This is a genomic window from Rhodococcus sp. NPDC019647 (genome assembly GCF_044389235.1).
GTDB classification, from domain to species: domain Bacteria; phylum Actinomycetota; class Actinomycetes; order Mycobacteriales; family Mycobacteriaceae; genus Rhodococcus_F; species Rhodococcus_F oxybenzonivorans.
In genome coordinates this window covers 1-56,793 of the sequence record NZ_JBIRXS010000020.1, presented here as the reverse complement: position 1 = coordinate 56,793, position 56,793 = coordinate 1, and the positions used below count along the sequence as shown (strand labels likewise).

The window sequence follows — 56,793 nt, the reverse complement described above, 5'->3', positions numbered from 1 at the left end:
TCGCTAGAACGCCATTCGTCCTCGTTGCGCCCCCAGCCCTGAGCATGCGCAACAGCCAGGCGGCGGTCTAACGTTCTGGCGTTATAGCGCTAGACCGCCGCCTCGTGCGTAGTACGCAGCGATGCACGCATTCCGCCGTTCCGGCGTTGCGGCGTTGCGGCGTTGTGACGTCAGAACTTCGTAACGCCGCGTTGCGCACCCCGCGGGCCATTGCAACGTTGCGCCGTTCTAACGCCACAACACCATGGCATTGCGCACTCCGGCAACGCAGCCGATCAAACGCTCTACCGCTGGGACGCTATGGCGCTACAACGCTCGCTTGCACACGCTTCGCAACGACTCGACCCCAATAGGGCGTTGGAGCGTTCTAACGCTAGAACGCCATTCGTCCTCGTTGCGCCCCCAGCCCTGAGCATGCGCAACAGCCAGGCGGCGGTCTAACGTTCTGGCGTTATAGCGCTAGACCTAGGTCCCGCCAAGATGGGCCTGACCCTGCACTGCGCCGTTCGAGCGCCGCAAAACCCCTGGCTGGCGGCGGACACCAGATAAGGCCGCTCGACGTTCTAGCGCTATAACGCTGTAACGTTCCAACGTTCCAACGTTCTAACGTTCTACAGTTCGTACGCCACAGCGGCGTGTCGACATCCCAGTTTCACGGCGCGGTTGTAGCGTTAACAGCGCAGTCGCGACCTGACGCCGGCAACTCCAAGGTTTGTCGCTGACTGCGTGTCCTGTCGCTTGCGAATTGGACGTTTCCGCATGAGTACTCAGGAAGGCGCAAATGGCCAACATCATCGTCTGCCATTCCCGCAAGGGAGGCGTAGGCAAGACCACGGCAGCCTATGAACTTGCATACGAACTCGACGCAGTTCTCGTCGACCTCGAACACGACGGTGGGGGAGCGACACGCAAGTGGGGATATCGCCCTCAAGATCGTGTGAAGATCCCGCTGCTTGACGCGATCAGGTCTGGACGAGTTCCAAAGCCGATCAAAGGCTTCAAGAAACCACGCCTCGTGCCAGGGCACCCAGACCTGTACGACCAGGCACCCTCCGAGGAGGTTATGGCCGAGGCGCTTGTGCAATGGGCGGAAGAATGGGACACAGAGTGGATTGTCGTCGACACGCATCCAGGCTCTAGTCCTCACGGGCATGGCGCGCTGTCAGTCGCGAATGTCGTTTTGGCACCGACACCGCTGCGGACTCTGGACCTTGACGCGACAGAGCAACTCATCGATGAATTGGCAGACTATCCGCTTGTCATCTCGCCATCCATGGTGCCGCCGGTGCCTCCTGGACGCGCCGTCGAACGCCTCACACGGATGATCGAAGGGACGCCAGTTCAAGTTGGTCCGCCGATTCCGGCGGCCAGCCACGTCGGTACCCGTACGAAGCGAATCGCGATAACGGCCGAGGACCCTCCGGCGAAACCGCTCCGCGCATTCGCCGCTGCGATCACAGACACGGCCAAGTACCTCAGGGAGTATGTCCAGTGAGTAACGGAATCGATCAACTCAACAAGATGCGGAGCAAGTCCGCTCGGCCCAACGGAACTCGCACCATGCCGCCTCCGCGTCATCAGCCGAGAACTACGCCGGTGAACCTCACGAATGGGTCGACCGCCCAGGAAGAGCCTTCTACGCCGCCTATCAAGGAACCGGCCAGCCTAGTGCAGCCGGCGGTGGCGCCCGTGACAGATGATCAGGTAGCTCCCGCGCAGATACCACCCGTCGCCGCAGGTGGGGGAGGTGTTGTACAACCTAAGCAAACGCAGCCCCAGCAGACAGCTCAAGGATCGCCGAAGCAAGCGCCGACTTCTGACACCGCTCAGGAACCGGAGGAGCTGACGAAGTCAACGATCTACCTGGACGACGCGTCAGACCAATTTCTTGAGGAAGCCATCTACCTCGGCCGCAAGCAGAAGCCACGCATCGATTCGCGGAGCGCGATCGTGCGTTTCGCACTCCGTGCCCTGTCAGAGAGCATGACTCCCAGCCAAGTAATCGACGCGATTCGGGCAGCGGCACCGCCTCCAGGCAACCAAGGAAGGCCGCGCCTGTAATCACTGGCGCATTGCAGTGTTCTGACTTCTGTGTAAGCAGGGGAGTCCCGCCGATATGCAAAGAGGCGGGACTCCATGACCGGGGACCCGCAGGAAGGAACAGCCCGATCATGACCGACTTTAACCTTCGAGCTGCGAAGATCCAGTTTCGCAGTCTCATCGTGGTCCTTATCGTTGCGATCCTGATCGCCACTGGCATCACCACCGGGAGTTTTGTACTATCCTTCGACGCACTGCGAGATTTCGGCCGCCAGAACATGATGCGTGCTGACCTCGCCTGGATACTCCCGGCCATTATCGACAGCGCAATCGGGCTCTCAACGATGGCGGCCGTTGCACTGAACAAGATCACCGGCCACTCCAAAGGCCGGAACTTCTTCGCTGGCTTCGCAGCCGTCGTCGTCTTCCTCAGTGTCTACATGAACGCATCCCATGCGTATCGAGCCGTGTTGGACGCACAACACAAAATTGACGCGGGCATTGAGATCGGCATCACGCCAAACGCACCCTGGGTCGCAGCTCTTACCGCGATCATCCCGCCCGCACTTATCCTCGCCTGCACACATGGACTCGGAATCCTCATCAAAGCCATCGGCTCGGCATACAACGAGTACAACGCCCAAGTGCGCATAGCCGCCGACGAAGTCGACCAAACAGAGTTCTTCGAGTTCCGCGAACACGAACTCGCCGACCACGACCGTGGCGACTTCACTATCGAGAACGAACAGTACTTAGAGGACGTAGAGGATGACGACCTCAGTGACAGCGCTAGAAGCGATGTCACTACCCAAGGCGTCGAACTGCAGTTGATAGCCGATCATGAGCCCCTGATCGACCACCACGAGCCCGAATCAATCGAAGTCGCGCCATCCCCGAATACACTCTCCCTCGGCGCTCTCCTCGAAAATTCCGCCCTCTCCGATGCCGTGAAGGCCACTGCACGAATGAAATTGGCCGACCCGTCTCTGTCATTCGAGTACATCGGCAGCGTGTCAACCCCATCCGTGCATGCCTCGACCGCATGGCGCCGCTACGACAAGTTTGAAACCCTTGCCCGTCAGGCCGGATACGACGTACCACCGTTGCCTGATGTCAGATCGGACCGCGCGAAGTACGGCAAGGAGCTTCGTGTAACCACAGCGGGTGCGACCAGTTGAAAACGTCGACATTCGTTAAGGCAGCAGATGGCTAGGTCCCGTGCCGTCCAACATGGTCGGACGCTCGGTTCCAGCGTTTGAAGCAATCGCCGAAATAGGCGGAGGCACTCATATAGCAGTTCTAGCGCCACAACGCCCTAACGGTAGGGCGTTAGAACGCTCTTCGTGTAAACGGTGGCCCACCGGAATCGCGGACGAATCGGCCGGAGGCAGATCAGCGCCTCGGGCATCTCCCCAACTGGCGGGGACATCCCGGAAGTGGTCCTCGCCGGCCGCGGCACCTGGAGCTGTCGGACGGTATGAATCCGGGAACGAACGGTGCCCTACTGCTACGGCGGGTCGGTGAAGGGTCACCGAACCTTAGTGTTGTTGCGAGCGGGCCCGTGGATGGTGACACCGCGTTGCACTGTGGCGTGGGCATTGTCGTGAAGCAGTATTCGGCTGTTGTCGGTCGCATGGACGGTGGTGTGCCCCTCGGCGTGAACCGTAGCCCAGTCGTAGGCGTAAATCGTGGCTTCGTCGGTGGCGCGAACCCTGGCTCGGTCGACCGCGTAGACGATGGATTTGTTGCGGGCTTCGACCTCGGTATCGTCGAACGCTTCGACGATACCGATGGTGTACGCGTAGCAGCGAGTATGTCCCTCAAGCTGCGCCTGCGCTGCGTCGGTGACGACGATAGCCGGCGCCCGGGTCTGTTGCTGAGGTCTGCTGGTGGAGATGCGGACGCATGAGGAGCCCGAAATCCGCAGGGTGCCACTGCCAACGAGGTCGTGGAGCTCGAGGATTTGATCGGGCGGGGAATCGATTATGACGGTCTTCGCGCCCTGAGCGAACCGGGCAACGACATCACTAGCGGTGCGGCACGGAGTCCGCGGAGTACGGCGCTCCTGCTGGCCCGTCGAGCGGGTTGGGCGCCTCATGCTCGACAACCTAGCCGCAATCCGTGCCAGCCAATGGATGCCACGCTAGAGGCGACATTCGTCGATCCATCGATCGTGCTGTCATGCGGCCGCCCGACCGGCTGAACTCTGAACCACGACCGCCCGGGCCGTGCTGTAGTCAGCTCTTCCGTTCGATCTGGTGGGGAACCTGCCGTAGCGGACTCTCGCCGGCGCCGAGATTGGTAGCGCAAACGCTCCGGTGGACGTATTGCGACGTGTCCCGCGCTTTTTACCCCGCGTGGTTCTCCACTGTTGCTCTTCATTCCACCAGGTAAACAGCTCGCGGTCTACCAGGTGTCGTGATGCACGGCGGGCGTTGATGCCGGCAACACCACGGGTCTGTGCGGCGATCTCTAGGACCCGGAGCAACTGCTCATCCGTGGAATCCGAGGTAAGCAACCCCGCCGACTGCAAGCGGATGAGTGCCCTTCGGATGAATTCGATGCCGTAGCCAGTTTTCTCCGACAAGCCATTCAGGCTGTCCACTCCAGATCGATAGAACCAGTGGACACGTGCGGTTGCCGCGCCGAGGCCGCCGTACCTCAGCGGACTCCATAGATCGTGGGTGTGATGAGTCAGGGGTGAGAGCCCAGGTCCAGAGACGGGGGCGGGTTCCCCTTGTGTTGCATAAGAAGTCTCTACGCCCACATCAGGTGGCAGATTGAGAGTCCACCTTGCAGCTCGCGTCCCCACGCTTGGAGTCGTCAGCGTCACCCAGCCTTCCCCTGCCAACACGCGAAGCCTGCGCGAGATAGTGGAAGCGTCCAGGGCGCATGTCTGTGCGAGGCGCCGGCAGTCGATGTCGAGAACTCGAGTCCGGGCGGTGCGCGCCAACCCGGTCAGCGCGTGGAGTATTCGCTCGTCACTGGCCCCTCCTCGCCTGCCCCATCGCGCCGATGTCGCTACGAGGGCATGTTCAATGCCGTCGAGTTCGTCGTCAACCGGTTCACGCGGCGCCTGGCCAGGGTGAGCAGCAAAGGTAGCGGCTCGGGCGACAGCGCGTGACCATTGGCGTTCTATCTCGCCGCGGCCGCGGGCTAGATCCTCACGAAGCCGAATCAGGCCCGGAGCGTCGGCAACGGCGGCACGGGCGTCGTCGAGTGTGTGTCCGGCCCGCGCCATGGACAGGAAGATCGCATGGACCAGGGCGCTGCGGTCGGTGCCCGGTGCCGGTGCGGCGCTAAGTAATGCTGCAGTGCGGTGGGGAATGGGACGGCGGGGGCGGTCGAGGCGGGGACCCGCGGAGTCTTCCACGATCCGCACTGCGGGGCCACAACGGCCGGAGAAGGAGGGATGCGGTTCAGGGTGGGGATGGCGCGCTAGCAGCCAGGTTACGACCTCCGGTGTTGCTCCGCGGCCGACCTCATCGAGTGCCGCCACGAGGGCCTCGCCTTGCAGATGTGGTCTCGATCGCCCTCCCGCTCGATGGGGCGCTCCTGGCGGGCGCACTGCGCCTGTGGCCGGATTCGTCAGTGCAGAAGTGTCGAGACTTGGGTAATGCTGGCTGAGGGCATTCGCCAGTCGCCGAACCATGCCCGGGTCTGCGCCGTTTTCGGCGAGCCGGACCCATACGTGTTGCCCACCGGTAGGTCCCGAATGAGCCCGCAGGTGCGCTACTCCCAGGTCGGTCAACTGAGAAGCCAGACGGTCCGAGTCTTCGCGCGCGACGTCCCGACCATGGCGGCCGCTGTCAAAGTCAAACCCGAGCAGGCGAAACCGCTGGTCAGAGTCGGCGAGGTAGATTGCCCACGGAAACTCCGGCGGCTGAGCCGGGATAGACACCGTGGCGGTGTAGCTGTGAGTTCGGTCCGGATCGATTCGTACTCGTCGACGCGGCGACCACAGTCGAGTGCACGCCTCGTAGATCTTCGATTTCGCGCCGTCACCAGCGCAGACCTCTGTGACACGCGCATGAATGATTGAACCTGGATCAGGGCATGCGATACCCTGAGACATGTCAGCCAAGACAGTCCCTTCGGGGAAGCAGCAGTACCACTGAGAATCGAGCTGGTAACTCGAATCTCACCAACCTCGAAAACCCTCGGCCTACCCGCCGGGGGTTTTTGGTTTCTCAGCTGGTCAGAAGCACTGCAGACAATGTGTGGCGGCTTGCGAGTCGTCCTTTGGTGTCGGACCCCGCTTTCGCGTCCTTATGCGGAGAGTGGCAACACCCCCTGATCCAGCTCGCGCACTAGCTCGGGATGCCCGGTATGAAGGGCTAACAAGTCAGAGACGTACTGGCTTACTGAGCTAGTACCCGCCTTCTCCGCCAGTCTTTCGAGATCGCTGTACACGGCAATCGGAACACGGCCCAAACGGCCACGGTCGCCTTTGCTTGGCATAGCCATCCGAATCTCCTTACCTTGGCGCTTTCCCTACTGTGTCCATCCTGGTCCAGGTTGGGCCGTCGATGCCGCTCCGACACGCTGTGCGGATCGAGATATTGTGGCCGTCGCATCCGAGCGGTTCGTTAAGTTCCCTCCGTATGTTAGCGGTACATCAGCGATATGGTACTTAATCATTTTTGGGAGATTCGAATTGCGACACGTTCTCGTGGACAGTGACTGCGGGGTGGACGACGCGCTAGCGCTGGCATACCTCGTCAGATCAACAGACGTCGAGTTGGCAGGTGTCACAACGACCTGGGGAAACTGCACAGCCGAGGAAGCAGCTGCGAATGCACGGCATGTGCTCGACGCCGTCGGCGCAACCCACGTACGGGTTGCTAGCGGGTCTCAGCCGTACTCTTCCTGGCGTCGCGGCGACGCTCACGGGCCGGATGGCCTCGGAGGTACCGAATCACCTCGGCCGCGGTGGACTGGTCCCACGAACGCAGTCGAGACGATCATTCAGTTCGCTCGAGACCACGCTGGTGCAGGGGAATTGCTATGCATCGGACCTTTGACCAATCTGTCAGCTGCCCTCAGTCAGGAGCCACGCCTGCCGGTGCTGCTAAAACGTGTCGTTGTTATGGGTGGTCACGGCGCAAGCACCAGTGAATGGCTGCGGCAGGTCGGGGATACCAATACCCGACATGATCCCGTCGCCTCCCAGCACATCGCGTCCTCGGAACTGCCTATCCTCTGGATCGGAATCGATGTCACTCGAGCCGTGTTGCTCACTAACGAGGATTTCGGCGTCGGTGAGCCCGGTAGAATCCTTCGTCGTATCCATCAGGACTACGGGGTCAGCCGGGGAGCGGCTTACGGATATGACCCTTCGGATAATTGGCGCGTTCCCGCACACGATGGTGTCACAGCTTCGTGCTTCGTGGATCCGGTGGCAGCTGGCTTGGTGGCGGAGTCCGGCCAGCTGAGCGTGGTCGATGAATCTGATACCGGACCTGCGTTGAAGGTTGTAGGCCCCGGCCTTCATCAGATTGCGACAGGAATTGACGCAGCAGCAGTTCGGACGATGTTGCGGCGGGGGACACAATGATCAGGCTCAGACGATATCTGACTCGACTGAAGGCGAGACACATTGTCGCGCAGGCACTCAGCCACCAAGCAGTGACGGTGGAGGACCTGCGCCAGTTCTGCTCAAACCGCACCGGAAGGCGCGTTTTGCTGGTGCCTTTCCCGGTTTCCAGTCTGGAGGATCGGCCTTCCGGATTCCTCTTACGCGCCCGAAACAACACCGACTACGTGTTTTACGATCACCGAGCGGGGTCGTGGCGAGCAACCTTGATCATCTGTCACGAATTGGCACATATACTTCTGGACCATAGTTGCGGAATGACCGAAGTCCTGGATGACCAAATGCTGGCCGCTTGGTTTCCCTCACTGTCCCCAGAACTACTCAAGGACGCCCTCAAACGAACCGAGTATGACACGATCGCGGAGTACGGTGCCGAGTATTTGGCTACCAAACTGCTGATTCTCACGCTACTCGATGATCTGGACTTCAAGGCGCTGCACAACTCTGTGCAGATCGTCTGTGCTAACAACATGATTCGGGCTTACGCGAGCCGATGAGAAATCACCTACCACTCGCTCTCGATCTGGGCATACTCATCTTTGCCTGGATCGTTGTGATCTCCCGCTTCTGCCTGGTCCGCAGTAGACATGCGCGGATCGTCACCGTGCTCATCCTGTGCTTCACAGCGGTAGACACCCTCAAGGCTGGCCCCATCAACGACATTCTCGCCGCCTGTCTCGATGCCCGCACGGTCCGGTTGGCCGCACACGTCTTGTGTGTAATAGCAGCGGCGGTTGCGGCTTGGGCAGCAGCAAGTGCAGCGAACCGCCTACGACCCGCCCGCCTCACGTCAGGGGTGGTCGCAGCATCAGCTGGCCTCATTGCTCTCGACGGACTGGCAGGTCAACGTGACCATGTCATCGAAGCCGTGCATCCGCAGGGCATCGCGGTCGCATATTTCACAATCTATGCAGGCTCGATCATCGTGTTCGAAGCATATGCCGCGACAGTTCTCGCCGCTGCGATCCGAACCGATAAACCGAATCGCGGACTGCTCGCACCTTCGGCCACGGTCGTTGCCCTCTTCTTTGCCACCGGCGTCAATGCGCTCACACTGTTGTGGTACGCAATTCGTGCCTCTGCTGGCGACATTGGACCGGCGGAGCAATTCCAGCGGAACTCGAACGGCAACCTCTTCGCGTACTTCACCTTGGTGGTGGCCTTGGTCGGTGCAGCAGCCGTGGTCCGACGAACAAGTGGTGATAGTGCTGTCAACCGATCATCCGTCAACGTCACCGAACTTCAAGTTCTGTGGCGAGACCTGACCGATGCCGCCCCGCACGTAAAGCTCGACATGAAAGATCTCGACCCAGACGCACGCACCGTCCGAATGATCACTGAGTGCATTGACACCCTCTATGACCTCGGGCTAGACCCAGCGACAGTCACGATCGCAGATCTACACTCGAGCTCTATCGAGCCGTATCCCAAGACCATCGTTAATTCCGGCGTCAGCGCAACCGATGTCATCAATCTTGCGCGTCGCTGGGGTTCCCAACCTCTTCGAGACTGACCAGAAGGGCTTTACGCTGACTCGCGGTGGCAGACCCGCGCAACATAACGCACTCTGGCCCAGCAGCTACCAACGCCTTCAACAGCCGAAGTTCGGTGTAGGCGTCATTCTCACCAGGAGTGCCGAAGTAGGTGGCGTGAGCGGTACTCCTGTCGTTGAAAACGCCGCTGATCTCCACGAAACGCTGCTGCTGACCCGCTGTGAGATCACCAGCCAGGAGCGCCTGCTCACTGCAACCGAGTGTCTCCGCAACTTCAGCGCTATTCAGCGCCGTGACACTAAGAAGCAACTCAACCTTCTGGTGATCGGTAACTTCCTCAAACATCTGCATCATCATCCTTCGTTAGATCGTGGGCCAGCGAACGACGTCGAATATTTGCCTTGGTTCGAGCCGGAGTGATGTCCTCCGGAGGTACAGCCCAAAATTCATCGAGCGCTTGCGCAACCCACGTAGGCCTGACATGCCCCTGTTCCCCTTGATTTCGGAGCATGGCCGAGGCGACTCTGCCTATATACGGCGAGATCAACGTGCGTAAACGGTCGACCGCGGCAGACAGCTCTGGCTCGTCAATACTGTTGGCGAGCCGGCGAAGCTCGGCGCTCACCTCGACAAGTTCACCCAATGCTGAGTAGGTAATCGATACTTCGCCAGCTGGCGCACCAACCTCATCGGAGCCCAAGGGTGTCGGTTCGCCGCCCTCGTACGCGGTCGCAGCACTTCCCTCGGCCCACCGAAGCACATGGTCAAGCTTCTTGAACGTCGCGACGCGCAATGGCGGTGATTCTCCGCTCTCGATCCGCACCATCGTCGGCTCGGACGGCCCGCCTTGTGCTGCGACAGCGGCAAGGCTCAGCCCCAGCTGACGTCGACGCAGATTGACCACATCGGCGAACTGCTGCATGTCGGGCATGGAAGCAGCGTACTTAAGGAAGATAGGCGTCTCTGACCCCAACACTCGCGCGCTGCACATCACAGCGGGAGGATATATAAGCGTTGCGTAAACACGGACCGAGTGGGTACATTCATATCACCGATGTATGCACTAAATGTAAGCGCGCAGGAGTGGCGACGCTTAAGCGAGGTACGAATTCCGGGGGAGAGGCTGCGGGTGGCTAACCGACTTTGGTATGGACAGTTACTAACTATCCGCCGCGCTTCTTCTGCTGGGGGCTCGCCGTGTTAGGCCCCAGGTGCATCGGTGATTGGCGTCCCCTCTCGCACCTGGGGCCTTCTCTCTCCCGCAGCGTGTCTACGCGTTGCGCATCCATGCCGCAGGATCTCGGATCCTCGCGGGCCGTTGCCGTACCCATATGGAGGACCCGATGACCTCGGGCATTCGGCTATACCCACCTGCTGATCGTACTTACACCTCGCTGCCGTTACAGGCGCCGCGAGCGACGACACCGTGTCCGGCAATCGTGCCGCACCCTACGGGACGGGCACCCGGTCTCGTTGAGCATTGCCCGGGACGGGCACCCGGGCACACCTGTTACCAGCTGCATCTGCCTGGCCATCCGACGTGCCCGGTCGGACACGCGCTGATCCCCAGCTTCTGACTTACCTCACTGCTGACGATCACCTCGACGGGCACCAATTCCTCACGCCTCTCATGGAGTGCGTTCTCACGTAAGGGCTTCTCGCATGTTCCTCAACTTCCTCATCTTCTTCTTCGACGGCCTCAAATACATACCGGGCCTCGGATGACGCGCGGCACAACGAAGGGAAACGTATGAACCACAACGAAATCGGCGGACAGCATCGCCTCCAGAAGCAGAAGGCAGCCCAACGGGTTGCCCTCCTCGGGGCGGTGACGGTGGTGATCGGATTGGCCACGAACGGGATGGCTAGTGCCGCACCTGACCAGCCCGGGATCACGACTCCGGAGGCTCCGGCGGAGCAGGCAGGCATCACCTCGACACCGTCGACACCCGCCGAGTCGGCACCGGCGGAGGTCATCGAGCCTGCACAGCCAGACCCGGTGTATTGGGGTCCCGCACCGGCGGAGCCGATCGTGTACCAGGCAATCCCGAACTTCGACTACGAGAGTAATCAGTACATCGAACCGGAAGGTGGCTATGCCGACGTCGCCCCGGTGCAGTTTCAGGATTTACACCTTCCGCAGTGGGTGGAGCCAACGCAGCCGTTCATCGCGCCCCGCGACACCCTGAGGCTCGGTGAGCTGCACCTCAAGCAGCCGAACTGGGTGTCCGATGTGGACAAGGACCGCACCAACAACACAGTCGCGAACGTCGAGTCCGCGACGACCACCTTCTGGCGGTCGCTCGGGGTGGAGACCTCCCGCGCCGAGCGGATCTCGGCAGCGCAGATCGGTGCCGGCGCGGTCGGTGCGGTCACCGTCGGGACCGCCGCGGCTGTCGTTGCCGGCACCGCGTGTGGTCTTGCAGCGGGCACGGCCGCCGGAATCGTCGGCATGAGCGCCGGTATGGTCTTCCTCCCCGGTATCGGGTGGGCACCGGTGGGCGTCCTCGCCACCGCTGCTGGTGCTGCGGCGGGCGTAGCGGCCTGCGCCCCTCCCGCGTTCGTGGTGGGGGCGGGTCTTGGCGGTCTCGGCGCGGCCGCCGCGGTGACACCGTTCGCCGCTGCGGACAAGGGTGAGCCGAGAGAGGTCGAAATCGCGGACGTCGATCAACCGGCGATCACCGAGCAGACCGAGCAGGTCCTCGAGCAGTGGGCGGCCGACCCGATCGGCACCCAGGTCGTTTCTGCGGTTCAGGACACGGTCGAGGCGGCCCCGGTTATCGATCAGCAGGTTCGCGACTTCGCTGCCGCCCAGCCGGGCGGGAAGCAAGCTCTCGAGCAGGTCGACACCGCCCTGACCACGTTCTTCGGCGACTCAACACCGGGTCTCGCATCGCAGCTCATCAGCGATGCCATTGGCGCGGGCATCCCCGCCCCGGTCAGCGCGTAAGGAGTGGTGACCGGCTGTGTCGTCGAAGAAGACCGCATCACCGAGAATGCCGGTTTCGGGTCCGCGGGTGTTGTCTGCGACCGGCAGTCCGACACGGGGCGACGCCGGTGATGGTAAGCGGGTCCGCACGGCAGGGTTCTTGATGTTGTCCGCCCTGGTGGTCGCGGTGCTGGCCGCGCTTGTCATCGTGGTGGTCTCGTTTTTGAGCCGCCTGTCACCGAGCGATCCGGTTTCGCTCGACAGCATCGCTCCGACCGCGCGCCCGTCGGCGCCCTCGGAGACGACGGCCCCCACGGCGGGGTGCCCGGCCGCACAGGGCGATCAGGCCACCGCGCAGGGTGTGATCGCCGCGTTCGAGCACGCCTACTACGTGCAGCGATCCGGTGCGGCGGTGCGGGCCTTGGTCGCACCGGGTGCCGCGTTCAATTCGGCCGAAGCCATTCAGCGCGGTATCGATTCGGTTCCGGTGGGGACGACGTACTGCCTCACGGTCACCGGTGTTGCCCCGGACACGTACTCGATCAGCTTGACCGAGTACGCGCCCGGTAGCGAAGAGAAGCAGTACCTGCAGAAGGTCACGACCGCCCTGGTCGAGGGCCGGGTGTTCATCGCGTCCGTCGAATCCGTGGGGGAGAAGTAGCTGATGATGCGGAAAAGGATTTCCACCGCAGTCGTGATTGCAGGTGTGGCCGCGGCCGCGGTGATGTCCCCGGTCCCGGCGGCCGCGGTCGTGGGCACCGACTGTGCCCGGTTCATCGCGGTCCTGGTCCCAGGGACGACCGAGACGACGGCGTCCGCGGATCCGTCGCGACCGGCCGGGCTGTTGGGTTCGGTCGGTGAAGAACTCAAGAAGCGGTACGGCGCTTCGATTCAGACGGTGTACCCGAACTACGCGGCGCAGGCGTTCGTGCAGACCGGCATGTCGTATGCGACGTCGAAGACCGGGGGAGTGCAGTCGGTGTCGAACGCGATGGCACGCTGCCCGGCGTCGAGTTTCGTCCTGGCCGGTTACTCGCAGGGTGCTGATGTCGCCAACGACGTCGCGGTGAACATCGGTGCCGGCCGCGGACCGGTCCCGGCGTCGGCAGTGCGCGCGGTGGTGTTGGTGGCAAACCCGAAGAACGGCACGCAGGGCTCCCAGGTGGTCGGGCCCAAGCTCGACGGCCAGGGCATCGCCGGTCCCGCGACCGAAGGGTTCGGCGCCCTGTCGGGCCGGGTGTTCGATATCTGCAACCCGGGCGACAAGTACTGCAACACCAATGCAGGCCAGGACACGTTCCTCGCCTCGCTGGGACGGGTGCTGGCCAATCCGCCTGGCGCGGTCGCTTCGACCGCCGCATCCGCGGCCGCGACCACCGCGACCGCATCGATCCCAAATGCGGTCGCACCTGCGAACACAGACAGTCCCACACCGAATTCCCTTCCTACCGGTGGGGATGCCGCCGCGTTCGTGGACGGAGTGAGCACCGACTACGGGATCGCTGATCTCTCCTCGGCACCTGGTGCGGCGCAGTCGTTGGCCTCGGCCGTCGAGCGCCTCCAGTCCGCACCGTCACCGAATTCCACCGCGCAGGCGGCGGAGGTGGCCGCGGTACGTCAGCAGGCGCAACTGGTTTCGGGCACGTTCGCCCCGATCGCACAGACCCAGCAGTGGATGGCGGCGAATCCCGCTGCCCGAGCCGGTTTACGGGAAGCACCCGCCGATTCCCCGGAGGCAGTCACGAACTCGGTGGTCGATGCCCTCGACCAGGTGGATGTGCCGAAGGTGCTCACCGCCGCCGATTCGGTGGTGCAGCTGGCAAACACCATCCTGTCCTCGACTTCCGGCGGCGCAGCCTCCACCACCCCCACGGCCTCGTTTGCCGAACTGCGTGCGCCAGCCCAGTCGTTGTCCTCGTCGGTGGCGCCGCTGACCAGTACTCCGCTCGACCAGCTCCAGACGGCGACCTCGGTGCTCTCGGCGATCAAACCGGTGACAATCATCAACCAGATCCTCAACGTCGTGGCCGCGGTGACCTCGGTGGACTACCCGGGGGTCGTTGCGAATCTGCAAGCCCTGGTCGGGGATCTGTTGGCCGGGAACATCAAGGCCGCACATCAGGTGGCGGGCGAGCTGAACAATCAGCTCTCCCCCTTCGTGAAGATGACGGCCGGGGTGGATCTGAAATCGATTGCCCAGCTGCTGAGGCTGATTCCGGATCCATCCGGGACGGCGGCGATCGCGTCGATGATCGTGGACCTGCTCGGCAACGTCGATGTCATCCGGATGGCCCGTGATGTCGGCCAGATCCAGGAAGTGGCCTGGCAGGTCGCCGAAACCGGGAACCTTCTGGCGCTCGGGCAATTACTCCCCTTGGGGTTGGATCTGGCGAACGTCGCCCTGGGCATCTTCGTTCCGGGGCAGAAGATGTCGCCCGAACAGCTCCACGCCCCGGCCGATGCCCTGACCACGCTGATGGGGGCGCAAGCGGCGAACAGCGATTTCGTCGGGTTGGGCAACTCGGCGCTCACGGCCGCGACCTCACCGAATGCGATGAACCTGACCGAACTCCTCGATGAGGGATTCACCGCGGCGAGCTTTCTGGGATCGAAAGCCCATGAGGCCTATAACACCTGGCTGATCGACGGCAAACGCACCGCTCTGCAGGTCGTGGTGGATATCGCGACCAAGGCGATCGGGGGATAGCCGGAACCCTCACCTCCGAAGGTGTGACACCTCTTGGGCGAGAGCGTGTTCCACCAGAGAAGATTCCCAGTTTCGCGGCAGCGCAGCTGCTGACCTTCGTGCCCGGGCGGGCCAGACACACGACACACGTAAGGACTTGACGATGGGTGATGCACCCAACTCCTCGAAGACCGGCGTCAAAGCCGCGACCGCAGCTCTCGCGGCCGCGGCGGCGATGACCGGTTTTCTGGTGTTGGGCAGCGACAACCCGGAAGCCGCCGATGATTGCCTGCCCACCAGGCCTGCGGTCGGCAACGTTGCCCCGGGTCCGGGGACGAAGACCCAGCCGATGCGCGGCGGCACTTACCAACTCACGTCCGGTTTCGGGCCTCGGTGGGGGTCATTCCATCGCGGTGTCGACTTCGCCGCCCCACTGGGCACACCGATCTACGCGGCGACGTCCGGAACGGTCGCCGAAGCCGGGTACGCCCAGGGATTCGGCAACTGGGTGATCATCGATACCGATGTCGAGGGCACCAAGGTGTCCACGGTCTACGGGCACATGAGTGCCTCGACCATCACCGTGACCAAAGGCCAGCACGTCTCCGCCGGTCAGCACATCGCGGGCGTCGGTAACGAGGGTGAATCGACCGGGCCGCACCTGCATTTCGAGGTGTGGAACGGGGGCCGCCTCCCCGACGGGGCGGGTGTGCCGACCGATCCGGCGCCGTGGTTGTCCGGTGCGAACGAACCCGCCGCACCCACACCCGGCGGGGCGGCAGTGATCGCGGTGCAGGCGGTGGCTGTCAGTACCCCCTTGAACGGTGGTGCGGGGTGTGCGCGGCCCTCGGTCGGCGGGACCGGGCTGCGTGCGGGCTCGGTCCCGGCGGACTTCGAGCCCTGGCTGATCAAGGCAGCGGCCACGTGCCCCGAGATCACCGCCCCGATCCTGGCTGCCCAGACCCACCAGGAATCGAAGTTCAACCGCGGCGCCTACAACGCGCGCTCGCAGGCAACCGGATCTGCGCAGTTCCTCCCCACCACCTGGGCGAGTGAAGGAGTCGACGGCGACGGTGACGGCAACCGGGACATGCACTCGGCTGCCGACGCGACCATGTCGATGGCCTCCTACGACTGCAAGATGGTCGAACTGTCGAAAAAGGGTCTGGCCGAGGGCCGGTTGAGCGGCGACGTCGTCGATTTGGCGCTGAGCATGTACAACTGCGGCCCCGGGAACACCCTCGCGCAAGGCGAGGTGTGCCAGAACGCCGAAACCCGGAACTACGTGACCCAGATCCGCAGAACCGCGCTCGAGGTCTACACCGACACCACCGCACCCGCACCGGGTCCGGGCGGCGCCACCGGCAGCGCGGTGGTCGACGCCGCACTGCGGTGGCTCGGCACCCCCTACGCCTGGGGCGGCGGCGACGAAAACGGTCCCACCAAAGGCATTCGGGACGGCGGGGTCGCGGACAGTTTCGGCGACTTCGACAAGATCGGCTTCGACTGTTCCGGCCTGGTCAAATACGCCGTCGCACAGGCCACGAGCGGGCGGATCGTCCTCTCGCACCTCGACGCCACCCAGATCACCGACGCCCGCGGCACCGCGGTCCCCGTCGCGGCCGACCTGCGCCCAGGCGACATCATCCAACCCCACGCCGGCCACATCTTCATCTGGATGGGCGGCAACAAGGTCGTCGAAGCCCCCGAGTCCGGGGCGGTGGTGAAGGTGTCCGACTGGACCCCACCAGCGACCGGACTCAAAGCCAGAAGGTTCGCGTGAGCGGCGCGAACACCCCACCAGAACACCGGCCACCGCGCCGGTGACCCCCGAAGGAAGGACGAAGAGGATGGCAACAGCCACTGCATCGGAGGAATGGGACAAGGCCGCGGCCGCAGTGCGCGCCGCCGCCGAGGAGCTGCGCGGCTCGGACACGGCGGCGCTGCGCACCTGGGCGTCGTCGAAGAAGCTGCTGTCGCGGTCGATGTGGCCGAAGGTCAAGCGGGAGCTCTACAAGCAACTCGACATCGACTACGACACCCAACGCGAAACCGAAAACGCCACCCGCCGGCAAGCCGTCGCCGCGGCCGCCACCACCGCACCGCTGGTCGAGCTGTATGCGGCCGGCGACGAACGCGGCGCGTTCGCCGTATTACCCGGTCCCGCCGTGCACGCGGGGAACGACGCCGACATCGCCGAAGCCGCCTGGTACGGCACCTTTCACGAGAAGGACACCATCTACCGCGACGGCGATCAGGACTCGGCCGACAACTCCGCCGCGGGCAAGGCCGTGTTCCTGGCCGGGAAGGTGCGTGAATCACAGGGGATCGACGCGGTGCGACTGCTGCTGCACATCAGCAACCCGAACCTCGACGGCGACCGCCTCGCGGGGACAGCAGCGAAAGCCGGTGTCGCACTCGAACTCGACATCACCGAGACGAACCCGGCGTACGAGTACTGCGAACGCCCTGGGTATCAGGCGTGGCAGGCGATCCGGTTGTCCGATCTGCTCGTCGACGAGGAGCAGTGATGGCCGCGTCGCCGCGCGCGGCAATCGCGGTGCTGGCCGCAGCGACGGTCGTACTGGCGGGGTGCTCCGCCGGTAGCGAGGACCGGTCGGCACCCGCGTCGACGACCCCGGCCAGGGCGCAGCAGTGGACACCGTCGGGCGCACCGCCGGCCACCGTCACCCGGCCGCACGCCACCATCCCGCAGACCGCGCCGGAGCAGGTCGCCGGTGTGGACCGTTCCGACCCTGCCGCGGTGGCCGATGTCGTGGTCGCCACCTGGTTCACCTGGAACACCGCCGTCGACGCCGGCCCGAACGACGCGGCCGCGCGCACCGGCGCCTTGCTCACCGAACAGCTGCGCGCCGATCTCACCGGCACCGCCCCCATTTCGACTCCGGGCGGGCAGTGGCTCGAATGGGCCACAGCCCGCGCGCAGGTGTGGCCGACCGTCACACCCGTGGCCAACCAGGGCGCGAAAGACACGGCCACGACGGTGCACCGCATGTACCAGGTCGAGCAGACCGCGGTGGCACCGGACAACAGCGTGGTCGGTGTCGCCACCACCCAGGTCGCCGTGCTGGTCGTCGCCCACGGCGACTACTGGTCCGTCGATGCGGTGCAGCCGCTATGACCGGCGAACCCGCCCAGGAACCGACATCCATCCCACCCGAAGGAACTGTCGTGAGCTCACCCGCCCGATACGAAGACTCCTCCACCGACGACTACGCCGCCGAAAACGCGGTGAACCTGCGCACCCAACGCCTCAAGCGGCAAACACCGCGCCCCGACCCCGAACCCACCGGCACCCGGGACGACGACACCGGCGACACCACCGGCATCGGCGCCGCGGACGACGCCTACGCCGACCCCTACGCCGTCGGTCAGGACGCGCTCGCCGCCAACGAAGCACCCGCGGCCGATACGGCCGCCCCGCGCCCCGGAGGTTTCCTCGAACCCCACACCGACCAGGTCATCGGCCCGGCCGTGTGGGGATGGCGCGGCAAGGTCAACGCTGCGACAGGTCTGCGGATCCGGCCGACCCCGGAGTCGGCGGAGATGCGATTCCGCGACTCGATCGAACGTATCCAACAACCCCTACCGGGCTGCTCGGTGGTGACCTTCGCCAATCCCAAGGGCGGTGCCGGTAAAACCCCGAGCCTGCTGACCGTGTCGAACACCTTCGGCCGACACCGCGGCCGCGGTGTCGTCGCCTGGGATGCGAACGAGGCGACCGGCACCCTCGGCGACCGCGCCGCCCGCACCACCGACAACGAACTCGGACCGTGGGATGTCCTCGAACACGCCTCCGAACTGGCGTCGGCGTCAGCGGTGTCCGGGGCGTTGGGGAACTATCTGCGCCTGCAACCGACGCTCGACGAGGTGCTGGCCGCGGACAACTCCACGACCCGCGAACGTGGAATCGGCTGGGACGAATGCGCAGCCCTGATGGCCGTGCTGCGCCGGCACCGGGATCTGATCTTCATCGACACCGGCAACAACCCCTTGGCGGCGAACTGGTTGTGGGCCGTCGAACACTCGGACCTGCTGGTGGTGCCGCTGCCGTTGCGCACCGACATGGCCAAGCAGGCCTACCGGATGCTCGACGGGCTCGCCGCCCGCGGCCTCGACGAGCTCGTGCGCTCGGCGCTCATCCTGACCACGGCCACCCCCGAATCGGACCCGGGCCTCGAAGCCAGTGTCCTGGAAGAGTTCGGCCGACTCGGAGTCCAGAACATCATCCGCGGGGTGCCGTACGAGCCGCAGTTCGCCTCCGGAAACCGGATCGCCTACGACCGACTGGCGCAGACCACGATCGAGGCCTACACGAATATCGCCGCCGAAATCGCTGACCTGTTGGCCTACCGCGCGCAGGGCCGGGTGCAGTCGTTATCCGACTCGTCCGCACCTGCGCAGATGCAGCGCCCACCCGAGGTACCCCGTCTGCCGCCGCGCTACGGGCGCACCGATCCCTACCCGCCGGCCCCGGCGCGGTACGCCCCACCGGGCTACGACTCGCCGTATGACCGTGCCCCGCGGCCGGAACCGTTCTCGGGCCGCGGAGCCCCACCTCACCGGCGACAGTGATCCGCCCCGCGCTCACCGACCCCCATCCCGGCGCCACCACTACCGAAGGAGAAGCAATGACCAGGCCCCACCAGAGCACCCGCCGCCGCCCGGGAGTCCGCCGACTGATGTCCGCGGCCACGGTGACGGCGACCGTGCTGACCATGTCCATCCTGGCCGCCGGCCCCGCCTCGGCGCAGATCCGCAATCCCACCGACGGGATCCTCCCGAGCCTGGATTTCCTGGGTCCCGCCTTCAACAACGTGTGGGTTCGGGTCTTCGGCTCGATCTGGGGATTGCTCCTCGGCGCCGCGGCGATCAAGTTCTTCGCCGCGCTCTACAAGATTCGGGCAGCGAAGGCCGGCGGCTACGGTGCCGAAATGGCTGATGCCTCGTCCGAGGCCAGGGTCGCCGGGGTGGCCTTCGGCTGCCTTGCCGCCGGCGGCGTGATCATCGGCGCGATCTTGTTCGTCGTCGGCGGCTGACACGCCAGAACAGCCCCCGCCACGGTCCGCAGACAGGGCATCTCCGTGAACACCTGTTGTGCCCAACCACTTTCAACAGAAATGAGAAGAACATGGTGAAGGATTTTTCCTCGGTGAGTACCACCCCGTCGTCGGGGCCGACGTTCGCGACCGGTTCCGGCGGCAACCCGAAGGGTGGCCTGTTCGGTGGGGGCGGCGGGAAATGGGTGCGGCCGACCGTGATCGGCGGTGTGGTGCTGGTGGTCGTGCTGCTGATCACCGTCCTGACCTCCGGTGGGGACTCCGGCGAGGACACCGGCTCGGATGCGATCCGCACCGCGCACGGTCCGAACACGATCATCGACGGCGTTCCGCGTGGGTACACCCGCGATCAGGCCGGGGCGCAGACGGCGGGGGTGAACTTCATCCAAGCCCTCGGCCAAACCGATCAGGGAAGGATCGACGGGGCGAAGTTGCGGGAACTCGCCGTGGGTTCGGCGCCCAGTACCGCGCTGACCACGGTCCTCGACGCCGCCAGTGGCCGCGAGGAGTCGAAGGGCACGGTCAACAATGTGCCGCTGATCGTGACCGTCACCGATTTCACCCAGGATGCGGCGACGGTGTCGGAGTGGGGGATGGGAGTGAGCCAGGCCCCGATGAGCGCCGACACCGACAAGGTCGGAATCCTGACGGTCTACGCGACGACCACGGTCAAGCTCGTCTGGGAGGGCGACGACTGGAAGGCCGTGGACTGGTCGTTCACCAGCGGCCCGGACCTCGAGGAAACACAGTTCCCGGCCGCTGACTCGCCGCTGACCAAGCAGGGCGCGGGCGGCTTCTACAGCTTCTACGTCAACTAAGGGTGGGGGGCCGATGATGTGGCGCACACTCGTTGTGGCGTTCTTCGCCATCATGTTGCCGATGTTGCTGTGCTGCGGACCGGCTGCAGCGCAGCCCACCGCGGTACCAGCACCCGGTCCCGGCGGGTCGGCGGCCACGAAGTCGGCCAAGGAACTGCCCACCGGATTTCCCGCGAACCTCAAGCAGTTCGTCGCCGGGACCGACGAATTCAAGTCCGCACCCTGGTTCACCGGTGACTGCAAAGACAAGGGCGGCGACATCGGCCAGTACGTCGGCGCGGTGATGGCCCAGGAGCACCGGTTGCTGTACTGGACCGCCACCGAACAAGCCCGCCTGGCCATGTGGGGGCCGGCGGTGGCGATGAACCAGAACCCGGCACTGGCCGAGGCGGTCGTCGCGGCCGGCGGCGAAGGCACCACGCTCACCGGGATTCGACTCGACAACGAGAAGAACCGGAAAGCGGTCCTGTCGATCACCGACGAATCGGTACTGGCCGCCAACGTGTACCCGCCGGTCTACCCCGAGGCAGACACCCGACTGCATCCGCCGAACCCGACATGCGCCGACGACGTCGCAGGATGGACCACGAAGACGTCGAGCACCTGGGGCTTCGACTGGGCGAGCACACCGGACGCGGCGTCCCTCGCGACCATGAAGTCGCAACCCTACGCGGACCTGGTCCCCGGCGGTGCGTGGAACGACACGTGCGCCTCGGACGCTCCCGCCGCGTTGTGCATGCACGCGATGTTCGTCAACTGCGACAAGACCAATCGCATGGACGACAAGACCGCGTGCACCGCCTGGAACACCAAGATCGGCGCGTTGTTCGGCCACACGATGAACTGGATCGACCAGAACACCAGCTTCTCCGACCGCCTCGAAGCCGGGCTCGAATCGGCGTTCCAGGCCACACCGCAGTACAAGGCGGGGAAGATGTACGCCGACGGGTTCAGCTGGGTGTGGGACAACACCGTCGGCGCCCTCGGTGACGTGGTCGATTTCGTCAAAGACCCCTCGGACGTGATCGATTCGTGGGCAAACAAGCTCAAGGCCGGATCGATTTCCACCACGAACGCCGTGCTGCACGGGATGGCCGGGGTAGGGGAGTTCGACCCGGCGAACCAGTCCTTCCTCGCCATCTATGCGGCATCAGCGGGGCTGGGAATCCTGGTAATGGCCGTGATGACGCTGCTGGCGATCTACAAATCCACCGACGGCAACCGGCCACCGATCGAACTGGCGAAAGACCTCTTCGCCTACATGCCGGCCGGGATCGTCGCGATGATGTTCGCCCCGCTGATCGCGCAGATGGTGATCTCCCTGGCCCACGAAATCTCCAACGGCGTACTCGACATGATCGGCACCTCCACCGATGAAGTGGTCGGCAACATCTCCTCGGCCCTCGGCCCGCTGACCGATGCCACGCTCGTCGGTGGAGCCATTGCCGCGATCGTGGGCTTCGGACTGCTCTTCCTCGGCGGGTTGTCGATGTTCTCCGGGCTACTGATGCACTCCGCGGCACTGCCACTGCTGGCGGTGGTGTGCGCGATCGCCTTCGGAATGTGGGTGCACCCGGTCTGGCGGAAAAAGGCTCTCCGCCCGGTGATGACGTTCCTGGGAATCGTGTTTTCCAAGCCGTTGCTGTTCATCCTGCTCGGAACCATCTTCGCCGTCATCAACACCTCCGCCCAAGGTGCGGTCGCCGACGACGGGGAACTCGAATCACTCGGTCAACTCTCGCTCATCGCGGTGTGTTTCGTGATCCTCGGACTGGCCCCGTTCTCCCTCCTCAAGTACGGCCCCATCCTGCCCACCTCGGCCGATTCCGCCGACTTCGGGTCAAGCGGTTCCTCGGCCGGTCAGGTCCTCGGTTCTACCGCCGGGATGTATCAGATGGCAGCCTCGGGCGGCGGCGGCGGAGCCGAACCGCACAACGCCGGCGCGGCGACCGCGCCCGGCCGCGATGGCGGCGGATACACCGGCAACAGTCACGCCGGAGGTGGCGGTGGCCACGCCCCGTCGGCCGCTGACCAGCGATCCGCCTCGAGCACGCACGCCGCCAGCGCCGGCCATCAAACCCAGTCCCCGTCCGGCGGCCACAGCGGCAGCAAGTCCGGGGCAAAGAGCGCCGCGATGGGCAGTGCGGAAACGAAGCTGGTCGGCGCCGCAGCCGGGGCAAGTACCGCGATGGTCGCCCCGATCGCGCTCGCCGCAGCCGGCGCGGCGCTGAACAAAACCGCCTCAGCAGTGCAGAACGCCCCCGAACACGCGGATGGAGAGAACTGATGAGTGAGCAACGCACCGCCGTCCTGGGCCGCGAAATCGCCCGCCGCGGCATCCTCCCGTTCCCTGAGCCGGTGGTGATCGCGTGGTGCACCGCCCTGGCCCTGGCCTTTGCCGCCGTGATCGTCGTCGGCCAGTCCTGGCAGGTCCTCCTCGTCGACGCACTGATGATCCTGTCGGTACTGGGGGCGACGCTCGAGATCGATCACCGCGAGTCCTACGCCAGTCGCAAAGCGAAGGAGATCCGAAACAAGCAGCGCCGCAAACGCGGTGAGCACATTTTCATCAGCGCCGGTGACCCACTGTTCGGTGATCCGAACGCCGACCCGGGGTGGGACAAGCCGGTCCCGCTCTACCGGGCCGAACCGGTCGATCTGACCGGCACCGGACTCGACGACATGTTCATCGTCGAGCACCGCACCCCGGGCGACAACGACTACTACTCGGTGATGATCGCGATGCAGGGACTCGCCGAGGGGTTGCGCGGCGACCCAGAGTGGGCGGTGACCTCATCAGCATTCGGGCGAACGCTTGCCAGTTTCGCCAAGCGCAGCAGCTTCGTCCGCGGCATCGAAATACTGCACCGCAGCGTCCCGGAAGATCTGATCCCACACGAGACCTGGGTTGCCGAACAGATCAAGGCCCTCGGCCCAGCCGCCGAGCAGGTACTGCCCGCGATCCACTCCTACGGCCAGCTCATCGACCGGATCCGCCCCTACTCCGAGGGCCACCGCGCCTACGTCGTGCTGATCTTGCCCAAGTCGGGGAACCTGTTAGCCGAGGGCGCCCGGGTGGCCCGCCGCAAGGACGCCCCGCTGATCGGCGGTATCGCGCAAGTCATCCGGGACGAAACGATGCGGGCGGTCTCCGCGCTCGAGCGGGCCAAGATGGGCCGGGTCGAGGTCTACGGCGAACAGCGGGCCTGCGCGGTGATCCGCGCCTGCCTCGATCCGGCCTTCCCGCTCGAGTCACACAAGGGGGTGCGGTGGGAGAACTGCTGGCCCTCCTATGTCGGCGGCGAGGACACCGTTCAGGTGGCCGGGCACTGGCACACCCGGGTCGGGACCATCCCGGCCCGATCCATCGAACCGGTCGAGCTCGGCCCGCTGTGGTTGGCGCCGCTGCTGACCGGTGTCGCCCCTGACCCCGGGGACGACGAAATCCCGGCCGCCCCCACGATTCGAACGGTGATGGTGCGGATGGACTTCGTCGAGGCAGCCAAAGCCCGCGAAGCGGCCAAGGTCGATGCCACCCAGGACAAAGCGAAGCAGATCGACGAACACCGCAAGGGCAAGACCACCGACGGCACCTCGGAAGTGATGGCCAGCGCCTCCGCACGGCGGCGTGAGGACCTCAAACCCGGAACCGGGCACCACGGGGTCATCTACTCGATGGCCCTCTCGGTCACCGGCCGCGACGAGGACGACGCACTACGGGCCTGCATGCGAGTCGAACAAGCAGCCGACGAGTGCGGCATCTCCGAAATCGAGTGGCAAGACCACCGACACGACGTCGCGATGTTCCTGACTCTGCCGCTCGGCCGGGGCCTGGCGGCCACCAAACACACCCGCGCAAAGACCACCCAACTCCTCTGACCTGGAGCTACCACCATGATGAGCAGTGACACCGTCACCACCCCCGAAGCCCCGAACACTCATCGGCTGCCCGGCCGGAAAGCCGCCCGCCGCTGGTGGTTCGGCGGCGGACGCAAGAAAATCCCCGCGATCACCCCGGACGAGGTGGCCGTCGCGCAGGCCTTCCACAAGATCCCCCGCACCGTCGCCCGCCGGGCGGCGCCGACCCGGAACAAGTGGCTCGACCGGTGGGGGTGGTACGAGGTCCGTGCCGAGGGCTCATGGACCTCCACCCGGCAGGGCGAAGCGCTGAACCTGGCCACCTCCCGTCGCTCGGTCCGTCACGAGGGACTGATGACGGGGCTGAACAAAATCTCCCAATCGATGGTGATCACCGACCCGTTCGCGCTGTACGGCTCGGAAATCGAAAACATCAACGTCGTCGTCATCGGGGACATCGGCAAGGCGAAGTCCTCACTGATCAAGACCGCGATGTGCATGCGCCCCGTGACGCTGCGCCGTCAGGTCGTGGTCATCGACAAGAAGCGCCAAGGCAACAAGGGCGGCGAGTACAGCGGCATCGCCAAGTTCCTCGGCGCCCGCTCGATCCGATTCCGCACCGGCACCCGAGGAATGCGGCTGAACCTGCTCGACCCGGCGATCGCCTCCGGCGGCGCCCGCGTCGACGGCGTCGACCCCGCCGGCCAGGAAGCCCTCGTCGGCGCCGTCACCGAAGACACAATGGGCCGCGAGCTGACCGAGATCGAGAAGAGCGCAGTCGACCTCGCCCTCAAGGTCGTGGGCGCCCGGGCCCGCGCCGAGAACCGCGAACCGATCCTGATCGAACTGTCCGACGAACTCCTCAACCCCAGCCCCGACAGCGCCGACGTCCTCGGCCCACTGTGGGCGGACGAATCCCGCCGGTGGGGCCGCGACCCCGGCCTGGCACTGCGCCGGCTCTGCGAGGGCGACCTCAAGGGCCTCGTCGACGGGGCCACCTCCCCGGAGGTCCGCGAAGCACTCGAGCACCCGTTCGTGCACTTCGACGTCTCCGCGCTGCCCACCAAGGGACCGGCGCTGCGGGTGATCATGACCGTGATCAACACCTGGCTGGCGAACGTCCTCGCCTCCCGCTCGGCCGACCACAAGCAGACCCTGCTGCTGGTCGAAGAGGGCTGGCACGTCGCCGACGGCTCCACCGGCAAGGTGTTTCGCGAGAACATGAAACTCTCCCGCGGCCTGGGACTTTCCACCGTCTCCGCGTTCCACCACATCTCCGACCTGCCACCGGACTCACCGGCGCGGGCGCTGATGAAGGAAGCCGGCATCGTCTTCCTCTACGGGCAGGACCGGCTCGAGGACGCCGAGGAGACCGCCCGGATGTACCACCTGCCACCGGGATCGGTGGAAATCATCATGTCCCTCGACAAAGGCCACTGCCTGGTCAAATACGGCAAAGCCGACCCGATCCTGATGGAACACGTCCGCTCGGACACCGAGATCGCCCTCACCGACACCGACGAAGTGATCAAGGGAGAAGCAGCATGAACCGTCCGCACATCGAAGACGCCCTCACCCGATCAGTCCCGGAAGCCTTGTCACCCATCGCCGCCGACCCGATCGGAGACCGGTCGTGAACACCGCACCGCAGGCCCCACCCCCACGCGTCGTCCCGTACGGATTCTTCCCGGCGGTGAGCGTCGCTGCCGGTGTCGTGCTCAGCGTCGTCGGTGGCGGTTACCTCTCCGGTGTCCTCGCCGGCCACGGCGGCGCATTGCCCACCGGTGTGTACGGGTTCCTCGACGTCCTGAAGGGCCTATTCCTCTCGCCCGGCGATCCGGCGGCGGCCTGGCCGGAAGGCTCGCAGCCCGGGGGACCGGTGCTGACCTGGGCGTGCATAGGTTTCCTCGCCCTGGCCTGCACCGGCATCGGAATCGTCGTCAGCACTCGGATGATGCTGCGGCAGGCCCAGCGCAAGGCCCGCGAGCGTGGCCACGCCGACCGGAAGGAGCTGGCCGTCCGCGGGCTGACCGGGAAGGAAGCGGTCAAGGCCGCCAAGTCCAACCGGCTTTCGCTGCGCGAGACCGCAAGCCGCAAGATCACCGCCAGCGAGGTCGCGCTGCGCCTCGGGCGGCTCTACGGCAGCCGCTCGGCCGCCGACGACGTGTTCTTGCAGTACCGCGACGGTGTGATGATCGAGGGTGCCACCGGATCGGGTAAGTCTTGGCGCATCGCCTGGCACCGGATCGTGGCCTCGGCCGGGTTCGCACTGGTCACCTCCACCAAACCCGATCTGTTGTGGTCGACCGTGTCGCATCGTCTGCGCGTCGGCAAGGTGCGGGTATTCGACCCCGAGAACATCACCCGGTGGCCGAAGGACATGCGGCTGCGGTGGTCGCTGCTGGCCGGCTGCGAGGACCCCGACACCGCGATCCGCCGGGCGGCGGCGCTGGTGAACGTCCTCCCAGCCGATGACTCGAAGAATGCCTCGTACTTCAAGGGCAAGGCCGCGGTGCTGATGCGGTGCTACCTGTACGCGGCCGCGCACCTGGGAAAAGACCTACGCACGGTGCGGGTCTGGGCAGCCTCTCGCGGCGTGCAGGAGGTACGCGAACTCCTCGCCGCCGAGCTGCCGGACTGGGCGGCCGACCTCGAACAGATCCTCGACTCGAAATCCGACTCCTCCGACGACGTCCTCGGTGCCACCACACAACTGCTCGAGTCGCTGGCCTCGCCGATGCTCCTCGCCGCCGTCGACGTGCCGATCGACGAGTCCGAAAACCTCGAGGATCTGGTGGCCGGACCAAACACCGTCTACCTGGTCTCCGACGGAAAGAGCGGCTCATGCCGGGCATTCACTTCCGTCCTCGCCGCCGAGATCTACCACCTCGGCAAGAAAGTCGGCCGCCAGATGCCGCAAGAGCGGTTGGATCCACCGATGTCCCTGGTCCTCGACGAGGTCAACAACGTCGCACCCATCCCGGACCTGCCCTCGCTCATCACCGACTCCGGCGGCGGTGGCATCTCGATCTGGGCGTTCTCCCACGGTGAGCTACAGAACAAGAAGCGGTGGGGCACCTACGAGGGCGAAATGTTCACCACCACCTCACCGGTGCGGGTGATCCTGCCCGGCCTGATGGACGACGCGGAGTTGGCGTCGATCTCCCGGCTGCTCGGCGACTACGACGAATGGCACACCCCGCATCACGCACCGAGATCGCGGCCGGTGATGTCGATCCGGAACCTGCGGGAAATGCCCGCCGATCAGGCGATCATCCTCTACCGCGGCGCCGCACCAGCATTGGTGCACCTGCCGACGGTGTGGAACGTGCCCACGCTCAAAGCCGAGGTCGACGCCTCCGAGGAGGTCTACAACCAGATCTGCGAAGACGGTGAGCTGCCGGATTGGGCCGCCGAAGCGTCCGAGAAGGACCAGGCCGATGACGTCGACGCTCGCGAGTCAGTGGCGTTGTCGTGAGCGACAAGTTCACGCCCGGTCCCTTCGCCTGGCCGCACCTCGACGAGACCGCCGCGAATGAGTTGTGGACGGAACTAATCGAATGGGTCGCCTGGTTGCGGGAGCGATACGCGCTGCGCGAGGTGCGTCCGTGCTGGTTCCATCACGGGTCGATGGTCGAAGAGCTCACGGCGGCGATGTCGGCGTGGAAGGCCACCTACGGTGCTGCCAAGGACACGCACTACTCCACCGGCCCGGCGTACTGGCACCAGCAGGTTCTCGCGCCGATGCTGGGCCGGTTCCGGACCAGCGCCGAGTTCGAGACCTGCACAGGAGCAAAGTGTGACTACCAGGAGAAACCTCGCCCGGTTCTCGACGATCTCGTCAAGTTCATCGCCGCGGACATCGCGAACCGTTCCACCTCCGGCTCCAGGTCAGGAACCGCTGCGGCTACGCCGGCCTCGGTCGACGTAGCCACGATGATGGGCTACATCGACCAGGGCGAGGCCGAACCCGAAGATCCCGCCGACGAATTCTCACCCGTCAGGTGGGAAGGCCATCGGTGGGAAATCTCCGACGACACCGGGGAGTACCTGCCGGCGGTGTGAATGCCTACCCGAACACTGGTGACGAGACCCAGAACGGACCGCGACCGGAGGAGAGGGCGACTTGACACAGTCGAACTGCTGGCCTCAACGCGAAAACACAGGTCGACCGACTTCCTCAAGCACTTGTTTGCCCACTCTCCTCCGGACTATCAACGGCCGAAGCGCTTCTTGCACTGTGGTCGCTACAGGCCAAAGTTCGACCTCAAGACCTTCCAGCGTCAGCGCCAAGGCAGTTTCAATATCTGGATCGTCCAGGATCGCATAAAGCGGTTTCAGACTGATTTTCTTTGTCCGATCGACCACCACAGTCTGGTACTGCGCATCTCTGTGAACAGACACTCGATCAAAGACATCTAGCGCTCGAACCAGTGGAGTCATTCGTTCTGGTGGAAATCCAAAAAGCTCATGCCGGTCAAGTTCCCTCACCAAGATGTCTCGAATGGTCATCGCGCGGCCCGCCTCAGATGGCAGAAAGTCGCGTTGCCGGGGTGAACTGCCCGAATACCAGTCCTTTAGTGGCCGGACAACTTCCTCGGGAAGATCAAGAACGGTCAACGTATGTTCGGCTTTTAGTTTGACAGAGCGGATTCTCTTAAGAGCATTCAGCAGGAAGACGGCATTGACCTGAGGGAGCCCACCCGCTTTCACTCCCTTGACGAGTTCATCGAATAGGTAATCCCGGTCCTGAGTCCCACAAGCTTGCGCGAGCACACCTGCCATCTCCAGGTCGCGGTAACTGGGGTACGTCTCTAGACGACTCAGTGCCAGTCTGATGTACGGCCGCCTCGTGTTGGGAGCACGCGATGCGAATCCGTCGGCAAGGATGTTGCATGCTAGTACAGGTGCGGTCGGAGTGATCTTGTTCAGCGGCCCGGCCTGGCTGTCGATTCGCTGAACAACTTCGACGAGTTTCTGGTGAAGGTACTCACGCTCTTTGAAGATGCGCCCGGCGGCCAGCAGCCAAACATTCCGCCAGTGCGGATGGTGGGCAGTAATTTCCAGCAACTTCAGAACCTTATCGTCTTGACCAGCGGTCAGCGCATTGGCCGTCATCAGCTCCTGCAGACTACGAATCTCAAAACCCACCCGATCGTCGTTGGGGACCAGAAGAACAAGTCGATGAGTTGCAGCCTCGACGAGTTTGCCGGCGACTCGATCGATCTCCCTCTGCGTGTAAGCATGATGGGCCAACCTCGCGCGGACGATGCCCTCAAGCTGGGTCATCGGCATTGTGCTCTCGACATTGCCCCCTTCGGACTCGACGTGAAGTTGTAGCGCCACGTGGTAGTGCAGGTACTCAATGTCGGAGCGGTACTCGTTGAGAATCTTTGACACAGGGGAGCGTTTGTCGATTTCTCGTTGGTAAACCGTGCTGAAGTAGATCGAGAACAGGCTGTACCGGTCCAGGGGCAACGTACCGAAGCTCTCCACGATAAAAGACATGATGGTCACCTGTAGCGGTGTCTCCATAAGGTGCCGAGTCCTGCGCTCCTCGGCTGCATCACTCAGCCGTTGCAGCACCTGCTCTTGAAGGTCTGGATCCCCCTTCAACCGGGCCGCGACCAGAACCTGACTGAAGAGCCGGGACTCGGCGCGAGACAGCTTCTCCAAGGCCAGTTCGGTGAATCGAGTGGGATCGAAACGTTCGTCATACCCTAAGGGTCTCGTCGTGGATACCACGAGAAGGTCGGCGTTGAGAGAATCCGCAGTCGTCAGCAGGTCGGAGACACGGTCCATCAAGTCCTGGCGCGTGCTCGCTTCGCTGACCTCATCTAGGCCGTCAAGGATCACGAGCCAAGGCCATGCTCGTAGCCAACTTTGCAACTGACTCGCTGTAATCGGCTGGTCAGATCGTTTTGCGATCCTCTGCGCCAAGAATTCGAAGACGCTAGTATCTGGCGCAGCAGTTAGGGTTTCAGCATATGCAGTGAGATCTATTCGCATTGGCCATCGGAGGTTTCTTGGCGCCGGGATCTGCGACTGCGCCATTGCGTTCCGCGTGGCCTTGACGATGTCTTCGACGTCGCGCGTCATGGGGCCGCGAGCCAGGAGCTCAGCACGGTAGATCTGTGCGAGCAGACCGCTAAGTGTGGTCTTTCCTTGTCCCGGTCCCCCAATGATGACCCAATGCGGTCGTTCAACTCTGTCGTCGATGTTTCGCCGTAGGACGGCGTCTGCATGCTTGATGAGGTGCGCAATCGCACTCACCCTGTGAGCTTCGCCGTCGATGAACTTTGCAGGAAGGTCTCGCCCGACCTCCTCGAGCGTTGCCTTTTGCCCCGAAGTTGCGCCAGCTTCCGAAAATCGGACCCAATGCTCACTGTGGAGGCACATTGCAGCATGGTGACGCATCGCTGGCCCGAGTTCGGGCAGGCTGGCCCCTGACGTGTGGTCTCCGATGCGCGCGAGGACATCGCCCACCGTCAAAAGTCCAGGAAAGGCGTGTCTGATGGATTCGGCGTCGTCGAGGAACGTGTTGATCTGGTCGCTAGGCCAGATGCGGATGTCTTTAAGACCGAGCTCGCTGACGGCGTCCGACTTGTCCTTCAGTCGTCCGCGAATATGGCTGTAGAGCGTGTCGATTCCGCCCGTTTTACCCTTCGCGGATAGCCGGACGTTCGAGGCGATGATCAGGTACTTCGGCGCGCGCTCACGAGTGCCCTTTTCAATCGATTCGACCCAGCGATTGAGCTCACCATCGATCTGGCCCTTCAGCCAGGCGGTGTTTTTGTGGAGCTCAACGGCCTCCTGGTGATAGTGAAATTTTGCCTGTACAACGGTGTAACCGCTCCACTTACCTCTGTCCGCAGGATCGGCAGTAGTCGCGGACCAATTGATCGGTCCGTCGAAAGTTGCCTCACGACCACCGTCTGGGCCATCCCCGAATACTTGGATGCCTGGGCCGAGGAATTTCGCGCAGAGACTCACAACCAGCTGCTCGAATGATCGATCTCCGAGCTGATTGATGTCGTAATCGGGCACCGACTAATGATGCCCTACGGCGCAACGGGTATACCCAGTCGCTTCGAGCACATTCTCGGCTGAGCATGTAGCTTCGCGGCGGCCACCGTCACCCACCGGCGGGTCGGTGTCCCGGGGACCGGAGCGAAACAACAAGTCAGCTGGCTGACTCTCTCGGCTCGGGCGCAGGACGGAAAAAGCGGTCCGGGAAGACTGCCCAAACCTGGACAGACTCGGCACCCGTATGTCGCCCCAGAATCCGAGACCGATGATGGAGACCAGTAAGCATGCTCAGGATCCGCGGCGACCCCGCTGATGCCCGTGCTCCGCCGAGATTGAACGAGCTTGTTCCTGAATTTGCCGATCGTGTTCGGCGGTCTCCTGTTGACGACCCTGGCGCTGTTGTTCTTCGCGGTGTTCGTCGACGTGATCCTGGTAGGTCTGCACCCGGTCGTGGACTGAGTGGAAGTCGCCGAGTTCGGCCTTGTGGTCGCGGCGGTCACCGGCGAGTGAGGTGGTGTCGGTGACCCGGTAGGTGCTGCGGTAGGCGTGGACCTCGGCCGCTGCCCGATCCCATTCGGCAGCCAGGTCGGTCTCGTCGGGGCGCGGTCCGAGGTGCCTGGTCCAGGCGAGGTTGGCGGGGAGTTCGACGGCCTCGTTATCGGGTTCCGCCGCCCTCGCTGCGCTGGTGCCGATCTCGCGGACGCTGGCGTCGTGCGCGGCGGCGATGCCGGTGTATTCGTCGCGCAGCTGCTGGGCAAGCTCGGCATCGACCGTGTGGGCGTCGGCGTCGGGGGAGGACAGCCAGTGGGGTGCGGCCGGGTTGGTCGGCTGGTGTCCTATCGGTGCGATCTCGTCGAGCGCGTCGACGACACGGCCGATGCTGGACATGGTCCCGGCGTGCTCGGCGAGTTCTGCACAGAGGTCGGCGAGACCGCGTCCACCTGAGGTTGTGTGGACGCGTAGTCGCCCGGCGATGTCGTTCCATCGGGGGTCGTCGCCGTGATCGGCCATCGCGGCCGCAACGGGCAGGTACTCGCGGAGGATCTCGTGGTTCTCGTCGAGCCACCGGGCGTTGAGGTCTCGGGTCGCCGTGGTCAGCGTGGGTCCGATGTCGCTGGCGAGGGAGACCGCGGTGATCCGCTTGCCCTGCTCAGCGAGGCGGTGAGCGTGCCACTGGAGAACCTCGGCCGGGTCGAGGCCCGCGAGGGCGGCGTTGCGGAGCTGGCGGCCGAGCCACCACGCGGCCTTGTCCGCGGTAATGGTGGCGGCTGTCTCCGGGTCGAACACGGCCTCGACCGGGCGTCGCACCCGTTCGCGGTCAAGCACGGTGCGAGTCTGCCGGTAGGCGCGGATCTTCGCCCCGATGCCGTCGACATCGTGCTCGGCGGGACGGGCCTCGGCGTACAGCTCGGCGACGGTGCGGGCGTAGTCGTCGAGTTCCATATCGGTGTGCGGGACGCGCGGGGGCAGGGGTGGAAGCACCGCCTCGGTGGGCTCACCAACCACCGCGACAGCCTTGGTGATTCGGGTGTTCAAGACGGCGGCGGCGTCGCGGGCGGTGTGCAGTTCACCGGAGGTGAGGGCGTCGTTGAGGACTCGGGTGGCGCTGTCGCCGCGGTCGTGGATCTCGGCGAGGGTCGCGCGGAGGGCAGCGAGGCTGCCCGGGTGTGCCACTTCCATGGTCGCAAGCATCGTGGCGGGGAGTGACCGGTCGAGGAGGTGGTCGAGCCACCGATCCCGGAGCCGAGTTTGCGCGGCGAGGTATGCCTCGCGGAGTCGTTCGGGGCTCTTCGCGTGCCGGGTGGCCTCCCGGATTTCGGTGATGGCCGCTTTGTGTCCGTTGTCGGCCGCGAGGATCTTTCGCAACACGTCGTGCGCCTGTGGGGTCTGGTGTTCGCCGAGGTGCATGCCCTCGGTGTCCTGGGTGACGCCGGGTTCGGTGGGCACGTACAGGTGGTTCTCGGTGCGGCCCCGAGTGACCGCGACGTAGAGGCCGGCGCGGTTGGTGGCTCCGGTGACGGCGGTGTGGGAGGTGTCGACGGTGATGCCTTGGCTGCGGTGCACGGTGGCGGCGTAGCCGAGTTCGGTGTCGCGGCGCACGTACTTCGCGGGCAGCACGATTCTGCCGTCGTGGGCCTTGCTGCGCACTGTCAGTGAGCCGTCGGGGTTCACGGCGGTGACGGTCCATAGGTCGCCGTTGCGGACGAACATGTTCCGCCGGCGGCCACCCAAGGTGCGCAGAGTCCGGTCGTTGCGGCGGGTCAGGACGGTGTCGCCGACCCCGGCGGTGAGTTCGTCCGACAGCACGGTGGTGTGGGCTTCGTCGGCGATGCCGCGGCCGCGTTGGTGTGCCTGCACGGCAAGGTTGACCTCGCGGACATCGTCTCCGGTGGAGAGCATCACGATGGATTGCAGACCGGCGTCGGTGTCGGCGATGTAGGCGGCCGCGGCCTGGTCTTTCATCTCGGTGGCGGTGCCACTGTGGATCCAGCCGCGGTCGTCGAACAACTCCAGGCTTTCCGGGTTCCCGGCGCGGACTTGCAGCGAGTTGTCGGCCTGTTCGAGGTCGTCGCCGAACCGGACCACGTCGGTGAGTTCGGGTGCCTTGGTCTCTTCGGCGAGCAGCCGCAGGGCGCCACCGGTTTCGACGGCGTCGAGCTGGGCGGGGTCGCCGAGCAGGCGGACGATCGCCCCTCTTGCGCGGGCGATGTCGGTGATTGCAGCGAGGTCCTTGGTGGAGGCGAGGGATGCCTCGTCGACCAGAAGCATCGTCCCCGGGGTGATCTCGATCGAGGACGGGAGAGTGCCCGGCTGGTCGCCGATGACCCCCCGCCAGGGGTAGGTCAGGGTGGCGAGGGTGTGGGCTTGCACCCCGATTTCCTCTCCCAGGGTTTCGGCTGCAACGGCGGACGGGGCGAGTGCAATGACCTGGTAGCCGATCTCCTGCCAGGTGTCAGCGACGGCCTTCATGGAGGTGGTCTTGCCGGTGCCGGCGGGCCCGATCCCGACCGCGAGCAGGGCACCGCTGCCCACGAAATGCTCGGCCAGTGCCCGTTGCCCGGCGTTGAGGGTCCGGCCGGTGTCCTTGGCACCGGCCGCGATGACCCGATCGAGCTGGGCCTGCGGTGCAACGTAGGCGGTCGGCGTTTTCGTCGCGTCGAGCAGGGTTTGCTCGGCGGCGATCACATCGTGGGAGGTGTGCAGGTTCGAGCCGGGAGTGGTGAGGATGAACTCGCCGGTGCGGCGGCGCAATGCATCCGGGGCAGGCGGCAACACCGGGGTCGGCAGGTGCACCGAGGACCCGAGGACGTGGGCGGTGACGGCCTGCACCGCGGCCTGGCGGGCGGCTTCGGTCGGGAAGGACACGGCGGCGAAGTTCGCTTCGACGGCGCTGTGAATGTGGGGGAGCGCCCACGTTGCGCGGGCATTCTCGAGGCGGGTGAGAACGGCCCGTGCCTCGTCCTCGACCGAGGTCATGCGGCGCATCGTGGGATGCTGCCGCTGCCCGGCGGCGTGCGCGTCGCGGACCTGCCGCCACTGCGTCATCAGGGTGTGCACGTGCTGATCGCTGCCAAGAACCTGGGCGGAGCGGACACGCCAGGCCTGTTGCATCTCGACGAGTGTCTGCGGTTGCTGCTTGCCTTCTCGGGTGTCGAGGTTCGCCTGCTGGTACAGCCCGAACATGGCCTTAGGGGAGGGCATCCTGCCGTGCTCGGCGCGGTACTCGGCGACGAGTTGGTCGCGGCGGACCTCGATCTCGGTGCGCCTCGAGGAGAACATTTCCCGCAGCTGTTCGGGGACCTCGGCGACCTCGACGACGTCCTGGCGGCCACGCCCGGTGGACCGGGCGGTGAGGCCGAAGCCGAGTTCGGTGTGCAACTTCGACATGATCTGGGCGTTGTACCGCTGCGAGGCGGCGACGCCGTAGCGGTGCATCGTCGACCCGTCCAGGGCGCGCCATTTGCCGTCGGATTCGGTGCGCACCTTGATCGAGACCACGGCGTGGGTGTGCAGGTTCGGATCGCCTGCGCGGGAGTCGTAGTGGTCGTAGAGGGTGGCCACGAACCCGGTGGTGTCCTGGGTTTCCTGGCTGGTGGATCCGGTGCGGGTGAAGCACGCGTGCTGCTCGTACCAGCCCAGCGTTTCGGTGATCGTGTCGTGGTGAATCCGCTCGATCTCGCGGCGGGTGTCGTCGTCGGCGAGGGCCCACACCACCGACACACTCTTGGGCGGAGTGAACACCAGGTCGTACCCGGCGACGGGCTGGCGAACCTTCGACTTCTCGGCGCTGATCCACGACCGAAGCTCCCGCCGATCCTGCGGCGGGCGGGCGTGCTGGCCGGTGAACAGCCGCAGCGCTTCCCGGTCCATCAGGGCCTGGGACTCGGCCTTATTCGGCCGCCGGCCGTGCTCGATCGCATAGGACTCGACCGCGGACCGGTGCGCCTTCAGCAGGGGGATCTCGTTGGCGAAGGAGGGGAACTTACGGCCCAGCCGGGCGGCCTTGAGAGCCTTCTCGGCGGGGATGCCGTCGGCGATGCCGGCGGCGATCATCGGCTCGGCGTTAGGATGCATGCCCTCACCGAACAGGGCCTTCATCTGGGTCTCGGATACCACCTGGCCGAGGGCGATTCGCTGCTCGTCGGAGACGTCGATTCCGGCGTCCATGCTCGCCAGGTCGGGCAATGCGGAGCCGAACCAGCGGCCCGGGGGAGTGCCGTGCGCGGTGTAGTAGTCGGTCAGCTCCTGGCCGTGCTCGAGCTCGCGGTCAGCGGTGGCGACCTGCTTAGTGAGGTACTCGTAGCCATCGCCCGCGTGCAGCACGTGGAGCGTCATCACACGGGCAACAGTAGCCGCCGGATACGACGCCGAAAGGTGCGACACCCCACGAAGTCTGAAATTCAGCAAGAGGTGTGTCTGAACTTCCTTCCTTGAAATCGCGAGATAGCCCGATGACCAGGCCGTTCAGGCTCGGTGCCCGAAATCGGACGAGATCGCGGCGGGAAAAGGCGAAAGGTGTTGTCGGCGTTTTGAACGAAGGATGTCGTAGCAGGCAGGTAGGCTCCCGCACATGGCGTCCTCTAACAAAGCAACGATCAGCGCGCGCGAGCGCGTCCGAAAGGCGAACGCGGAGCGGCTCGCCGCCGAGCAGGCCCGATTGAAGCAGAACGAAGACGATCTCGTCGCGTTCTTCAACTCCACCGCCGAAATCGAGAAGGCCGATTCCGACGTCGAGGAGAAGATCCGGAAGATTCGTGCCGAAGCCGAGCAGAAGAAGGCCAACGCTCTAACCCGGCAGGCCGCGGCCGTTCTCGGGCTCAAGCAACGCGGCGAGTCGACATCGGCCATCGCGGAGATGACCGAACTGTCTGAAGCGAGGGTGCGGGAGTTGGTGCGCCTGGCGAAGCCGAAGACGAAACCGGCGGCCGAGGCGGTTGCCGAACCTGCCCCGAAGCCGGTCACCGAATCGCCGACCGCGGAGAACAACTCCGACGAAGCCGAGCAGCTCGCGTCCTGACATCCGTATGAGACCCACGACGGTGCCCACCGCCAACGGTTATCCACATTTGGTGGGCTGCGACCGATTGTGCGTTACCTGAGACCGAGCGGAGCGGAATGAGAAGTCTCGGGTATCCACATGAGGGATCTCGCAGTCCCCATCTGTGGGTCACCGTCCGCGACACCGGCGCGGCGAAAAGGACGTGACAGCGTGAACCCGCAGCACCTAACGCTTCCCGCAGCGGGCAGTGCGGAGCGGCAACGATTCGAGAAGTTCATCGTGCGCGGTCCGCGGCCGACCGACTGCTGGATCTTCGCCGGCGCCATCGCCGACGACGGGTACGGCCTTCTGGGTTTCACGCAACGGCCGTCAGAAGGTGGTGCGCCCGCACCGATACGCGCTGGCGATCGAACTCGGCCGCCCACTGACCGACGACGAGGTCGCGTTGCACGAAGTCTGCGACAACCCGATCTGTGTGAGGGCGTCGGAAGCGTTAGGTCGTCCGCACGTCGTGCTCGGCACGCAGGCACAGAATCTCGCCGGGATGGGTGCGAAGGGGCGCGGCGGCGGCCGCGGTCAGATATGGCATTGGTACGGACCCGATCGGGCGGCACGCGCAGCGCGTTCGCGGGCATTGCGTGAAGCGGTGCGCGGCGGGTGGGACGACGACGCCGTACAGGCGGCGTTCCTGCACACCGACACACCGACCTTGTTCTGAAGCAGCAGGATCGACAACACGATCCGCCCGCCCCGACGGGAAACGTTAGGCCGATGGAAGGGGAGCGTATGAGCGAGAACGCAACACCGGTGCAACGGTCGGACATCGAGGCGACGTTGTATCACCTGACCAAGCACACCTGGGAGGTGTCCGACGCAGACCTCGAGGCTGTCGTCGCGGGCACGCCTGTCAACGCCGGACCGTCGAACGAAGCGAGAATCGACGTTGCCTTTCCGGATCCGCACGCGTTGAAGGACTACCTCTAGCAACCGCCGGCCGCGCAACACGACATGTGGTGCGCGCGCAGACGCGCAGAGGGTGTTCGGGCTCGATGCCCGAACACCCTCTACCCTGACCGGGAGCGCACCCCCGAACGTAGCCTGTCCGGGGGCGCGCTCCCTATCTGTTGTCAGTCGAACTCGACACCCAACTTCTGGGCGCTCTCGACCCCGGCGGCGGTGAGTCCAGCGATCGTGTCCGGGCGCATTGCGCGTTGCAATGCAATGTCGAGCAGGTCGAGCAACCGGGTCTCCGCCTCGGGTGCATCGTCGGCGCTGGCGCGGGCGGCGTCGATTGCAATGCCCGCTTCCGGGCCGGTTCCGGCGATGTAGGCGAAGTAGGCGGTGATGGTGAGGGTTTGCACGCGGGCCTGGCCGCGTACCTGGTTGGCGACCAGGATCATTGCCGCGTGTGCCTCGGCCGCCCCGTAGTGGGCGAGTCCGAGAAACGCGTCGCGCTGTGTCGGTCCGCTCGCGGCGACCAGCCCCACGCGGGCGGCGAGGTCGGCGCTCGGGATTTCACCGTTGCGGATGACGGCGGCGAACTCGGTGATGGTTGCGCGCGCGAAGTCGTCACCCTGTTCGGCGGCGGCCCGAGCGGCGATGCGGGGATCCGCTTCCGCGGCGAGACCGTAGCGGGCGGCGATCGCGGTGCGTGAGGTGGCAACGTTGCGGCCGTCGAACACTACGGCCGCGTGGACGGCGGAGGTGGTCGGGTCCGGCACTGCACCGCGCTCGAGGGTGTCGAGGTCGATCCACATTGATCCCTCGGTGAGTTCAGCGGTGTGCAGCGACAACACCGGGGCGACGCCCTCGGCCGCGAGACGGTCGCGCAGTGTCGTCATGTTGTCGAGTGCTGCCGCCGCGCCGAGTCCGCCCGCGATCACGGCAAGGATCACACCGGTGACGTTCTCGCGGGCGGCAATGCCGCACAACCGTTCGGCGGAAATCTCGGCGTCCTGGTCGGCGTCGTACCGGGCCGCGACCACGATACGGGTGCCGGTGATGCCGTCGGCATCGTCGAGCTGACCGAGCAGAATCGCCACGATGGACTGCACCGGAGTAAATCCCAGCATCGCGGGAATCGCGGCGAGTACATCGGTGGCGGTGCGAAGGCGGATCATAGAAACGCTCCTTGCGAGAAGTAGGTGAGCCGGACCGGAGTCCCGCCCGTTCTTTTGCCGTTCTGGCAAGGAAAAATTTGGGCCGGTATGAGGGGGCCGGAGTGCAACCCCTGGGCCGGAGAAGTTTTCGCGGGGAGCTTGCGAGTCGCGGAAAGTTGTCCGGAGCCGTAGGCCGGCGCTTGCGCCGCCAGGGGTTGTGCGCAGGTCACCGCCGGCCAAAATTGGTTGCCAGAAGGGAAAAAGAGAAGAACGCTTTTGCGGTGCGGAGCGCAGCGGAGCTCCTATCGGGGGACACCGCAGGTGGCCTAGAAAAGCCGTTGGGCACCTCGCGGTTGCGCGGAGGATCGTCCCCGCGAGACTTGGACCGGCCAGAAGGCACAGAGTGAAGTCTCGGCACTTACCCTCACATTGTCGGTGGCACATGGCACAATCCGTTGTCCGAGCGAGGAGAGGCCGCATGTTCGTCAAGTGCATCGATTGCCCCACGATGTTCGACCCTCGCCCGAGCGGCCGCGGCCCATTCAGACAGCGGTGCCCTGAGCATCGTGAGCTGCGGAAGAAGGAACTCGTTAAGGCACGCGCTGCGCTCAGACGAGCTGAAGAATGGGGTGTGCCTGCGGAACTGGTCTTTGCCAGCGACGTGTTCGAACGAGATCGGTGGATCTGCCATATCTGCAACCTGGAGATCCCAAAGGGGCAACGGACGGTTCGCGATCTCGGGAGCAGGTACGAGCCACTCGCACCCGTCGTTGATCACGAACAGCCCCTGTCTAAGGGCGGTCCTCACACGCTCGCCAACTGTCGCGCAGCACACTGGAGTTGCAATGCCCGGAAACACAATGCTGAGCGATACTCGCCATTGGCGACACAAGACGTCGAGTCGGGAGTCGGTCTGGAATCCGTCGAAACGACGACGGTCACCTCACTCGTCGGCGTTGAGCCGGCGAAGACTCGCGGCCGCCCTCGTGTGAACGTCGGCCCCTGCGGCGTCGACGAGTGCCCCCGACCAGCTAAGACTACGGGTCTGTGCCAGCCGCACTACTACCGCAAGAAGAACTACGGGGATCCCCTGAAACAAGCTTGTGGTTGCGGGTGTGGAGAATTGGTACGTGTGGATCCATCCCACGAGGGACTTTTCTATCTCTCGGGGCATGGGGTTCAGACGAACGTCATATCTCCGGTGGCGAAGCTGCGGAATGGTGTCACGTCCCAGCCGGTATCCGAGCACGGTCGCGTTAGTTACGGGCTGACGGACGACTGCGATATCTGGACAGGTCCGAAGTCTCCGCAGGGGTACGGTCGGGTTTACCTCGCAGTACCCGGGAAGAAGCGGAGAGGTCGATCGGTCCAGACTCATCGGCTCGCTTACGCGCTGGTCCATGGCGAAGAATCCATACTCGGGCTGACCGTCGACCATCTGTGCGCGGTTCCACTCTGCTGTAACCCGAACCATCTCGAAGCTGTCTCGATCGCCGAGAATCTCCGCCGGGCTGGCGAGATGGTCCGCACATGTCCTGCTGGACACCCCTACGACGAAGACAACACGTACTACGGACTTGAAGGGCATCGCCGGTGCAACCAATGCAACACCGACCGATACCACGTCCAAGTACACGGGCACGGGTTCGTGCCCGATCCGGCCAACGCAAGCACCAAGAGGCGACGCTGCCTGACATGCAAAGAGGTCGCGGAATCAAAGCCCTCGTTTTGCCCGCGCGGCCATGAGTGCACGCCGGAAAACAAGCGAGTCAGAAATGGCAAGCGTAGTTGTCTCCAGTGCGTCATCGACCGATACCACATCGAGAAGCTCGGTCACCCGTTCATTCCCGATCCGGATAGTCCTAACACGAAGAAGCGGCGATGCCTGACGTGTCGCGAGAACGCGCCAGAGGTCACCCACTGTGTGAATGGTCACGAGTTCACAGAGGCGACCTCTGAGTACAGATCCAACGGACAACGCAACTGCGTGATCTGCCGATTGAACGCGAGGCATGTCCCGAAGCACAACCACGAGTATGTGATCGACCCGGACAATCTGACGACACAGCGACGCTGCTTGACCTGCCGCCTTGCATGGGAATCTGCTCCGCAGTTCTGCCCTGCAGGGCACGAGTTCACCCCGGACAACACGTTCATCAAGAACGGCGGTCGGAACTGCCGTGAGTGCGGCCGCAACCGAGAGCATAAAAAACGGCACGATCACGAATTCGTGTCCGACCCGGCGAGGAAAGGTACTGGTCGAAGGCAATGTCTGACATGCCGCGAAAGCCGCGTGTCATGAGTTCTTCGGCCTCGTGATGCGGGATCAGACACCGACGCAGCTGATTGGGCGGCGCCGACCAGTCAGCTAGAAACGCAGCCGCCGTGGAAGGTCAGGCCGAGGGCGTGATCATCCAGATGAACCCGTGCCGAATCTCAGCCTGGTCCAGTACACGAGAACACCGAGCCCGATCGCGACGAGGAACACTGCGACCGAAGTATCGGATCTCGTAGATGACGTCGTCGCTTCCTGTGGTCCTTCCGCAAAGAGTCGATCAGGGTATGACTTCAACTCAGGCCTATGAGCTTTACGCTATTGTCACTCGATAGCTGCGCATCTTGTCGATTTGTCCGAACAGCTGACAAGGCAATCTACTGTGTCACACCATCTCGATCCGCACTAAATTCTAGCGAAGATATTTAGCATTTTGCTCCAACCGTTCTCGTTCGACGCCAAAATGACGCGCCAGCCATAGTCGAACCAACAGTGCCCCGGACTCAGCCAGTACCCAAGCGCGAACATAATCAGGCAAGGGATGGTCCGCGTGCTTCGCCTCCTTGTACGTCTTGTTGAATGCCTCTGCCCATGAGGAGAAGTCAGCAAAGGCACTAATTCCGTTGCCTGGACTACCTTCCAGAACTGTTTCGACGGAGCAGTCGAGAGACTCGTGGATAAGTTTTAGATATTTCGGAAAGTCGAGACTCGTTTTTCGATCATTGATCAGTCCTTGTTCCTTCCCGATTCGATATCCGAGACCCTCGATCGCCACCGCTATCTGCATGAATTTTGCTTCGATAGGAGGGTTTTTCTGGAACTGGGATGATGTGAGGGGTCCAACAATCCGAAGCCAGTCTTCCGACTCCTCTATCCAGCGACGCACATTGTGAACTCCGAGATCACCCATATGGAAGAGCACCGACTTGTCAGTCGGCAACTCCATCGGGGTCTCCCAGTTGCCTCGTCCGCCCCATGTAGCTATGACTTCGCGCCATTTGTCAGCGATCCGTTGATCAGATCCAGGGAAGGTCAAGGGGTATCGGTCATTGCCGACTGATGCAACCTGCAGCCCGCACGGCGACCAATATGCGAGGACGATCAGGTCCTGCACGCTCTGGTGTGCAGGCACGTGCTCCTCCCACGGTATGGCATCCTCAGTCTTTGTCTGAACGAAGGTCTTTTCCGTGAGCGTGTACCGGCCGTTCGCGCGCGACTCCTTCGACGAGAAGTACGGATACATCGACAGGCCATACGGGGTCCCAATCTCGATCGGTTCGCCCGATACCGCATTCTGGGTCACCCCCTTGATAAGGCCATGCTCGCCGGTTTCCGTTTTGGTTGTCACGGACGACAGTCCCGTCCATGCGGCAAGCCCCGCGATTTCGGTGCGTAGACCGTTCACAGCCCAGTAGTCCTGGTCTAGCGCGCCGATCTCGACGGCATACTGCGCGTCCAGCCGAACCCAGCCAGGCAGCCCACCTCCCCAGTTGCTCGTGGACGAACGAAGGTGGCATCGACCGAGTCCCACTTTTCCGTGCCGGTCACGGAATACGAACCGTTCGCTAAGCTCTTCGTCCGACTTCGGAAACCGCGACAAACCAAGCTTCGTCGTCACATCTTCGTCTACCGGCATCTCAAACGTTATTGCCCTTGCCGATAGATCGAGGCGCCCGGCACCGATCTGTTCATGTGTTTCGGCGTTGTGGAGGAAGCCAACACGCTCGGTCAGGTCGCGAAAATCTTCTGCCATTTCCCCTCATTTCGTTCGCCGACCGCATGTCGGTGAGGTTCCGCGTCAGTGGCCTGATCCTCCAGCGCCACCTGTACGCACCGATACTTTATTGCACACCTCCCGTCGACGAATCCCTCCGTCAAGTCATCGCCGCTACCAAAGCGGCTCGCCAGAGCTTCCTGCGCAACCGGCATCGGCCGAGAGCGCGGCCGAACGAGAGACGCTTCGGGCTGTTGTACTGATCACTAATTTCTTCAAGAGTGCCTAGCGCAATCCCCGTCGCGTTGTGTCAGATTCGGCGCAGCTACGGCCTTTGCCCCGATTCTCGGGGTTACGCTGCTTTCGAGGCCTCATCGGAGAAACGAAAGCGGTGCTGAGCATGGCTATTGAGCAACGATTCCATTCCCTTCAAGATTTCCTGGCGTCCACCAATAGTGACGTCGACGGTGTTCTCAACGATGGGGGCGGATTCCCTTTTCCAGTAAAAGGTCGAGAGCTGAACGCAACAGTGCTGTTCGCCGATATCAGCGGGTTCTCGACCCGAACACTCGAAATGACTCCGGTGAAGACGCTTATTTACGTGCAGAACTTCTTCGCCTGGATTTCTGCCGAGGCGCTTCGTGGTCGCCCAGGCATAGTTGACAAGTACATTGGTGATGAAGTGATGGTGGTCTTCGCCGAGGAATTTGGATCGGAGGATCCGTTCGGCGACGCCATCCAGGCTGCCATTGCGATGAGTCGCCATGACGTTCACGCATACCGGCCCCACATCGGCGTGGCGAGCGGACCGGTCATCGTCGGGTACGCAGGGACGCCACTACGCTACGACGTATCAGTGTTCGGGGCTCCGGTGGCGCTGGCGGCAAGATGTGCCGCAGTCAAACCCGCCGCCGGGACAACAGGCCGCGTGTCGTCGACGATCGTGGCACCCGAACACGAATGGGACGGACGAACCTTGAGCGACTTCTATGAGCCTGAAATCCCTGGTGACACCAGATTCCGACTCCTTGAGACAAGGAAGGTTCCGATGAAGGGTCTGGGCGATGTCGCGGTACGGGAGATTCACAACACCGGATTGTGGGCCCCATCGGTATCCGCCGAAGTCCGCGCTCAGAAGAGCCTCGACGCCCTCATTGCAGCCAATCGTTACTGGCCGCGTACTTTGTGAACCGATTTCATCGCATCCTTAATGCGATCGAGGCCCAGCCCCGCGCGGCCGCCAGGGGAATCAGAGCTCTATCCGGTGAACTGACTTAACTGCAACGTGTCTATTTTCTGTCGAGCGTCAGCATGAAACTTCGAGTCATGTCATGCATGGCAGGCTGGGTAGGACCACTGCTGGAATTCGGCGACGGACATCGGGCTGCCCAAGGTGACGAGTACGCGCGCGTACATCGTGTTCTTGGTCGCCCGAGCCGCGGGTGCCGGCGAGCCGGTGCGCCCGGTCGACGGCATGGGAGAGCAGCTCGTCGACGCTGGCGGTAACAGCAGCCGATCCTGAGTCTGAGAGATACCGACGGAGCCACGCTCGAAGAGCAGCTGCCCACCTTGGTCCACACACTTGAGGTCGCCGAGGCGCAGGCACAGTGGGCGCGACAAGAAGAGGATCGCCGCGCCCTGATCCGTCAGGTTCGCTGGGAAGAGGTGAAGAAGGAGGCGTTTACCAACGCTGACATACGAGCGCAACACGGAGCGTCTTCGCGACGAGTTGGCACGGCGCAATGCGGCCGCAGCCATGCGGATGTACGCCGACGAGATCGACGCCCACTCCGTGTCACTCAATACCCCCGACCAAGAGGCAACACGGGAATGGACCAGCTGGATCCGCCCACACGCCGAGTACACCGACCCGCTCAACGGGCCACTGCAGATCATCCAGGTAGCTACCTGCAGTCACGACGAACTCCAACCTCATATGAATGGCTGGAGCACGTACGGCCCTTATCGGCAATAGATAGGCGATTTCGTCATGGCGGCTCCGGTGTGGTGGCGGCGCAATGTGTCCGCTGTCGCGATTGCCACGGCCGGGTGGCCAGCGGAGCCGGCTGCCACTTTCGACACTGGCTCGAGTGCAGAGACATGCCGTCACTATTCCGACGAAGCGTTGGTACAGACACTCGGCCGCGCCGCCGCATGCCGCTCGGTCGCGGGCATTGAGGGAGACAGTGCCACTGTGGGCCACGGGCGGGACGACGAACAGGTGCAGGAAGCCCTATTGCACCCCACTTTGTCCGCGGTTGGGTGGGCTGCGACGGCGCCCGGTCCCCGAGCAGGTCGAGGGCACCGGTGATAGGCGGCGACTGCGGTGATCCGCGGAACCTGTAGGCGTCTTGTGCTACAGGTGGGAAGTCCGTTAACGCTTGGTTCGTCCTCGAACTGCGAAGGCGGCAAGGGCGAGGAGTAGTGGTCCCAGCAACCGGACCAGAAAGTCGAGAAGTGTTCCGAGTGGCGTTGTGGTCAACGTCGCGGTGCTGCGCGTTTGCAGCAAGGAGAGACTTTCTCGGGCGGAGAATTCCAGCGCCGTGATGAAACTCGGGCTCTCCGTGGTCGCTTCGGGGCGGGCGTGCGTTACCGAACCGGTGGCAAGGTCGACGGCGACTATGCGTTCGGCTAGAGGGGTTAGGGCGGCGAAGGTGCTGTGTGTGAACAAGACTGCACTGCCGATGAGCACCAAGGCAAGAGCGGCCAGTGCGCGCGATGCGCGCAGCCCGTACCCGGACAGCGCCCAGTAGGCATACAGGAGGGCGCGTTCAACCCACGGAGATGTCCGGTCACGCGTGTGGACGGGCTCGCGTCCCGCGAGGCGGCGCATCTCCATTTCGCCGTAGTAGAAGTCGGCGGCGCCGGGCTCGTTCTTCGCGTCTTCTAGTCCCTTGCGCAAGTCACGGTAGATTCCTGCGATCTCAAGCGCTGGCAGGAGTTCCTCGCTTGGGCCTGCCTCGCCCCAGCCTTTCGTGTGTACTTGCCGCCACCGTATCTCTTCGACTATTACGCGGCGGCGGGTGAACGGCCGCCGCCAGGACCATTCAGGGGTCCAGCCGAACGAACACTTCTCGTCGATCCGCATCTTATCGAGCTCATGCGCGCCGGCAAATGAGCATTCGCCGAGCGCGATTCCCGATATGACCAGGTTACCGACGTTCGCCCTCGACAAGGACATCACGCTACATCCTGGCACGTGGTCTTCATCGAGGTCTGTGGCGAGTTGCCTCGCGAACTCGAAGACTGACTTGCGGACCTGCCATGGCGCTCGTTGAATCTCCGACAGCTGGTCCCACTCATGAGGGCGTCCGCCAGGATCTAGGCGGCTGGCGATTCGGGTGGGGCTCGCACTCACGGCACCGGGCCCCGCCAGAATACTGCGACGAAGGAACTCCGCATCGCTGAGATCAACTTCCCGCGAACGAATCAAGAGGTGCGCGCCCTCTCTGGCTTGGAGTCGGCTGCAATCGGTTGTCGATGCCGTAATTACCACCCGGCTGCGTACATGAAAGCTCGCCCCTACGAGGATCACCTCGGAACCGATCCATGGCCCGGGATCCAAAGAAAGGAACTGCGCTAAAGACAGGTTCCAGCTCTTTGCCAACGCCCCATAAAATCCGGCTCCGCTGGTGAATGCCGCTTCATTGAACAGAACGTCGCCGGTGAATGTCGCCCCCTGAAAGGCGGCGTCTCCAGCAAACTTCGACTTACGGAACTCGGCTTCGCCGGTGAACGTTGCATCGAGGAACTCGGCGTCGCCGGTAAACGTCGCCCCGTCGAACCCAGCGCGAGTGAACATCGCTTGTACGAACTCGGCGTCGCCAGCGAACGTCACCCCGTAGAACCAGGCGTCACCGGCGAACGTCACCCCGTAGAACTGGGCACCGCCGGCAAACGTCGCCTTGTCGAACCCGGCGCCGCCGGTGAACGTCGCCCCACGGAACCCGGCCCGGCCGGTGAACTGCGCACCGCCGAACTCGGCGTCGCCGGTGAACGTTGCGCCGCCGAATTCCACGCCGTCCAACCGGCAATGCTCCAGCTTGACGGGCGGTATCTGTCCGAAGCGGAGCTCAAGGAGCCCGCTGATGACAGCGCCCCGCAGTCTGACTTGTTCGACTTCAATGCCCGGATAGGCATTGAGGAGCAGCCGCCTGAAAAGGTCTGCACTCACCGTCCGGTCGCCGCCCCAATGCGGCATCTCCTCGATCGCGATCGGGGCGCCATCCGAAAAATCACACAACTCATCGTTCCTGATGGCCTCCAACAGCCGCCGCTCCGCTGGCGTCGGCGGGCTCGATTCGTCTTCCACCCAACAAGGATCCAACATTCCCAGGCAACACACTCACGGATCGCGGCCCATCGGACGTGCTCCGCGGCATTTTAGGAACCGACCAAGCGGCCAACCGTCCGGATCCGCCGCGAGCCAAAAGCCGGACCCATCTCGCTCGTATGGCGTGTGTCGGCCAGCTCTGATGCGACAAGTGGAGAGCATGATCCGGGTGTCAACGCGATGACCGCACTTGAGTTCCTCACGATAGGGGTCCAGGCAACCTTGGATGCGCTCAGGGCCGCCAACTGGTGAGAGACCACAGTTTTTTGGAGCGAACACACGACACCGCCCGTATAGTGTGGACTCACTTCAAATGCCGATACAGGGTCGTACGCCCCACGCCGAGGATCTCGGCGATGTCGACGAGGGGCATTCCGTTCTCGCGCATCTTGTGAGCCTGCCGGATCTTGTTGGTAGTCATCTTCGGGGGCCGGCCGCCGATACGTCCGTGCGCTCGTGCGGCGGCGAGGCCGACCTCGGTGCGTTCTCGGATGAGATTGCGTTCGAACTCGGCGAGGGCGCCGAAGATCGAGAAGATCAGTTTGCCGCCGGAGGTAGTGGTGTCGATCGACTCGGTGAGCGACCGGAATCCGACGCCGCGCTCGTCGAGGTCCTCCACCGTCTGCAACAGATGTGGGAGCGATCGCCCGAGCCGGTCGAGCCGCCACACGACCAGACTGTCTCCTTCCCGCAGGTGCGAAAGGAGATCGTTGAGCTGCGGACGGGACGTTGTCGCGCCGCTCGCGGTGTCCGTCCACACGCGCGAACAGCCGGCGGCGCTGAGAGCGTCTCTCTGCGCATCTGCGGCCTGTTCGGCGGTCGAGACCCTCGCGTAGCCCAAAAGTTCGTTCACGGGCCAGGAGTGTTCCATAACTCACCGACAACCGAACTTGTGAAACATCGGTTTCGGACACGAGTTTCGGAACACATACGTTCCCTGGTCAACCCTCGGAGCCGCGCATGTTCCGAAAACGTTCGTTTCTGAAACACTCCTGAATCTTAGGCCGCAAGCGGCCGGTTGCGGTCCTGCAAGATTCTCAAGCCACGAGCCGGCAGGCGGGAACCATCCTGGTAACGCACAATCGGGCCAATTTGGCTTCTACCGTTAGTTCACGGCGAACGTCGCACCTGTCCGCGGGCTCGAACCGTGGTCATCCAGTTCGTTGGCACACATGGTCTCCGCCTTTTGTTAGCGCATTCGCGCCAGCTATGGTCGGCGGGTGAGAGAGTGGGCAACGTTGATCGGCATATGGACCACACTTGCTCTCGCTTTGCTGTGGTTGCTGGCGAACACATTCGAGTGGGGCCCTGTGCAGATGGGTCCGCTTTCTGCATGGATTGCGGCCGTGGCTACCTTCTGGGCAGTCGTCGCCGCACTCCGCTCGAATAAGCGTGCTTTGGCGGTTTCGCAGCTGTCCTTGGCTGCTTCACAACAAGGGCTGGAAGACGCGGAGACTCGTGCGATCAAAGATCGGGACTACGTACATCGCCGCGAGAACACAAAGGCAATTGCCGATATGTGGGCGACTATCAGCACAATTGGCCCCCTTCTCGACCATTGGCGCTGGGTGACCGCGAGTTCTAGTGGGGAGGCAACAGCACGCCAGGCGGCAGTGACCGCCGGCGTCGCTGCCGCGGAGTCTGCAGTGTTCTACGCCAGAGCAATCACTCGGACGGGACCAGTCCGCACGCACGTTGAAAACGTTGCTAGGAAATTTGAAAAATTCGTTGAGTGTCTTCGAGCAGGGCCCGAAGAACACGAATCCGTGGATTGGTGGTTAGACGAATCCGTCCTACCGGAGCATAAGGATATTCTTGCAGAGCGCGGTAAGGCAGTGCAGCTCCTACGAGACCATCTGCCACTCCATGATGCCGCCGAGGACGAGGCGCGACAACGTGCCCTTCAGAAACAACGTTCCGGACGAAGCGCAGCATTTGAAGAACTACTAGCCACGGCAAGACAATTAATTAACGATCAAACTAGAAACGTTTGGTTCGGATTCGCTCTCTCAGATCTTAACAAGCCTGACGAAACAGCCTCTGAAACAGACCCGAAGGGTGATGACGAGCCTCATTCAACCGGAGGCAAATAGCCGCCGTACAATTCCGTCTGCGTCACTTGATGTCGGCATAAAGACTTGATTACACCTGCCCCGCTAACTCCTCACTGCTCATTTCCTAAATCCCGTCGGCGCATTCTTTGATCGCGGGCATTCTTTTCCTTGAGCGCGCGGATCCTGGCGGCTCGAGCCGAATGCCGCCGAGTAATTCGGATAAGAGTGAGTGACCCTAAAATTGAATACATTCCCAGCCCCACAAGGATGGAAGCCAAGACGACGAGCAGATTGGGCGGAATCGCCTTATAAATCAGAAAGACGAACAGCGACAAACCTGCGGTAGAGAAGCCGACAGCGGCGACAATTTCATATGGCTTCCGTACGTTCGATTCGCTTGAGTCTATCGAGCGAATCAGTACGCCATATTCATCTTTACTCAGCATGTCGGTGATCCATCGATTCCCAACCAGTGTTGTCGCGCCCACTGCACAGCCGGCAGCAACCCCAGCAACCAGCATTGGACCGATTCCTTCCAAAGTCTCACCCCGGAGCAAAGAAATCACACAGAAGGTCGCCGCCAGAAGTACGCTGACGCAGAGATCCCAATTCCGCGTCAACACATTCCCACGTCGGTCAGCCGGCGATTTCATCGGACGCATCATCCATGGCCATGGGAGACGAACCCACCGGCAGTCTCGATATTGCGGCCATAAGTTCGTCCTCGGTCGCCTGAGGCCCCGAGCCCCGCGTCCTGACCCGTGCCAGTGTTTTAGATGCGGTGCCCTTTATTTTTGTCCAGATTGTTTCATCATTCTTATCGTCAATTCCGGTCAAGGTTGCACGCCCATAGTTTCGGGTGACGTGGTCGAGTGCTTGCTGGAATGGTTCAGAATCCGTATCAATTTTTCCATCTACAGGAGCAGTTCCGGCAAGACGCAAATGCTCAACGTGGGTTTCTTCGACCAACCTCTCGATCAGATAATCATCGTCGTAATGAGGATTTGGCCGGTCCAGGGTGAAGTCGAATCGTGTGACACGTTCAACCGTTTCCAACCAATTCTTATAATCGGATTCATAGGCAAGGGGAGTGAGAATCCATTGAGATGGGCCACGTCCGGAATTCATAAGATCACTGAAGGCGCGGATAAACGTTTGCTCTCGGACAACATTTGAAATTATTTGAAAGCTAATAACCCCTGAGTGCGAGAGGAAGAATGGGACCATTACCCCTGTGGGTGCCTGCCCCTCAATAAAGTCTCCCCTCTCTTTGTCGAAAATCAGTGTATTTATCTCGTCTTCGCGAACGAAACCAATCTTTCCAAAATAACCCTGTGGAGCCTCATCGAGGATCTTCGTGAGGTACCAACGTCGCTTATAGAGATCCTTCGTCAAGCCCGGCGTCCAGGATTCCTCAACCGCCTGCGAGATTGATCCCGGAACGAAAAGCCCTTCGAAAGTCACCTCGGCGACACCAATAGTGTGCTCTGTCAGCCGTCCCGAGTCACCGGCACTCGACTCAGATGTCGCGGAGTTGCGATCTTCGGGTTCGTTGCTTGGCATGCATCACTCCTGGTAGACGGCGTTTCGAACATCGTACGGCCCTGGGCTTTTTCAGATCATCTGGGCCAACATCCCGGAAATACGTCATCGGCCTCTCGGCAACTGCTCTCTGGTGGCGGAGTGTGTCTGGACATGATCGAGGAGGATGAATGCTTTTGTCGCGGTCGAGTGTGGTGTTCTGTCCGTGGTCTTGACTTGATTCCTTGGACGGCTCCGTCGATCTACGGCTGTGTGGGTGCGGCGGTGTTCCTACCGCGCCGGGGCTGGGTGCTCATGACGGCTCTTTCGGGTGGCCGGCGGGTTCTGTCCCGGCGAGGCTGTGTAGGACGAGGGCGCGGATGAAGGTGTCGAGGATGGTGGTTTCGGTGGCGTCGAGGGCGAGTTCGCCGTCGACGGAGTGTTGTCCGTGGTGATCGACGCTCATGCGCAGTCCTGGGAAGTAGTCGGTGGACATGGCGCTGCGGTGTGAGTGTGCCATGGGGCTGTCAGAACAGGCTGATCTGGGCCTCGTCGGCTGCGGCGTCGGTGCGCTGCTGGTAGGCGGCGGCGAAGGCGCGGGCGGCGGATTCGGTGCAGCCGATTTCGCGGCCGACTTGCGCCCAGGACAGTCCGCTCTCGTGCAGTTGCCAGGCGTCGCGTTCGTCGTCGGTGGCCGGGTGGGCGGCGGCGTGGACGGTCACTGGTCTGCTCCTCGGAGGTGGTCGAGACGCTGGGTGGCGGCGCGTTGCTGGCGGCCGAGAGCGACCATGTGCTCGAAGAGTTGGTCTTCGGGAAGTTGTTCGGCCGCTTGGGCGAGGGATTGCGCGGCGGCGCGGAAGCTGCGCCGGTAGGCCTGGGAGATGACGGCGCGGGTGTAGTGGTCGAGGGCAATGTGGTCGGCTCCGCGGGTGGTGATGCTGGCGAGGTGCCGGGATCGTTGGCGTCCGTGGTGGCCGGCGAACTTGCCGGTGCGTTCGAGGTCGGCGGCGACCATGGTGGGATCGTGTGGGGCACCGGCACGGACCAGGCCGGCGATGACGGTGTAAAGCTCTTGGTGGATGGGCTGCTGGAAGTCGGCGGGGTGGAGTGCGTCGACGGCACGGTGAGCGGCGTCGATCGGTGCCCACAGCAGTGCGCACAGGCATAGAACTTCGACGTCGGTGTGGGCGTCGATTCCGAGGTCTGGGGCCTCGATGGACTCTGCGGGCGCGGTGTCGGTGGCCTGGTCGTGGACCAGCTCGAGTGCTGCGGTCATGGCGGGCGGTCCCTTCATCGGTGACACGGGAGGGCGTTTCAGGCCGCGGTCAGTCGGCGGATGCGGTCCGGGCGATATCCGGACCAGTGCTCGTCGCCTGCGGTGACGACGGGGGCTTGGAGGTAGCCGAGGATGCGGAGTTGTTCTCGGGCGTGGGACTCTTCGGTGATGTCGACGGTGGTGTAGTCGACTCCCGCCTTGTCGGGTGCGCGGTATGTTGCGTTGCACTGCATGCAGGCCGGTTTGGCGTAAATGGTGACCGTCACGATTCCCCTCCGAGTATTATTTTCCAGTGGTTTCAGTTTATCGAATATCACCGCTTATTCCAAGGCTTATACGGTGAAATTCTACCTTTTATTCTCGCATTTCCTGCCGCGCCGTGAGCAATTAATCTCCACCCTTCCGTGCCGCCGGTCGGCAACCGCAGAGAACGCATACCGCTCCTCATCATTGCAGGTGCACGCCTTGTTTGACGTACTGGCCGCGTTTCTGTCCGGTACACCGGTGCCCGGAGCGTCAAGGGAAAGTGAAACAAATAGTCGCTCGATATAAGGGAGTACGCGACCGCGGGCGACTATTTGTTGCGCGTCCTTGATGTGGATCGTGGCCCGGTAGAAGAATTTCGGGAACGGCAGGAAAGAATCCGTTTCGGTTCGTTTCGTGGCGTATTTTGAGTTTTGCTTTTCGGGGCCGGGCGGCCGGGTGCGCTTAGGGTGTGGCGCCCGTGGTGGCCGCTGCTCGGCCGCATCCCGTGCCCCGCTCGGGGAGGTGAGAGACAGGCCTGGGCTGCGCGGGATGTGGCCGACCGCGAATATTCGCGGTGACCGGCCCTGGGCCGGGGGTGGTGGTGCCCCGGCCCAGGTGGTGGTCAGTCGATGTCGATGGCGGTGGGGTCGAGTTGTCCGGCGATGGCTTTCTCGACGTCGGTTAGCTCGTGGCCGTTGGCGGCGAGCATGTCGAGGTAGGTGGCGGCTCCGCGTGGGCGGTGCCGCCAGCCGTCCTTGACCATGCGTCCTTCCATCGCGGCGACGACCAGGGCGAGGGTGAGTACGTGGGCGCGGGCCTCGCTGCTCTTGTCGGCCAGCTCGGCGATGTTCTTGCCGGGGGTGAATCCGGTGAGTCCGAGCAACTCGCCGAGGTGATCTCCGGCGTGGTACTCGCCGAGGAGTTGCGGGTCGGTGGCGAGGGTGGCGGTGACCCAGGCGGCGGCGTTCTTCGGCGGTGTCTTGCGGGCGAGCAAGGTGGTGCGCAGGAAGTCGCGGCGGACCGTGGTGGCGGCCTCTGCGGCTTTGTTCAATTCCCGCACCCGGCGGCGCTCGTGCTTCTGGGCCTCTTGTTGTTCGCGGTCGCGGCGGGCGGCCTCGATGGCCTGCGTCTGCGGGTCGGGCGCATCGGTGGCGGCGTGGGTGCCGTCGACCTGGGTGGTGTGCAGGGCGGCGGAGGTCTCGGTCAGCTCGAATCCGCTGCCCTCGAGGGTGGCCGGGTCGAGGAAGACGTACTCCGGGACCCAGACCGGGCGGGTCTCGACGGTGTTCGCGTGCCGGAAGCCGTCCTCGGGCTGGGCTTCGTCGTCGTCCTCGGTCGACCAGTCCACGCTCTCGCCGTCGACTTCCTCGCCGGTTTCCCGGTCGAAATAGGCCTCGTCCAGGTCGACCCACACTCCCCACAGTGCGGGCGTGGTGGTGGTGTGTTCGGCGGTGACCGGCTCACCGGTGGTGGTGCGCAGGTCGTCGAGGGTGATGTGCTCGACGATGCTGGGCTCCTCGGTGAGGATGACGTAGCCGCGTTCGGCGTACGGGGCGGCGGCGTCGGCGCGGGCAGCGCGTTCGGCACGGTCCCGGCGCAGCCGTTCGGCGGTGGCCCGGAAGTTCCAGCACTGCGGGGAGAGCAGTTCGGCGACGGCGTCGTCGTCACCGGCGATGTCGAAGTCGGCGATGACCTGGGCACGCTCGAGGGTGAGTTGGCCCTGGTCGAGGCGCTCGCGGACGGTGACGGATGCGCCGACGGCGGCGAGTGCCTTGACCTGCTCGCGGGGCAGCTGGATGGCCTTGGACACCTTGGTGACCGATGCGCCGAGGTCGAGCATCTGCGCGACACCGGCCGCGCGTTGACCGGCGGTCAGGTCGTTGCGGTGATCGTTCGCGACGATCTGCTGGGTGATCCGCTCGATGCCGCGTTCGGTGTCGCTGGTGGCGGTGTCCGGGGTGACCAGGGCGGGCAGTCTGGTCAGACCGGCATCGCGGGCGGCGAGGGTGCGGCACTGGCCATCGCGGACGCGGATGGTGCCGTCTGCGTAGCGGACGGCCTTGATCGCTTGGAGGACGCCGTGTTCGCGGATCGATTCGGTGAGTTCGGCGAGCTTGACCGGGTCGACGCTGTCGCGGGTGTTGGGTTCGATCTCGGCCTCGACCGGGTTCAGGTAAACCAGTTCCGCGTGTGCGGTAGTGGCGGTGTCGGTGGTGTTTGCGGTCATGGTGTTCTCTCTCCTAGGGTGAGAGGAGAACACCGGGCAGGTATCAGCTGTCCGGTGTTTCCCTTTTTCTCCGTGCGGTTTTGGCTTCTGTCAGGCGGTTCGGAGCATCCGCGCCTGGGGGGCCGCGAACAGGTCGGCGTTGATCTGCGCGACCAGCTCGCGGGCGACCAGCTCGAGGATCGGTCGCGGGTCGGTTTCCCATCCGGCGAGGATGACGGCCCGGCCCCGGATCGGGGTGTCGGTGCCGCACCCGTAGCGGGTGATGATCGCGTGGGCCGCAGGGTTTTCGGGTTGGCGTGGGTCGAAGCGGTGGTTGGCTCCGGCGAGCAGGCAGGCCACACCGGGGCGTCCGTTGCCGCCGATCGGGAAGGCGGCGAGGCGGTAGTCGCGGACGGCGTCCAGGGCCGCGCCGCGCCCGTCCGCGATCCGGCGGCTGGTCCAGAAGTCGTCCACGCGCATGTCGGTGACCTGCAAGGTGCCGTCGGTTTCGACGGTGATGCCGGTGATGGTGTCGGTGCTGCGGGTCATGTCGGGTTCTCCTTCGGTGATGAGGGTTGGGGTCAGGCGGTGAGGCCGAAATCGGTCGGGTTCACCGGCCGGTGTGCGGCGAGGATGCGCGGGTCGTCCGGGTCGAGGTCGAAGACCATGCCGAGAAGGACGGTGCGGGTGACGGTGTCGAGGTCGTCGAACCCCGGATCGCCCGGCACGGCGAGTTCGGTGTAGATCACGCGTGCGACGTCGAACGGGTCGTAGACGGAATCGAGAATGATGGTGTTGCTCAACGGAAGACTCCCGTGCTCGGGACCAGGCACCTGCGGCCCCTGATCGTTCTTTTTGCCCTGCTGGCAAGGGAGAGTCGGATCGGCGGTATCAGGACGGGGTGCCACCCCTGGGCCGAGAAAGTTTCTCGTGGGAGCGAAGCGAGTACGGGTGGAGAAAGTTTCTCGGAGCCTTGTGCCGGCGCTTGCGCCGCCAGGGGTTGTTCCCCGGCCGCCGTCGATCAGGATCGCCAGGCCAGCAGGTCAAAAGAACGATGTTCTTCTCCTCCGGCGGAGCGCAGCGCAGCTCGATTCGGGGGACACCGCAGGTGGCCGGGTAACCGCCGGAGGCGGGTACATCGCAACCCCCACCCGGCCCTGACACACTGGCCAGCAGCTGTGGTCGATCAGTTCGTGTGGGTGCGGAGGGTGTCCGGTTGATCAGTCCGGCTGCGTGCGGCGCCGCGCCTGGCGACGGACGTGGCGCGCCATGAGATACGCCCGGTTCTTCTCGCTACGGAATATCTCGCGATTCACCGCCTGCTCGATCATTCCCGGGGCCTCGAGCACACGCTCCGCTGCCAGACGCATCAACTCGGCACGATCGGACCCCACCTGTGCGGCCAAGGCGTCGAGCCTGTCACGCAGCGGGGCGTCGAAGTGCACATTGACCCTGGCGGAGAAGATTTCGGGCCGAAGATCGCGCAACGGTGCGATGTTCTCCAGGTCTGTGGTGAGGTCACCTGGCTTGTCGAGCAGGCGGCGAAGAGCAACCCGAAGAAGAGCGGTGCTGAGCTTGTCCCCGTGTCGACCGGCGAGACGCCAGATCTGGTGCTTACTCGACGGGTTGACCATGACCTCGACCTTGTCGGACAGTCCGGTCCGCTCCGCCTCGCGGAGCATCGGATGTTTGTAGCGGCCGGGGGTTTCCAGGAATCGGTGCAGAGCAATTCGCATGAGTGCGCTGAGCGTGGTGTCGTACCGGGCGGCCAGCGCCGTGAACTTCTGCGCGGTGTCCGGTTCCAGCTTGAGCGTGAGCATGACCAGCGGGATCGCCCGCCGGACTGCCGAGAGGCGCCGCGCTTCCTCGAGACGGTTGCGGACGGCTTTGGGCTGGGTGACCAGTCGCCGGCAGGCGACTCGGATCAGCGCCCCGAACCGGCGCGGGCCGATGCCCTCGGCCATCTCGTCGAGTCGGTGTTTGGTCTCCGGGTCGAAGCGCAGCGCGATGGGATCACCCACCGGGATCCGCCCTGGCCT

Annotated in this window: 45 protein-coding genes; 25 read left to right on the top strand and 20 right to left on the bottom strand. The window is 63.9% G+C overall.

Features of this window, described 5'->3' with window-relative positions:
• The first annotated feature begins 781 nt into the window (after window positions 1–781).
• The gene (locus ACH49N_RS27155; RefSeq protein ID WP_358275617.1) at window positions 782–1,495 is read left to right on the top strand and encodes a ParA family protein; all 714 of its coding nucleotides are present in this window, start codon (window positions 782–784) and stop codon (window positions 1,493–1,495) included.
• Between the two features lie 676 nt (window positions 1,496–2,171).
• Window positions 2,172–3,218 (top strand): DUF2637 domain-containing protein, encoded by a 1,047-nt coding sequence (locus tag ACH49N_RS27150; protein WP_358275615.1) that lies wholly within the window; start codon window positions 2,172–2,174, stop codon window positions 3,216–3,218.
• A 350-nt stretch (window positions 3,219–3,568) separates the two neighbouring features.
• Here the strand turns inward: ACH49N_RS27150 and ACH49N_RS27145 are convergent, their stop codons facing one another.
• On the bottom strand, window positions 3,569–4,138 hold the full coding sequence (locus tag ACH49N_RS27145; protein WP_358275613.1) for a hypothetical protein: 570 nt from the start codon (window positions 4,136–4,138) through the stop codon (window positions 3,569–3,571).
• Between the two features lie 2,466 nt (window positions 4,139–6,604).
• Here ACH49N_RS27145 and ACH49N_RS27140 point away from each other — a divergent pair.
• From ACH49N_RS27140 to ACH49N_RS27130, 3 genes are all read left to right on the top strand, one after another.
• Complete coding sequence (locus ACH49N_RS27140; protein ID WP_358275612.1) at window positions 6,605–7,597, top strand: nucleoside hydrolase; 993 nt, start codon at window positions 6,605–6,607, stop codon at window positions 7,595–7,597.
• 296 nt (window positions 7,598–7,893) lie between these two features.
• The gene (locus ACH49N_RS27135; RefSeq protein ID WP_358275610.1) at window positions 7,894–8,133 is read left to right on the top strand and encodes a hypothetical protein; all 240 of its coding nucleotides are present in this window, start codon (window positions 7,894–7,896) and stop codon (window positions 8,131–8,133) included.
• A 56-nt stretch (window positions 8,134–8,189) separates the two neighbouring features.
• Entirely contained in the window at window positions 8,190–9,149 is a 960-nt protein-coding gene (locus ACH49N_RS27130) for a DUF6545 domain-containing protein (RefSeq protein ID WP_358275608.1), read from the top strand.
• Here the strand turns inward: ACH49N_RS27130 and ACH49N_RS27125 are convergent.
• A complete protein-coding gene (locus ACH49N_RS27125) occupies window positions 9,106–9,474 on the bottom strand; it encodes a hypothetical protein (RefSeq protein ID WP_358275607.1) in 369 nt (122 codons plus the stop codon). The genes ACH49N_RS27130 and ACH49N_RS27125 overlap by 44 nt on opposite strands.
• Window positions 9,467–10,060 (bottom strand): helix-turn-helix transcriptional regulator, encoded by a 594-nt coding sequence (locus ACH49N_RS27120; protein WP_358275605.1) that lies wholly within the window; start codon window positions 10,058–10,060, stop codon window positions 9,467–9,469. Before ACH49N_RS27120 ends, ACH49N_RS27125 begins: the two co-directional genes overlap by 8 nt.
• An 819-nt stretch (window positions 10,061–10,879) precedes the next feature.
• Between ACH49N_RS27120 and ACH49N_RS27115 the strand changes: the two genes are divergently transcribed.
• The 14 genes from ACH49N_RS27115 (at window position 10,880) to ACH49N_RS27050 (ending at window position 28,566) form a co-directional block, all read left to right on the top strand.
• On the top strand, window positions 10,880–12,079 hold the full coding sequence (locus ACH49N_RS27115; protein WP_358275603.1) for an insoluble domain protein: 1,200 nt from the start codon (window positions 10,880–10,882) through the stop codon (window positions 12,077–12,079).
• 16 nt (window positions 12,080–12,095) lie between these two features.
• Entirely contained in the window at window positions 12,096–12,719 is a 624-nt protein-coding gene (locus tag ACH49N_RS27110) for a hypothetical protein (RefSeq protein WP_358275601.1), read from the top strand.
• A gap of 3 nt (window positions 12,720–12,722) precedes the next feature.
• On the top strand, window positions 12,723–14,765 hold the full coding sequence (locus ACH49N_RS27105) for a cutinase family protein (RefSeq protein ID WP_358275599.1): 2,043 nt from the start codon (window positions 12,723–12,725) through the stop codon (window positions 14,763–14,765).
• Between the two features lie 142 nt (window positions 14,766–14,907).
• Window positions 14,908–16,527, top strand: a complete 1,620-nt coding sequence (locus tag ACH49N_RS27100) for a peptidoglycan DD-metalloendopeptidase family protein (protein ID WP_358275598.1) — start codon at window positions 14,908–14,910, stop codon at window positions 16,525–16,527.
• Window positions 16,528–16,594: 67 nt separating this feature from the next.
• Entirely contained in the window at window positions 16,595–17,275 is a 681-nt protein-coding gene (locus tag ACH49N_RS27095) for a hypothetical protein (RefSeq protein WP_358275596.1), read from the top strand.
• Entirely contained in the window at window positions 17,275–17,886 is a 612-nt protein-coding gene (locus tag ACH49N_RS27090) for a hypothetical protein (protein WP_358275594.1), read from the top strand. The genes ACH49N_RS27095 and ACH49N_RS27090 overlap by 1 nt, the downstream gene beginning before the upstream one ends.
• 50 nt (window positions 17,887–17,936) lie before the next feature.
• A complete protein-coding gene (locus tag ACH49N_RS27085) occupies window positions 17,937–19,340 on the top strand; it encodes a ParA family protein (RefSeq protein WP_358275593.1) in 1,404 nt (467 codons plus the stop codon).
• A gap of 56 nt (window positions 19,341–19,396) precedes the next feature.
• Window positions 19,397–19,804 carry a hypothetical protein gene (locus ACH49N_RS27080; protein ID WP_358275592.1) on the top strand — a complete coding sequence of 136 codons (408 nt, stop codon included), beginning with the start codon at window positions 19,397–19,399 and terminating at the stop codon, window positions 19,802–19,804.
• Between the two features lie 113 nt (window positions 19,805–19,917).
• Window positions 19,918–20,643, top strand: a complete 726-nt coding sequence (locus ACH49N_RS27075; RefSeq protein ID WP_358275590.1) for a hypothetical protein — start codon at window positions 19,918–19,920, stop codon at window positions 20,641–20,643.
• Window positions 20,644–20,656: 13 nt separating this feature from the next.
• Window positions 20,657–22,930, top strand: coding sequence for a hypothetical protein (locus ACH49N_RS27070; protein WP_358275588.1), 2,274 nt, complete (start codon window positions 20,657–20,659; stop codon window positions 22,928–22,930).
• Window positions 22,930–24,522 carry a hypothetical protein gene (locus ACH49N_RS27065; RefSeq protein ID WP_358275586.1) on the top strand — a complete coding sequence of 531 codons (1,593 nt, stop codon included), beginning with the start codon at window positions 22,930–22,932 and terminating at the stop codon, window positions 24,520–24,522. Before ACH49N_RS27070 ends, ACH49N_RS27065 begins: the two co-directional genes overlap by 1 nt.
• Before the next feature lie 15 nt (window positions 24,523–24,537).
• The gene (locus ACH49N_RS27060) at window positions 24,538–26,049 is read left to right on the top strand and encodes an ATP/GTP-binding protein (RefSeq protein ID WP_358275584.1); all 1,512 of its coding nucleotides are present in this window, start codon (window positions 24,538–24,540) and stop codon (window positions 26,047–26,049) included.
• An 85-nt stretch (window positions 26,050–26,134) separates the two neighbouring features.
• Window positions 26,135–27,979, top strand: coding sequence for a TraM recognition domain-containing protein (locus ACH49N_RS27055; protein ID WP_358275583.1), 1,845 nt, complete (start codon window positions 26,135–26,137; stop codon window positions 27,977–27,979).
• Window positions 27,976–28,566 (top strand): hypothetical protein, encoded by a 591-nt coding sequence (locus ACH49N_RS27050; RefSeq protein ID WP_358275581.1) that lies wholly within the window; start codon window positions 27,976–27,978, stop codon window positions 28,564–28,566. Before ACH49N_RS27055 ends, ACH49N_RS27050 begins: the two co-directional genes overlap by 4 nt.
• Window positions 28,567–28,650: 84 nt before the next feature.
• Here ACH49N_RS27050 and ACH49N_RS27045 read toward each other — a convergent pair whose 3' ends face one another.
• Window positions 28,651–31,548 (bottom strand): hypothetical protein, encoded by a 2,898-nt coding sequence (locus ACH49N_RS27045; RefSeq protein ID WP_358275579.1) that lies wholly within the window; start codon window positions 31,546–31,548, stop codon window positions 28,651–28,653.
• 270 nt (window positions 31,549–31,818) lie between these two features.
• A complete protein-coding gene (gene mobF / locus ACH49N_RS27040; RefSeq protein ID WP_358275727.1) occupies window positions 31,819–36,366 on the bottom strand; it encodes a MobF family relaxase in 4,548 nt (1,515 codons plus the stop codon).
• Between the two features lie 235 nt (window positions 36,367–36,601).
• Between mobF and ACH49N_RS27035 the strand changes: the two genes are divergently transcribed.
• The 3 genes from ACH49N_RS27035 (at window position 36,602) to ACH49N_RS27025 (ending at window position 38,014) form a co-directional block, all read left to right on the top strand.
• Complete coding sequence (locus ACH49N_RS27035; protein WP_358275577.1) at window positions 36,602–37,048, top strand: hypothetical protein; 447 nt, start codon at window positions 36,602–36,604, stop codon at window positions 37,046–37,048.
• A 361-nt stretch (window positions 37,049–37,409) separates the two neighbouring features.
• Window positions 37,410–37,748, top strand: coding sequence for a hypothetical protein (locus tag ACH49N_RS27030; RefSeq protein WP_358275575.1), 339 nt, complete (start codon window positions 37,410–37,412; stop codon window positions 37,746–37,748).
• 68 nt (window positions 37,749–37,816) lie between these two features.
• Window positions 37,817–38,014, top strand: a complete 198-nt coding sequence (locus ACH49N_RS27025; protein ID WP_358275573.1) for a hypothetical protein — start codon at window positions 37,817–37,819, stop codon at window positions 38,012–38,014.
• A gap of 143 nt (window positions 38,015–38,157) precedes the next feature.
• Here the strand turns inward: ACH49N_RS27025 and ACH49N_RS27020 are convergent, their stop codons facing one another.
• Window positions 38,158–39,150, bottom strand: coding sequence for a DUF4192 domain-containing protein (locus ACH49N_RS27020; protein WP_358275571.1), 993 nt, complete (start codon window positions 39,148–39,150; stop codon window positions 38,158–38,160).
• Window positions 39,151–39,571: 421 nt separating this feature from the next.
• Between ACH49N_RS27020 and ACH49N_RS27015 the strand changes: the two genes are divergently transcribed.
• Window positions 39,572–41,431 carry an HNH endonuclease gene (locus ACH49N_RS27015; protein ID WP_358275569.1) on the top strand — a complete coding sequence of 620 codons (1,860 nt, stop codon included), beginning with the start codon at window positions 39,572–39,574 and terminating at the stop codon, window positions 41,429–41,431.
• A 385-nt stretch (window positions 41,432–41,816) separates the two neighbouring features.
• Here ACH49N_RS27015 and ACH49N_RS27010 read toward each other — a convergent pair whose 3' ends face one another.
• On the bottom strand, window positions 41,817–43,157 hold the full coding sequence (locus ACH49N_RS27010) for a HEPN domain-containing protein (protein ID WP_358275567.1): 1,341 nt from the start codon (window positions 43,155–43,157) through the stop codon (window positions 41,817–41,819).
• 361 nt (window positions 43,158–43,518) lie between these two features.
• Between ACH49N_RS27010 and ACH49N_RS27005 the strand changes: the two genes are divergently transcribed.
• A complete protein-coding gene (locus ACH49N_RS27005) occupies window positions 43,519–44,307 on the top strand; it encodes an adenylate/guanylate cyclase domain-containing protein (RefSeq protein WP_358275566.1) in 789 nt (262 codons plus the stop codon).
• 140 nt (window positions 44,308–44,447) lie between these two features.
• Here the strand turns inward: ACH49N_RS27005 and ACH49N_RS27000 are convergent, their stop codons facing one another.
• From ACH49N_RS27000 to ACH49N_RS26990, 3 genes are all read right to left on the bottom strand, one after another.
• Window positions 44,448–44,921 (bottom strand): hypothetical protein, encoded by a 474-nt coding sequence (locus ACH49N_RS27000; protein ID WP_358275564.1) that lies wholly within the window; start codon window positions 44,919–44,921, stop codon window positions 44,448–44,450.
• A gap of 571 nt (window positions 44,922–45,492) precedes the next feature.
• Window positions 45,493–47,430, bottom strand: coding sequence for a pentapeptide repeat-containing protein (locus ACH49N_RS26995; protein WP_358275562.1), 1,938 nt, complete (start codon window positions 47,428–47,430; stop codon window positions 45,493–45,495).
• A gap of 325 nt (window positions 47,431–47,755) precedes the next feature.
• Window positions 47,756–48,322 (bottom strand): recombinase family protein, encoded by a 567-nt coding sequence (locus ACH49N_RS26990; protein WP_358275560.1) that lies wholly within the window; start codon window positions 48,320–48,322, stop codon window positions 47,756–47,758.
• Between the two features lie 349 nt (window positions 48,323–48,671).
• On the opposite strand from ACH49N_RS26990, the gene ACH49N_RS26985 reads away from it, so the two are divergent.
• Window positions 48,672–49,544, top strand: a complete 873-nt coding sequence (locus tag ACH49N_RS26985; RefSeq protein WP_358275558.1) for a hypothetical protein — start codon at window positions 48,672–48,674, stop codon at window positions 49,542–49,544.
• Between the two features lie 71 nt (window positions 49,545–49,615).
• Here the strand turns inward: ACH49N_RS26985 and ACH49N_RS26980 are convergent, their stop codons facing one another.
• The 10 genes from ACH49N_RS26980 to ACH49N_RS26935 form a co-directional block, all read right to left on the bottom strand.
• A complete protein-coding gene (locus ACH49N_RS26980) occupies window positions 49,616–50,158 on the bottom strand; it encodes a hypothetical protein (RefSeq protein ID WP_397504798.1) in 543 nt (180 codons plus the stop codon).
• Window positions 50,142–51,068 carry a hypothetical protein gene (locus ACH49N_RS26975; RefSeq protein ID WP_358275554.1) on the bottom strand — a complete coding sequence of 309 codons (927 nt, stop codon included), beginning with the start codon at window positions 51,066–51,068 and terminating at the stop codon, window positions 50,142–50,144. The genes ACH49N_RS26980 and ACH49N_RS26975 overlap by 17 nt, the downstream gene beginning before the upstream one ends.
• Before the next feature lie 271 nt (window positions 51,069–51,339).
• Window positions 51,340–51,546, bottom strand: coding sequence for a hypothetical protein (locus tag ACH49N_RS26970; protein WP_358275552.1), 207 nt, complete (start codon window positions 51,544–51,546; stop codon window positions 51,340–51,342).
• Window positions 51,547–51,553: 7 nt separating this feature from the next.
• Window positions 51,554–51,748 (bottom strand): hypothetical protein, encoded by a 195-nt coding sequence (locus tag ACH49N_RS26965; RefSeq protein ID WP_358275550.1) that lies wholly within the window; start codon window positions 51,746–51,748, stop codon window positions 51,554–51,556.
• Window positions 51,745–52,302 (bottom strand): DnaB-like helicase N-terminal domain-containing protein, encoded by a 558-nt coding sequence (locus ACH49N_RS26960; RefSeq protein ID WP_358275548.1) that lies wholly within the window; start codon window positions 52,300–52,302, stop codon window positions 51,745–51,747. The genes ACH49N_RS26965 and ACH49N_RS26960 overlap by 4 nt, the downstream gene beginning before the upstream one ends.
• A 38-nt stretch (window positions 52,303–52,340) precedes the next feature.
• Entirely contained in the window at window positions 52,341–52,568 is a 228-nt protein-coding gene (nrdH, locus tag ACH49N_RS26955; RefSeq protein ID WP_358275546.1) for a glutaredoxin-like protein NrdH, read from the bottom strand.
• A 602-nt stretch (window positions 52,569–53,170) separates the two neighbouring features.
• Window positions 53,171–54,775: a ParB N-terminal domain-containing protein gene (locus ACH49N_RS26950; RefSeq protein WP_358275545.1), complete on the bottom strand. Its 1,605-nt coding sequence runs from the start codon at window positions 54,773–54,775 to the stop codon at window positions 53,171–53,173.
• Window positions 54,776–54,865: 90 nt separating this feature from the next.
• Window positions 54,866–55,303, bottom strand: coding sequence for a hypothetical protein (locus tag ACH49N_RS26945; RefSeq protein ID WP_358275543.1), 438 nt, complete (start codon window positions 55,301–55,303; stop codon window positions 54,866–54,868).
• A gap of 32 nt (window positions 55,304–55,335) precedes the next feature.
• A complete protein-coding gene (locus ACH49N_RS26940; protein ID WP_358275541.1) occupies window positions 55,336–55,557 on the bottom strand; it encodes a hypothetical protein in 222 nt (73 codons plus the stop codon).
• A 417-nt stretch (window positions 55,558–55,974) separates the two neighbouring features.
• On the bottom strand, window positions 55,975–56,793 hold an 819-nt coding region (locus ACH49N_RS26935; protein WP_358275539.1), incomplete at its 5' end, for a CopG family transcriptional regulator.

What these genes read in the sequence shown, in the direction of transcription:
- ACH49N_RS27035 (WP_358275577.1), top strand. Translation starts at nt 36,602, where the DNA reads ATGGCGTCCTCTAACAAAGCAACGATCAGCGCGCGCGAGCGCGTCCGA.
- ACH49N_RS26980 (WP_397504798.1), bottom strand. Translation starts at nt 50,158, where the DNA reads ATGAAATCGCCGGCTGACCGACGTGGGAATGTGTTGACGCGGAATTGG.
- ACH49N_RS26975 (WP_358275554.1), bottom strand. Translation starts at nt 51,068, where the DNA reads ATGCCAAGCAACGAACCCGAAGATCGCAACTCCGCGACATCTGAGTCG.
- ACH49N_RS26945 (WP_358275543.1), bottom strand. Translation starts at nt 55,303, where the DNA reads ATGACCCGCAGCACCGACACCATCACCGGCATCACCGTCGAAACCGAC.
- ACH49N_RS27005 (WP_358275566.1), top strand. Translation starts at nt 43,519, where the DNA reads ATGGCTATTGAGCAACGATTCCATTCCCTTCAAGATTTCCTGGCGTCC.
- ACH49N_RS27100 (WP_358275598.1), top strand. Translation starts at nt 14,908, where the DNA reads ATGGGTGATGCACCCAACTCCTCGAAGACCGGCGTCAAAGCCGCGACC.
- ACH49N_RS27020 (WP_358275571.1), bottom strand. Translation starts at nt 39,150, where the DNA reads ATGATCCGCCTTCGCACCGCCACCGATGTACTCGCCGCGATTCCCGCG.
- ACH49N_RS27125 (WP_358275607.1), bottom strand. Translation starts at nt 9,474, where the DNA reads ATGTTTGAGGAAGTTACCGATCACCAGAAGGTTGAGTTGCTTCTTAGT.
- ACH49N_RS26970 (WP_358275552.1), bottom strand. Translation starts at nt 51,546, where the DNA reads ATGGCACACTCACACCGCAGCGCCATGTCCACCGACTACTTCCCAGGA.
- ACH49N_RS27010 (WP_358275567.1), bottom strand. Translation starts at nt 43,157, where the DNA reads ATGGCAGAAGATTTTCGCGACCTGACCGAGCGTGTTGGCTTCCTCCAC.
- ACH49N_RS27065 (WP_358275586.1), top strand. Translation starts at nt 22,930, where the DNA reads ATGAGTGAGCAACGCACCGCCGTCCTGGGCCGCGAAATCGCCCGCCGC.
- ACH49N_RS27080 (WP_358275592.1), top strand. Translation starts at nt 19,397, where the DNA reads ATGACCAGGCCCCACCAGAGCACCCGCCGCCGCCCGGGAGTCCGCCGA.
- ACH49N_RS27135 (WP_358275610.1), top strand. Translation starts at nt 7,894, where the DNA reads ATGACCGAAGTCCTGGATGACCAAATGCTGGCCGCTTGGTTTCCCTCA.
- ACH49N_RS27060 (WP_358275584.1), top strand. Translation starts at nt 24,538, where the DNA reads ATGATGAGCAGTGACACCGTCACCACCCCCGAAGCCCCGAACACTCAT.
- ACH49N_RS26950 (WP_358275545.1), bottom strand. Translation starts at nt 54,775, where the DNA reads ATGACCGCAAACACCACCGACACCGCCACTACCGCACACGCGGAACTG.
- ACH49N_RS27095 (WP_358275596.1), top strand. Translation starts at nt 16,595, where the DNA reads ATGGCAACAGCCACTGCATCGGAGGAATGGGACAAGGCCGCGGCCGCA.
- ACH49N_RS26960 (WP_358275548.1), bottom strand. Translation starts at nt 52,302, where the DNA reads ATGACCGCAGCACTCGAGCTGGTCCACGACCAGGCCACCGACACCGCG.
- ACH49N_RS27015 (WP_358275569.1), top strand. Translation starts at nt 39,572, where the DNA reads ATGGCACAATCCGTTGTCCGAGCGAGGAGAGGCCGCATGTTCGTCAAG.
- ACH49N_RS27155 (WP_358275617.1), top strand. Translation starts at nt 782, where the DNA reads ATGGCCAACATCATCGTCTGCCATTCCCGCAAGGGAGGCGTAGGCAAG.
- ACH49N_RS27070 (WP_358275588.1), top strand. Translation starts at nt 20,657, where the DNA reads ATGATGTGGCGCACACTCGTTGTGGCGTTCTTCGCCATCATGTTGCCG.
- ACH49N_RS26990 (WP_358275560.1), bottom strand. Translation starts at nt 48,322, where the DNA reads ATGGAACACTCCTGGCCCGTGAACGAACTTTTGGGCTACGCGAGGGTC.
- ACH49N_RS27150 (WP_358275615.1), top strand. Translation starts at nt 2,172, where the DNA reads ATGACCGACTTTAACCTTCGAGCTGCGAAGATCCAGTTTCGCAGTCTC.
- ACH49N_RS27145 (WP_358275613.1), bottom strand. Translation starts at nt 4,138, where the DNA reads ATGAGGCGCCCAACCCGCTCGACGGGCCAGCAGGAGCGCCGTACTCCG.
- ACH49N_RS27120 (WP_358275605.1), bottom strand. Translation starts at nt 10,060, where the DNA reads ATGCCCGACATGCAGCAGTTCGCCGATGTGGTCAATCTGCGTCGACGT.
- ACH49N_RS27105 (WP_358275599.1), top strand. Translation starts at nt 12,723, where the DNA reads ATGATGCGGAAAAGGATTTCCACCGCAGTCGTGATTGCAGGTGTGGCC.
- ACH49N_RS27090 (WP_358275594.1), top strand. Translation starts at nt 17,275, where the DNA reads ATGGCCGCGTCGCCGCGCGCGGCAATCGCGGTGCTGGCCGCAGCGACG.
- ACH49N_RS27025 (WP_358275573.1), top strand. Translation starts at nt 37,817, where the DNA reads ATGAGCGAGAACGCAACACCGGTGCAACGGTCGGACATCGAGGCGACG.
- ACH49N_RS27115 (WP_358275603.1), top strand. Translation starts at nt 10,880, where the DNA reads ATGAACCACAACGAAATCGGCGGACAGCATCGCCTCCAGAAGCAGAAG.
- mobF (WP_358275727.1), bottom strand. Translation starts at nt 36,366, where the DNA reads ATGACGCTCCACGTGCTGCACGCGGGCGATGGCTACGAGTACCTCACT.